A 42,014-nucleotide genomic window follows, 5' to 3' on the forward strand; every position below is an offset into this window, starting at 1 on the left:
ATTCTTCTAGGGGCTGGCGGTGAGCCTCCTCGTCGCAAGCTCCTGCGGGGTCTCACCTGTCCAGCTGAGCCCGCAGGAGTCTGCGCGCCTTCCACTACAATCAACAGAGCTTAAAAATCAACAATGGTCGTTAACACAGCATATATTAAAAAGGACATGCCTCCATCTGGCATGCCCGTAATCTTTCAATATTCTTTCATTGCCTAGGAAATATCGCTGATTGCCCCGGCAACATCATATAGTTCAAGATCTATATCCAACATCTCTCCAGCCGCTAGCTTTGCAAGCTGAGCACCTAAGTATGGTCCGACTGTCAATCCTGATGAACCAAGACCATTTGCCAAAAACAAATGATCATCATACCCTGGTATTGAGCCTATAATCGGCAGGAAATTAGGCGCTACAGGACGGAAGCCAACACGTGCTCCCATGAACGTTCCATCTTCCAGCCCAGGCGCGACTGCCAACGCTTTAGCAATAATTTCATTAAGCCCTCCTGCCGTTACCCGGCGGTCAAATCCCATATCATCTTCATGTGTAGCCCCGATTACTACCCTGCCTCCCTCAAACCCTAAGATGTACTGATTAATAGGAGGCATTACAACTGGCCACATACTTGTTTCTGTGTTTTCAAGCTGAAGATGGACAATTTGGGCCTTCTGAGGGGCAATCCGAAGAGTGACTCCGAGCGTTTTTAGAAGCTCAGGAGCCCATGCACCCGCCGTGATAATGACGCGGTCAGCCTCGTAGCGTTTATCACCCGCCAGCACTGCCTTTACTTGATTTTGATCATGTTCTAGCTTGGCATCCCCAATGAAAAAGCATGCGCCATGTTTTGTTGCTGCGTTGATTAGTGCCTGACGCAGTGCACGCCCATTAACGCGTGCCGCACCGCTGATATGGACAGACTTGTAATCACTAGATAACTTCGGAAACATTTCCATTGTTTCAAGCTGGGAGAGTTGACGAATCTCGCCAATTTCGGGGGCATCTTCTCTCCTTACTCTTGCTCTTTCTTCCATTTTATTAAGCTTTTCTGTATCTGTATGGAGACTGATTGCCCCTACCTTCTCATAACCAGTTTCTGTTTCCCCATCCTCCTCTAGCTGCTTTATGAGGGAGGCATAGTACTCTGCCCCGTTTTTAGCCAGTGAATACCAGGCTTTGTTCCTGCGCTGGCTAAGCCAGGGACATATAATTCCCGCCGCAGCATCTGTCGCCTGACCCGGCTCCTGGCGATCAATTACTGTTACACTGGCACCCGATTTCGCTAAATGGTATGCAGTGGATGCTCCTAAGATCCCAGCACCTATTATGACAAATCTCTTCATATAAACACCTTTTTCACTTATTTACTTGTGTCCATTCTACAGGAGTTATGGAGAAGACTTCAATGAAGGGTATTTGTTTCTCATCATTATTGTAATTTTTATCATAACCAGGTTTTAATCATTAAAAAAAATTCATACAATTAAACACTTGTCCAAAAGTAAAGGAAGCGATGAAATGCTTATGCAGAATAAAAAGCTCTATGATTTGGCCAATTTTCTATTTCTTTATTTAAATGTTTTTGTGGCATTTGGTGTAATCTATCTCTTTTTAGATATCTTTCAATTAGGTCCTTTACTCGACCCCTTCGCCTTGAAAGAACAGCCAAAACTTCTTGCAGAAAAATTAGGGAATGCCTTTCATTTAAGCGGAACAGCATTGTTTTTCGAAGACACAAGCAAGATCGTACCGCGCGGCTGGTCAAGGGCGGTCGCCAATATCGAACAGGCGGTTGGATTTTTACTGCCCGCCTTTATCATGATAAAGTTCAGTCCAGAAGAAAACGAATATCGTTCAAGGAATAAAACCTCACTGCGAAAGTTAATCTTCAAATCGTTTTTTGTTATTGTAGGAGCCCTTTTCGTATCGATAGCACTTGAATTTTTTCTTATTCCGAACCATATCATTGATGGCGGGATCGTTGGCGTATCCATCATTATGTCCTATTTGACAGGTTTGAAGCTGGAGTTCTATTTACTCCTCCTGAATCTTCCCTTTCTCTACCTGGGCTATAAAAAAATCGGGAAAAGATTCGTTGTGACCACCTTATTGGGAATTACTGTTTTATCACTTGGAACACTCGTCCTTTATAATGTTCCTGTTCCGACAGGAAATCCATATGTAGCTTCCTTATTTGGTGGAATCTGTTTAGGTATCGGTGTTGGAATCGTCATTCGATATGGAGGATCGCTCGACGGAACAGAAATTTTAGGCATATTGCTGAACCGCAGAACTTCTTTTTCTGTCGGCAAGGTCATTATGTTCATCAATATTTTCGTATTTTCGAGTGCCGGGTTTATATTCGGATGGGATAAAGCTTTGCTGTCATTAGCGGCTTATTACATCGCTTCTAATATGATTGATGTTACTTTAGAGGGATTTGGCTGAAGTTATAAACTTTCAGAAAAATTATGGTTAATTCATGATGAATAAGTTCTTGCTCTCCTCGAAAAAATATATAATGAACCCTTGTTTTTACACACCAAGTCAATCAGACATCAGGAAAGAGGAAAAATTTTTTTGAAATTCATCTTATTTTTAGCCGCCCTTGCCATTATTTTTTTGATGGCCTATTTAGCAAGCAATAATAAAAAAGATATCAAAATAAAACCAGTTATCATCATGCTTATTTTGCAGCTTGCCCTTGCCTTCCTGCTGCTTAACACAGAAGCAGGGCTTGTCGTCATCAGAGGAATCTCCAGTTTGTTCGACCGGCTTCTAGCGTATGCTGCGGATGGGATAAACTTCGTCTTTGGCGGGATTGCCAATGAAGGAGCCATGTCCTTTTTCTTAAACGTATTAATGCCAATCGTTTTTATTTCTGTATTAATTGGGATTGCCCAATACATCAAGGTCCTTCCAATCATTATCCGCTATCTTGGCCTCATCTTAAGCAAAGTAAATGGCCTTGGAAAATTAGAGTCTTATAACGCTGTGGCATCAGCAGTTTTCGGGCAGTCCGAGGTATTTATCTCGGTAAAGAAACAGCTTGAACATATACCTGAGCACCGCTTGTACACCTTGTGCACCTCTGCTATGTCGACAGTTTCGGCCTCGATTCTCGGAGCATACATGACAATGATTGACCCCAAATATGTAATCACTGCGCTTGTTTTGAATTTATTTGGGGGATTCATGATTGCGAATATCATCAATCCGTATGAAGTCTCGCCAGAAGAAGATATCATTGAAATTCAAGAAGAGAAACAAACCTTCTTTGAAATGATTGGAGAATATATTTTAGATGGTTTCAAAGTCGCCATTATCGTCGGCGCAATGTTAATCGGTTTTGTCGCTTTAATAAGCATGATTAACCATATCTTCGCTGCCATTTTCGGGATCAGCTTCCAGCTGGCTCTAGGATACGTATTTGCACCACTTGCTTTTATCGTTGGGGTGCCATCAGCAGAAATTGTCGATGCAGGAACCATCATGGCCACAAAATTATTATCAAATGAATTTGTCGCGATGATGGATTTAGCAAAAATCTCTGATTCATTAACAAGCAAAACCGTTGGGATCATTTCCGTCTTCCTCGTCTCCTTTGCAAACTTTTCTTCCATCGGTATCATTACTGGGGCAGTGAAAGGTCTGAACGAAAAGAAAGGCAATCAAGTCGCCAAGTTTGGTCTCAAATTGCTATATGGAGCCACCCTCGTAAGTTTACTGGCAGCAGCTGTAACGGGGGTAATGCTTTAATATAGACTCTTTTCGCCGGCATTGGACACAATTACTGCGAGAACAGCCATCCAATAAGTCCGATACCTCCATTACCGGGGGTATCTTTTTTGTATAAGAAGGAGCCGTATAGATAAAAATACATAAAAATACGCAGAACACTGAGGAGCTTATGATAACTGTTTCTCTATTTATATCGATGGCTTTGATTTTGATTATTTTTTTTGTACTAATAAGCAAAAAGAACAATCCATTAGTATTCATCTTTGTTTTAATGTGTATCGAATACCTCTTTACTAGTTTTATTTCAGTGATCGTAGATAATGAAAACCTTTGGAAAGTATCAAAGGAACCATGGCATTTCCTGATGTTTCGAATTTCCGAGGTAATAATAATCCCCATAATGCTTCTTTTATATCTAGAAATCGATAGAAGACTGTCAACTGCACCAAAAAGACTTTTATTAATATTTGCTGCTACCTTTATTATGGTTGGACTCGAGCACACTCTTCCTATCCTTGATATTATGAAATACGTGAATTGGAAGCTATGGGCTTCATTTTTAACCTGGTTTTTATTTTTAGCAATCACGAGCATGTTGGGAAGAATATTTAGCCGCATCTTACATAAAGAAGGGATTACACAATGAATTTTTTGCCATTACCCAGGGAATTCGACCAGAATGAATGGTATATTATCATTTCCGCTATTCTTTTAGTGCTCCTGCTGTACAAACTGCCTAAACGTTTTCCAGGTTCAGTCACTGTACTGCTTCTTTTATTCACTGTTTCAACAGCAAGAGTAACAGATCACCTGCTGGCAGGCCCTCATAAAGATTTCTACGACATAATGGATACGGGTAAATATGAGCTTTTTGATTTATTCTCTTATATCCCTTATGCACCTTTTGGCTATTTGTTTATCTATTTATATGACAAGTTTCAGCTAAAAGGGCTGCTTCTTGTTCTATATATCATTTTTTGTTCTATCGGAGGTGTCCTTTTTGAAAGGATGGTCTCTACCTCCTATATTGAATTTTTACAGTATAAGAATTGGAGCCCATACTATTCGCTTCCTGTGTATTTAATAGTCCAGCCTTTGACAATCTTGTTTTTCAAGCTGGTGAAATCAATTCATAGAAGATCGCTGCTCGCCTCGAGTTCGTCCCAGTAAAAAAGATGCCAAATGGCATCCATAAATTTTCATTTGATTTTAAGCTTTTTATGATAGGCGATTTCCTGCCCATCCACCGTAAAAATCCCATGGTTATTTGCATTAAGCGTTACTTTTATATGATATGTCCCCGGTTCAAGTTCACCTAAGTTATAGTAGTTTCCGTACAGCCTGTTTAATTTTTCCCCATTCACATACAAGTGTGCGTGCCCCTCGCTATAGTTGACTTCATTAAGACCAGCTTTTTCTGGAGTAAACGTAAAATTATCTGTCATGATATGAAGCAGCCAAGACCCTGAAGGATCTTTTTTTACAGATCCTTCAATTGAAGGAATTTCCTCGCCTGAAGGAATGGACACTTCTTTATGCCTGTGTGCCTCACCATGGTTCGAAGCCTGATAGTGCCCATTTTGATTATGGAAATATATCATGACTGACACAAATGAAAATATGACAATAAAACTAACCAATTTGTACATTGAATCCGTCTCCACCTTGCCTATTATTGGTCTATCGTGTGGCCAGATTGTTGTCCCTTTTTCCTGACTAGCTCCCCGATGATTACCAGCAATAAGCCAAGTGTAAGGAATGCAAGGTCATACATTAATGCATTAGGGTCCCCTGGCTTTACACGGTGGATTTTCAAAAGATGATGGTTCACTACACCTTCTACCAAGTTAAAAATACCAGCCCCTGTTAAAAAGCTGCCTACAAGTAGCCTTACCCCTCTAGTAATATCTGACGGTCTCCCGGCCAACCATAATAGAATTCCACCGATTACTAATGCAATCGTTACGCCAAAGTGGAATATTCCATCACTTACAATCTGTCCTGGACGATCTGTCTGCATGATCACACTATGCCATTGCAATAACTGGTGAAAGATGATGCCATCCATCGCTCCCATAAAACCTAAACCCAGGACGAAACTGCCTATGTGCAGGAAGTTTCTTTTCGTTTTCTGACTCACAGTAAATACCCCCCTGTATATTCAAAACTTTTGAATATTATTTCCAAATTTATCGAAAACTAAACTTTTAGGTACTGGAGGATTTGTTGTTCATTTCCCTTCTGAGGAAACATTTCCATGCGTTTTTAGATTCTCTTTTAGGTACCCTTACATGCTTTCTGCTATAATTTACATTATTGTTGTTTTTAGCTTTTCCATTTAAATAATCAAGGCTTTTGTCATCTGAGGAGGAGCCCGTTGCATTACAATGAATACCGTATAGGGATTAACTTGTCCAGTTTATGAGTTAATCGACGAAGGTGCCTATTTAGAGATAACAATACACACTCATCAACTTGGGGTAGAAAAGTGTTCCACAAACGCCTTGAAGCCCTTTTTCCATAGTCTTTTATAAACCAACTATATAGCTGAAAAACTGGAGTGAATCTGTTAATGAATACAAAAAAGGCTCTGCCTATTTTATTTTTAGTCATGTTCCTTGTAATGGTCGGATTTGGGATCATTATTCCGGTCATGCCTTTTTATGCGGAGGAAATTGGAGCTAGCCCCACTCAGCTGGGATTGTTGATGGCTGTCTATTCCTTGATGCAGCTTCTGTTTGCGCCAATGTGGGGACGCGTTTCTGACCGGATTGGCAGGAAGCCTGTCATCATGATTGGCATTATTGGACTGTCAATCTCCTTTTTCCTGATGGCCATTTCTTCAGAGCTATGGATGCTTTTTGCAGCGCGGATCATTGGCGGGCTATTGTCTTCTGCAAATATGCCGACTGTCATGGCCTATGTGGCTGACATCACCTCAGAGGAAGATCGCGGTAAAGGAATGGGAATCATTGGAGCTTCTGTAGGGCTTGGCTTTATATTCGGGCCTGCGATTGGCGGCATTTTCTCGCAATCCAGCCTGAACATGCCCTTCTATCTTGCAGGGGCTACCTCCCTGATCACATTCCTGCTCGTCACCTTCGTCCTGAAAGAATCACTTTCCGTTGAGGAGCGCAACAGCCAGTCAAAGGAAAGGACATCTTTATTGAAGGCCTTCAACGGCCCTGTTTCTGTTTTGTTCGTGCTGCAATTATTCGTATCGCTGAGCTTATCAGGACTTGAAGCAACATTCGCTTATTTCGCTGCTGAAAAAGCTGGGCTTGGCTCAGTGCAGCTAGGCTATATTTTCATGATCATGGGACTTGCAGGAGCCATTGTCCAAGGTGGTTTAGTAGGAAGGATGACAAAAAAGCTGGGAGAAGGTACGGTTATCCAGCTGGGAATCCTCATCTCAGCGGTAGGCTTTGCCTTAATCCTGCTGATTGAAGGGTTTGGAACTGCTGCTCTCTTCTTAACGATATTTGGCGTTGGCAACGGACTAATTCGCCCAAGCGTATCTTCTTTGCTGACAAAGAAATCTACCGCTGGGCACGGGAGCACAACTGGCCTTTTATCGTCCTTCGATTCACTTGGCAGGATCATTGGTCCGCCATTAGGCGGATGGCTGTTCTCGATCGCCATCGGCATGCCTTATATTTCAGGGATTATATTATCAGGTATCGCCTTGGTGCTTTACCAAATCTATCATTCGCGCATGAAAAACTCCCATTCATTGAACGTGTAAAATCAGAAAGGAGGGTGGCATCGATTGCCACCCTCCTTCTCTATAGCTCGACCTTTTTATTACCTCAATCAATGATTTTGCTCGCTAAAGGCAAGTGAATCTCAATCAAGGTGCCCTCATTTAGCGTGCTTTGATAAGAAATGCTCCCCTGGTGCTGTTTTATAATTTTGTGGCAAATCATCAGTCCCAGCCCGGTTCCCTTTTCCTTCAATGTGTAAAAAGGCTCACCTAAACGCGGCAGCAATTCTTCTGGGATTCCGCATCCTTGGTCTTTTACGGAAATAACACAGTTCTCATCCTTGCTTTTCTTCAGGCTTATTTCGATGTCTCCACCCTTTGGCATTGCCTCCATCGCATTTTTGAAAATGTTCAGGAACACCTGCTTGATTTGATTCTTCTCACAAATAATGACAAAGTCTGTGTCTTCGTACTTCTGGATGAATTGGATATCTTTCATATGTGCCTGTGGAGATAACAATTCAACCGTGTTTTCAATCACATCCCGCAAATTTGCCCTATTAAGCTGAATGGCCTGGGGTTTACCAAGTGTCAGCATTTCACTTGTAATCGTTTCGATCCGTTCCAGCTCGCTGAGAAGCAAGTCATTAAATTCAATTGAACTATTTTCTTTTTTATAAAGCTGGACAAACCCTTTAATCGTTGTAAGCGGATTGCGGATTTCATGGGCAACACCTGCTGCCAGCTCCCCGACAATCGACAGCTTCTCCGATTGCAAAAGAATCTCTTCCGCTTTTTTCCGTTCTGAAATATCCCTGCTGATCATGACAATGTGCTCGATCGCCCCTTCTTCTCCAATCACAGGCATACAGCGGGATTCAAAATCAATCCAATGGCCTTCATGGTGCAGAAATCGAAATTCGACAGATAGAGATTCATTATTTTCAAATATAGTTTCGATTGTTTTATCAAAAGGATGAACATCATCAGGATGAATCAACTTACAAAGCTCCCCGCTTTGAAGTTCAGAAACCTTGTACCCTAAAACGATTTCATGGGAGGGAGAAAAATAGCTTATTCCGTTTTCTTTATCCATCACCATGATAAGATCCGATGTATTTTCAGCGATAAGGCGGTATTTAGCCTCGCTTTCTTCAAGTGTTTTCTCCATATTCTTCTTTTCTGTAATGATTCTATATAAGTTTTCATATGACTCTATTAGCAAACCGCCAATCATCACTCCTAGCATAATAAACAGCAAGTACTGAAAGTGAAAGACGAGATTATCTCTAAATACGTTAAATAGCAATGGCACCGTCAAAACATAAATAACAATATAGGAGCCAGCCAGGATTCCAGTTCTTTTAGCTGGTTTAAGATGATAATATCGCTTATTTATGAGAGTGAAAAAAAACATGATGATCAGCCAGCCAACAATGGCAGGAAGCCAATTGTCGCTTGCCATTAATCTGCTGATTATCGTAAAACTACCCGTTATAAGTCCTGCTGAAGGTCCCAAATAAGCAAATACTAAAATAAGAATTGCATAGCGGATATCATACGAATAACCTTGTTCCTCGAAGGAAAGCCCAACGAGGATTGAGGAAACTATTCCCGCATATAACGCGGCCCAAAGACGAAGCTGCTTAAGCGGTTTATGGTTGATGAAAGAACGAATGATTAAGGGTGTGCTGACCATAAGCGAAAAAATGGAGAGATTTATAATATAGTCTAGTAAAATCAATTTACTCCCACCTGTATATATTCATTTTCGTAATATTCAAACCAATAATAAACCAGTCTTTCCATCTTTTCTATACATTTCTTTAAGAATTAAATTATAAAGTTTATAATATTTTAATTATTCAATATAATCATCTAACATTATTTCGAATTCCGTAGTATTATTAGGTTACAAAAGGAGGAGATTATATTGAATAAAACAGTTGAAAAACGTCTTGTCCGTTCAGAGGTACCCGTTGAGTCGATATGGAATCTTGATGATTTATTCGTCTCTGACAAGGCTTGGGAAGCCGCACTGGATGATATTCAAGCAGATATAACTAAATTTGCAGGATTTAAGGGCACTTTACATACAGGATCAAAGGCATTATTAGAATGCCTCATCGCCCAGGAAGAGCTTTCTATGAAGCTCACTAAAGCCCGTACATATGCCAGCTTGAAACAATCAGCAGACGGAACGGATCCTGTTAATCAGTCCAATTCAGCGAAGATTGCTGCTATTAGCACGAACGCAATGGCTTCCTTGTCATTTATTTCTTCTGAAATTCTTGCGTTTGAGGATGGCTCCATAGAAAAGTTCCTGCAAGAGGAGCCTGAACTTGAGCCATTCCGGAAAAATCTCTTAGAGCTTCTTGAAACAAAAAAACATAAGCTATCACCGGAAACCGAAGAGGTGCTCGCCGCACTAGGCGAAGTTCATGCTTCTCCATATAAAATCTATGAAATGGCTAAGCTGGCCGACATGGAGTTTGCCTCAATCGAGGATGAGGCAGGGAATGAATTGCCTAATTCGTTTGCGCTGTTCGAAAGCCGATATGAATTTTCCCCGGATACAGATGTCAGAAGAAAAGCATACGATTCCTTTGTTTCAACTCTCAAACAGTATAAAAATACGATTGCTGCAGCGTATTCTACTGAAGTAAAAAAGCAGGTTACTCTTGCCCGTCTTCGGAACTATGAATCCGTCACGCATATGCTGCTTGAGCCTCAGCAGGTAACTTTAGAAATGTACAATAACCAAATCGACATCATTTATAAAGAGCTGGCACCGCACATGCGCCGCTTTGCCCAGTTGAAGAAGAAGGTCTTGGGGCTGGACAAGATGATGTTCTGTGACTTAAAAGCTCCTTTTGATCCAGACTTTGACCCTGAAATCACCTTTGAAGAGGCTAGCAAGGTCATTACTGAATCTTTAAAGGTAATGGGAACAGACTATACGGATATGATTGAAAAAGGCTTTAAGGAAAGATGGGTCGATCTTGCTGATAACGTAGGGAAATCAACAGGTGCCTTCTGCTCAAGCCCATATGGTTCGCATCCATATATCCTGATTACCTGGGCGGACAATATGCGCGGCTGCTTTACATTGGCACATGAATTCGGCCATGCAGGACATTTTTATTTAGCAAACAAAAATCAGCGGATCATGAATGTTCGTCCATCCATGTACTTCATTGAGGCACCTTCCACAATGAACGAAATGCTGTTAGCACAGCACCTGCTTAAGGAAAATAAAGACGATCAGCAGATGCGCCGCTGGGTTGTCCTGCAGCTGCTCGGCACGTATTACCATAACTTTGTCACGCATTTACTTGAAGCTGAGTATCAGCGCAGGGTTTATGCTCATGCTGAAGCAGGCAAAGCTCTTACCGCAAAGACTTTGACTGAAATTAAAGCGGATGTCCTTACAGGCTTCTGGGGTGACACTGTTGAAATCGATGAAGGCGCGAGCCTGACCTGGATGCGCCAGCCTCACTACTATATGGGCTTGTATCCGTATACTTACTCTGCTGGTCTGACTGCATCTACTGCCGTCGCCCAATTGATTCAGGAAGAAGGCCAGCCTGCCGTTGACCGCTGGCTCGAGGTGCTCCGCGCAGGCGGCACCATGAAGCCTCTTGAGTTATTGAAGCACGCTGGTCTTGATATGTCGACGCCAGAACCAGTCCGCAAAGCGGTCGCTTATGTCGGTTCCCTGATTGACGAATTAGAACGCTCGTATGAGTAATAACGATAAGACCCCTGGGAATATTGATCCCAGGGGTCTTCTTTTGTCATTTTTACTTATTCATTTTAGCCAGAAAATCTCCAAGAAGATCATCTAATTCGTCTTCCTGTTCTTCCGGTTCTTCTTCCGAAACTTGGTCATCATTTTGTTTCATAGATTCCCAGTCAAAAGAATCTAAGTCATCATCAAATGAATCTGCTTCAGCAGCTGATGCCGCCTCTTCTGTTGCCAGTATACCGCTGTTGTCCTGTTCCGCCTCTGCACCCGCGTAAACAATCTCTTCCTGCAAATACAGCGCCTCGTCTATTTCAGTCGACTTGCTATTCAATGAAGCAAGCAGCGAGGTAGCGCGAACCGGATCGCTTAACAGGTGATAAACGATGTTACCAAGCAAGGCTTCAGAATGCTCATGCTTTACCCAATCCCGTTGTGATTTACTTAAATTACGAGGAAGAGGAATTGTTAGGGTTTCCCGTTCCTTGGAATGAGAGCTGCCAACCCCCTGCATCACAAATTCAGCAATTTTACTGGAGAAATTTCTTCTCTCTGTTTCTTTCAATTTTTGCATATGCCTTAAAATGTGGTCGGGAGTGTCAGAAGGAACACGAAATGATATTGCTTGTCCTCTCTTAATCTCGTTTGGGTTGGTTTTTTTCATAGGATCACCTTATTTTAGCTTTTTACAGGCTCAGTAGCAGGTTTACTCTTTTCTGTCTTTTTCACATAATCCATGATCAGCTTGTAATAGGCATTCGCCATCATCCAGATGCTTTCTTTTTCATCTTCAAAAAACTCAATGTTATAGCCATCAAGGTTATTGTTTAATGTTTTGATATATTCCTTCAAGACAGTTGCCCCGCCGCCAACGAAATAGCAAATTTCTGTTTGTGAGTTCTTTGCCCATACGTTGCGAAGCAGGCGATATTGCTTTTTCGCTAATTCAAGAAGGATGCGGTCAGTAATGTCATGTACACTTGTACGGCTTCCTTTGACCATGATATGGTTACGATCGTTTTTGCGAGTGATAATTTCAACAACATCTCTGCGGCTGTCTAATTCCACGCCATGTTTGCTGCGGATTTCCTCTCTGATTTGTTCTAACGCCTCAGATACACCCAAGTTGAAGCCCTGTGCTTTATCATCATCAACATTACGGTTTTTGATGACAGCGATATCTGTTGATAAGCCGCCAATATCCTGGATTAAAATTCTTCTATCAATTAAATCTTTGTTAATGATTTTGAGGCTATTATCCATTACTAGATTAATGTAAGCCGCAAAGCCTTCAGGATAAACCTTCACTTCATCAAATTTAATATTCACTTTAATGCCCTGGTACTTTGGAGTTACAAGGAATTCTACCTGATGGACAGACCCAACTAATTTAGAGCGGTATCCAGCATCTTTTCCTTCTTTTACTTCACGAAGCGGAAGACCAGTTCCAAGTGTATAGTTTGCATCGATCACATTCTTGGACCTTGGAAAAAGCTTTCCATTTTCTTCTTGAACGGCATCTAATGCCAGGGTAGCGAACAGCATCACCAATGTCTGATCTTCTTCTGACTTGCTGCTTCCTGGATCTAATTCAGTAGCGTTGTCGCTTTTTGTCGCTAAGCTGCCCACACGATAAATCGCATTATTTTCTTTCAGGGCAGGGGAGTGGACTCTAATATGAATTCCATCAATAGGATCTTTTGTATCTAACTCTTCAATACCGATGACAGGACGGTCCTCTGTATCCCTTGCTACAATATTAGGGATATTTAATTCATTATCAAATTCTCCGAAAATAGCTTTAATAGAATCATTACCTACATCAACAGCTGCAATTCTGGATTTTGTCATTCATATCATTCCTTTTCTGTTTTCTAAGTACTTATGTATATACTCTTACTATTTTAAAGGTAAAGCCAAATAATAGATACTGCAATAAAAACGGGCGAAAAGAAATATATTTGTAAACATGTAAACAAGTTGTAAACCTTTAAAGAGTTTTGTATACATAATTGTACACAATGATGACATTCACGTATACACGTTGATATACCCGAATGTACACGCATTTGTAAACATGTAAACCTTTTTGTATACACGATGTTTACAAAATGTATACAGGTAAACGAATTTGTAAACAAAACTTTTAAAGTGATTATTTTCCTCTATTTTCCATCTATTCGCCTCCCCTCCCCTGTCCGGAAGATGTGTTTATTTTTGAATTACCTATGGTTCTGTTTTTACATTTCGAAAAATAAAATAATCATAGTGGATAAGACATTGGGTTTAGGGGGGAAAAAACATGAAAATAATGCGATTGGGTCATGCGATGTACATATTAAAAAGCAAGGATGAGAAAAATTATTTAATTGATCCGTTCTTTGATATGAATCCAGGTTTTCCAAAACACTTAAATTCAGCTGATTTTTATAAGTCGATTGATTGTGTATTACTGACACACGGTCATTTTGACCATACGAGCGGACTGTCAAAATTAGTGGAACATAAACCAGAAATTTTGATTATTGCTCAATATGAACTGGCGATGATCCTTCTCCAGCAAGGCATCAAAAATGTCCTGCCAATCAATATTGGTGGTTCAGCTGCATTTGAGGACGTAAGGATTACAATGGTTCAGGCAAATCACACATCCTCCTATGGTGAGACGGAAGGAACCCCTGTCTATGCTGGGGAGGCGGCTGGTTATATATTTGAATTTAAAGATGATTACACGTTATACCATTCCGGAGATACCGGTTTAATGATGGATATGAAGTTGATCCAAGAGGTGTATGAACCTGAAATCGCGATACTTTCTTCTTCTGGACATTTTACAATGGGACCGAAGGAAGCTGCCTACGCTGTAAAAAAATTATTAAACGTTAAATATGTTATTCCTAGCCACTCCTTCCCTACTAAAGAAACTGCTGCCTCCCCAGAAACCTTAAATCAATTATTGCATGCCTTCCCGGTCGTAGAATTTATGATTGATAAAGACAAAGATTTAGCGGAAATGTTAAAGGATGATAAAAAGACAGAAGTCATTACTTTAGCATACGGAGAAGAAAAAGAATTCAACAGAAACTAATATATCGAGGTCCCAACTTGTTGGGGTCCTCTTTTATTTGAAAGCAGGAAATCTCTATTATTAATTGAATTTATTTATGTAAATACAATTTTCAAGGAGTCTCGCTTAATGACAATAAAATTGGAAAATCTCCATCAAATTATTGATGCTTCAATGAAAAGAAATAATATCCCAGGTGCTGCAGTAGCCGTCATAATGGACCATGAAATTATTTTATCCAAAGGATACGGAAGGACGACGGCTGAGGACTGGGGAGTACCAATTCGTCCAGACACTTTGTTTCGAATTGCATCTGTAAGTAAGCTTTTCACTGGTACCGTTATCATGATGCTTGTTGAAAAAGGTTTGATAGATTTGGATGAAACGGTACAGTATTATGTACCCTGGTTTACTGCTGCAGATCCTGAATTATCTAAGCTAATAACGATTCGGATGCTATTGTCTCACTCATCTGGCCTTCCTACCGGTGACGATACACGCTCTCAATATGATGAAGCGGGCTTGTTGCTTTACATGAAGGAAGTCGTACCAACGCTTCCAATCCTCTTTCACCCAGGCACAGCCTATTCATATGGAAACCATGCCTTGAATATCGCCGGATTTATTGCAGAACAGGTAACAGGCAAGTCCTTTGCAGCAATTATGCAGAAAATGCTATTTGCACCACTGGAAATGACTCAAACAACCTATGATCCGTTGAAGGCAATGACCTATCCTTTAGCGCTTCCTCATGAGAAGAATACCAATGAAAACCTGGCAATTTCTCATCAGTTTTACGATGCCGTGGCCAGCTATCCATCTTACTATGCATTCTCCTCAATTAATGAGCTAAGTAAATTCGCCATGATGCATCTTGAAAACGGAGTTTATAACAATAAACAGCTGCTTACTGCCGCTTCGGTAAAAGAAATGAGAACCGAGCAAAGCAAATGGTATAACTTAACCGATGGCGGTTGCGGCATCACTTTTTTCAAGGAAACAAAGGATGGCGTTGACCGGTACTGGCATTATGGGCAGTATAGCTACCAATACTCCAGCCAATTCATCCTTGTTCCTGACAAGGGGCTAGCCGTGATTGCTCTGGCAAATGGAGAGAATATTTTCCAGGCTGGATATGAAATTGTGGACGAGCTGCTGAAAGGGGCAGACAATGAAACAGTCGATACAATTGAAGAATTTCAGGGTGAAGAGCCAGATTGGGCTTACTTTGAAGATACCTATTTACACAGCTATTATGGTTTAATCGAGATCGGTTCTGATTCAGCAAAAAAATTCCTGGTCCATAACGACCAGAAATTTGAGTTGAAACAAGTAAACACTGATACTTTTATAGCAATAGATGATAAGAGAAAAACAGTATTTACAATAGGCTTTCCTGCCCCCACATCAGGTCAGACGATCAAATGCATTGTTGTAGACAGCAAGGCATGCCCGGAGTTTACACGAGTTTATACTCCAGATCCAAATGACTGGAATAACTGGGAAGGAATATACAGCAATGGTCAAGAGAGCTACGAGGTATCCATTCAAGAAGATTTCCTGATCATAAAAGACCTTCAAACAAACATGGATTTAATCGGGAGGGCTATTGATAAAAATCAATTTTTAACTAAGGAGTACGGCTTGGTAAGCTTTATAGACATTGATGGCAACATCAATTTAGAATTCGACTTTGCCTGGCGCTACCCACAGCAAAGCTCCCATGCACTATCTTTATAACCTCGGAAAATCAAGTTTGTCTACAGCTTTTTTTTTAGTTGATTTAAAGAACTAGTCTGTTGATTCCCGTTCCAGGCCGCTTCGCTTTCCGCGAGGCGTCAGGAGCCCGCAGGACACTGAATAGCTTTCTTGAATCTGCCCACGCACGATGGAANNCTTCGCGCCTTCCACTCCATCAACAGGGTTTCAATAATTGATCGGTAACCTGTATCCTTGTCGACAAACTGGAATGAGCCAGGTTACAAGCCTGGCTCATTTTTATATCTTTTTAACAAACTCAGATTTCAGCTTCATTGCACCAAAACCGTCAATTTTGCAGTCAATATCGTGGTCACCATCAACCAATCGGATACCCTTTACTTTAGTACCGATCTTAATGACAGATGAAGTTCCCTTCACTTTAAGATCCTTGATAACGCTCACTGTATCTCCGTCATTCAGGACATTTCCGTTGGAATCTTTCACAATCTTTTCGTCTGTGTTATTCCCTGTTTCTACTTCTAAAGACCATTCATAGGCGCATTCTGGACAAACTAAAAGGCTGCCGTCCTCATATGTAAATTCTGAATTGCATTTTGGGCAATTTGGCAAGTTTGACAAGTAATTTTCCTCCCTCATTTTGTAATCCTAATTATAACTTAATACAAATGCTTGCTGGATAAATAAAACGGAAAATCTCATGACAAAATCAAAAAACCCCGCAGGATGACTAGTCATCCTGCAGGGCAAAGGAATTAGTTTTCTTCAATTTCTCTACGGTTCTTTTTAAATACCTTCGATAGTACTTCATATACGATTGGTACGACAATCAATGTTAGTAATGTCGAACTTATCAATCCGCCGATTACGGTCATGCCAAGACCTTTCGAAATCAGGCCACCACCGCCTGAGCCAAATGCCAATGGCATCAGTGCACCTACTGTAGCGATGGCTGTCATCAGGATTGGCCGTAGACGGGTTGCGCCAGCCTCGAGGACTGCTTCACGTATTGTCATACCTTCACGCTCCATATGGATGATGCGATCCACAAGTACAATGGCATTCGTCACTACGATACCAATGAGCATCAATAGACCCATCATAACCGAAACAGAAATGGTTTCATCTGCGATCAGTAATCCGACGAATGAACCTATGACTGCGAATGGCAGCGAGAATAGGATTGCAAATGGTGCAACCCCTTCACGGAAGGTTACCACTAAGATGAAGTACACGATGGCGATCGCAGCAAGCATAGCTGCACCAAGCTGAGTGAACGTTTCCGTCATATCTGCCTGTACACCAGCAACGCCGACTTCAACACCTTTAGGTAAATCCAGCTTATCAATCGCTTTATCTACTTCAGATGTTGTTTTTGAGATATCATCATCGATGGCTGTTCCTGAAACCGATGCATAGTATTCGCCTTTGCTTCGAGCAAGGGTGTTCATTGTCGTACCTTTTTCGACTGTTACAAGCTCGGAAAGAGGCATAGTTTTACCAAGAGTTGTAGGTACTGGTGTTGCAAGGATATCATCGATTGATTCAGGTGCCTTAGTTTGTTCCTGCTGGACGATGACATCTAGGGTTTCGCCATCTTTTTCGACTGTCGTTAACACATCTTTTGCTTTAGCCGGGTTAAGCATCATGACGATTTGGCCTGCAGTTAAACCATATTGCAGAAGTTCATCCTGTTCGACTTTAAAGGTGTACTCAACATAGGCATCCTCTGCACTAGAGGATACGTCCTTTAAGCCGTCATTTTCTTTCATTTCTTCTTCTACCATTTTCACAGCTTTATTAAGTTTTGTTAAATCTTCACTGTAGAATGTGTAGCTGATTTCATTTTCAGGCATCGACATTCCGCCGAAATTCTGGCTCTTCCATTCACCGCTTTGTCCAAGGTTGAACACGTATTCTTCAATTTCATCACGGACTTCAGGGAAGTTTTCTATTTCTGGGTCAAAGATCAGGTACATTAACGCACCGCCTGAGCCTAGGCCCATCATTGCTGACATCTGGTCTGCCTCTTCCGTAACAGAAATTTGAACGATGTCTATATCATCTCGTTTAAGCATTTTTTCTTCCACTTTTTCTACATTCGCTAAGGTTTCATCCTTAAGCTCACCTGCTCCAGGCGTATACGTTAAATACATAACCTTATCTTCTTCACTGCCCATGAAACTGAAGCCGATGATTGGTGTCAGTGCAAGGCTGCCAGCGAGTAAAACGACAGCAATGAGTGAAGTACTGATTTTATGATTAAGCGATTTATTCAGTACGCTTTTATACCAGTTAGCTAATTTGCCAATTTCCTTATGGCTGCTTTCCGTCTTTTCACCATATAGCTTCTTCTTGAATAAGAAATGGGACAAAGCCGGCACAATCGTGATTGCGACGATCAGAGATGCACCAAGTGCAAAGGTCATCGTCAATGCGAATGGAGCAAATAGCTCACCAACCATTCCTCCAACAAAAATAAGCGGTGCGAATACAGCCACTGTTACTAATGTAGAAGATAGAATCGGCTTGAACATTTCAATTGTCGCTTCACGTACAAGGGCACGGCCTGTTAACTTCTCTTCTCTTAAGTGCAGGCGGCGATAAATATTTTCGACTACGACAATGGAGTCGTCAATGACGCGGCCAATCGCGACCGTAATCGCACCAAGCGTCATGATATTAAGCGTTATCTCCATCCAGTTCAATAGCAGCAAGGCCATGAAAATTGAAACTGGGATAGAAACGATAGAGATAATCGTAGATTTGAAATCTCTTAGGAATAGAAGAATAATCAAAACAGCGATCAATCCACCAAATACCGCTTTTTCAATCATCGTTGAAACGGATTCTTCAATTGGTTTCCCCTGGTCAAGAGACACATCGATGACCAGACCGTCAATCTTTGCTTTTTCTTCTTTTATCAAATCTTTCACTTCATCCACAACATCAACGGTATTGGCCTGCTGCTCTTTAACGATTTGAATTGCAATGGCATCGTCGCCGTTCGTCCGGGATACAGACTGAACCTTACCAACCAATTCAATCTCAGCAATATCGCTCAGCTTCACGAATGGTGAAGGATTACTTGCCGAAGGTGTAACCGGGATCAGCATGTTCTTCAGCTCATTTTCTGTCATGAACTTGCCGTCCACAGCAACAGCCTGCTCCCCTTCCTTAAACTCATAGAGTCCGAGGGAAACTGCTAGGTTGCTTGCCTGAATCATCTCTTTTACTTTATCCTCGGTCAGGCCGAATTCAGCCATTTTCGCTTCATTATACGTAAGGTCGACTTCTTCGATATGTTGTCCTGTAATTGTTGCAGATGCAACACCATCAATTTTTTCAATCTTTGGGAGGATGATATCCTCAACTGTTGACGTTAACTCAACAATATCCTCCTTGGTACTGCTGACACTAAGCGCTGCAACAGGCATCATATTCATGCTGATTGCTGTAATGGTTGGCTCCTGTGCGCCCTCTGGCAGCTCTACAGCATCTAAAGCTGATTGCAGGGCACGCTTTGCCTCATCCATATCAATGCCATATTCATATTCCACTTGAATGCTAGACATATTGGAATATGAATTGGAAAAAACGTATTTTACATCCTCAAGTCCTTCCACCGCTTTCTCGATTGGAATGGACACATCCTCCATTACTTTTTCAGGAGTCGCACCTGGATAGACATCCATTACCATTAAGTAAGGAATCGATATATTCGGGATTGTCTCCATGTTCATTCTTGTCCCTGAATAAATTCCAGATACAGTAATGATAATTGTAAGCAGCCAGACTGCAAGCTTATTTCCTAGAACAAAATTAACTAAACCTTTCACTTGTACACCTACCCCTGAATGACTTATTTAGCACATAATAATCTTAATGACTGACCGGTCAGATGTCAATAATTTCACAAAAGATTTACACATTATTTTAGATGCATACAAGCAAAAAAAATAAGCCAACGGCGCATGTCCGTGGACTTATTTTGAAGATTGAAGTGTCAGAATTTAAAATTTTGTGAGCTTTATCGTAAAAAGAATTAAACAACGCTACTCATCATCTACTTCGCCGTCACCAATTTCATCCTCTTCCTCTACATCTTCCACATCTTCTCCAACTTCAGGTTTTTCATCATTCCCACAGCCAGTGATGGAGAACATGGAGAAGGCTAGCAAAAACATTAATAAGAACTTTTTCAATTTGAAAACCTCCTTTTAATAAGTTTTTCAATCCTTCTTTTTTCTATGTACCGACTGGCGATAGAGCCCCCACATACTAAATCTTCCTTGCAGTAATAATTTCTTAATTAAAAGTAACAATAATAGGAAAGGAGTGTATGGAATGTCTGAGACAACAAACAAAACCCAGGTGGAGTTGACAGCGACCGAAGTATCCAACTTATGGGCAGGTTATATGAAAATCACTATGGAACTGCGGTTTTATGAATATTTCATAGCAACATCAAAAGATCCTGAAGTTAAAAATATAGTGGAAAAGCTATTGAATTTTGCCCAAAAAAACGTTCAGGATCTCAAGGCGATTTTTACAAAAGAGAAGCTTACGATCCCTTTAGGCTTTACTGCCGAGGACGTAAGGGCTGATGCTGGCAAAGTATTTTCCGATACGTTTATTTTATATATTTGCCATGATATAACGATGCTCTCCATGATTACATACCCGAGCGCATTTTCTGATTCTACCAGAAAGGATATCAGGTCTCTTTTTCAAGAGGCTATTGAGTCCGTCCTGCAAATTCAAAATGAGATGACAGAACTGATGCTGTCTAAAGGCGTTTACTTGAAGCCGCCTCAGGTTGCAATGGATCATTCAATTGATATGGTTGGTCATATGAACTATCTGAATGGACTATTTGGGGGGTCAAGGCCTGTTAATGCCGCCGAAATCGCCAATCTTACACGCATTATCCATAGAGCGCAATTTTCGAAAATGATCCTCGTAACCTTTGGAAAACTAGCTAAAACGAAGGATCTTAAACAACATTTTAGCAAAGGGAACCAGGCACTTGAAAAAGTAACAAGTACCCTTCAAGAAGTTTTTGATAAGGAAAATATTCCGATTTCAGCATCTGGGGATTTTAACATATACGATGTAAAGGATTCTCCATTCTCAGACAAGCTGATGATGTTCTTTGTGAATACATGCCTGGGAATGTTCTGCTTCATCATGATCAATCAGGCTCTGACTTCAAGCTTACGATCTGATATCGTCACGAAATTCACCAATATCTCAGATGAAATGAAGAAGTTTTACGGCAAAGGATTGATTTTGACGATCACAGAAAAATGGCTGGAACAGCCACCGCAGACGATTGATCGCAAAATATAAACGGAAGGAAAAAAAGATATAAATAGTTAATATGCAGGTGCATTTACCTGCATATTTTCATTACTTGCTAAATGGCAAAAGGCGATCAGTGATGTTATAGTAAAACTTCCTTTAATAAGAAAAATGAAATAGAATAGAGGATTAATATGAAAGCACTCGTTTTTGAACAATTTGGCGGCCCGGAAGTATTACTTTATAAAGAAATCAATGATCCTACTATCGGACCCGATGAGGTAATTGTGAGGACAAAAGCAATTGGATTAAATTTCGCGGATATTTACCGGAGAAGAGGAAACTATCACCTTGCTGGTCAGCCACCTTACATTTTAGGGTATGAAGGAGCGGGAATTGTTGAAGAGATTGGGAGCAATGTAACTGAAATAAAACAAGGTGACCGGATTGCGTTTGCCGATGTCCCTTATGCAAATGCAGAATTTGTTGCTGTTCCTTTTGAAAAAGCAATCCCACTTCCGGATACGATTTCCTTCGAGACGGCTGCCTCCATCCTGCTTCAGGGACTGACGGCACATTATCTCGTTTATGATAGTTATCAAATTAAAGCTGGAGATACTGCACTCGTCCACGCAGCTGCAGGCGGGGTTGGACAATTATTGATTCAAATGGTCGGGCTGCTCGGAGGCAAGGCGATTGGACTAACATCTTCTTCTTCGAAAGCAGATATAGCCCAAAAAGTCGGTGCTAAAAAGGTTTTTTTATACACTGAGAATTGGGTTGATAAAATAATGCAAGAAACAAATGGGACTGGCGCAGATGTAGTGTTTGACTCTGTCGGTTCCACCTTATCAGAAAGTTTTGCTGCAACCAGAGTTGGTGGCACTGTCGTATTTTATGGAATGGCAGGAGGCGATCCAAAGCCTGTAGACCCTCGGATGCTGATGGATACATCGAAAACGATTACTGGCGGGGATCTATGGAATGTCTTAACCTCAAGAGCAGAAAGGATTAATCGGTCAAACCAGCTATTTAACTGGATCGCAAATGGCGATTTAGCTGTGTCGAATCCGATGACATTTGCTCTAAGGGATGGCAAAGAAGCGCATAAGTTGCTAGAGAGCCGAAAGAGCACAGGTAAAATATTATTAATTCCTTGATCGGAGCATTCTTAAGCCATCCGTCTTGAATAAGTTTACCATCTCCAAGTAAAAGAGAATCTTCACTTCAACGGCCAAATCCTGCAGATTTGGCCTTTTTTCTGTTTAATTGTACAGAAACATAAAACTTAAGAAGGCGATGATCCAAATCATCGGAATCAAATTCATCATAATGGCAAGCCCTTTCTTCTTCACCCTGAAAATCCACGCCGTTATCGAACCAGTAACCACAGCAACAGGATATAAAGTGATGACCAGAACAAAAGATACATTATAGAAGTTGACACCACTGTCGAAGCTCATAAACGACAATCCCCAGATGACAAACCAGGGAACGAATGAAAATATATATAATACTTGGCTAACGATTAGATACGATTTCATAAAATCCTCCCCCATATTAGAGCGGAATTTAATGCTTTTATATATATATGCTTTTGATTTTATTAATGCGGCTATTTCAATAATTTGCAGACTCTTTCCCCAAAGGGTTCCCCCAATCAAAAATTCCGCGATTTTATTGATATTTATTTCCTTTTTGTCCAAGTTCTTTTATTCCCCTTTCATAAGCTATATACGGATAGCTGCTTTAATATGAAAGGAGAGGTTTTATTTGCAATCTGTTATTCATTTAAACTTAAGAGTCGATCCCACTCAATATATTCCCCAGATACGCGAAGTCCCTGGTTACGATTATATTCATTTGGTACGTCAGCCAAAGTACATGACTGACCTATCCCTGCTGAATGCAAAAGTTCATTATCTTAATGAAATATATTCCCCAAAGGACTTCGTTAAGAAAAATAAGGTATCTCTATTACATGCCCACCACGGCCAATTAGGCATACTGCTGCTCCCTTTTAAGGAAAAGACAAATCTTCCATTAGTAACAAGCATAAGAGGCAGAGATGCAACCTTAGCTGATCAGCCGGTAGGTTATTTAGAACATATGAAAATGCTATTTGAACAAGGAGATCAATTTTATCCTGTTTGTCATTATTTAGCTGAAAGACTTAAGGATTGGGGGTGCCCTGCCAAAAAAATCAAAGTGCTTTACGGAGGTGTTGATTTAAACAAATACCAGTACAGAGCTCCTGACTTACAAGGCACCGGGCAAAACATTCTATCCGTAGGCAGATTAGTAGAAAAAAAGGGACACCATGTTTTGATGCAAGCCTATAAAAAAATAAAAGATAAATTTCCCGATTCGTCTTTGACCATTATTGGAAAAGGAGAACTCCAAGAGGAACTTATATCTTTGGCCAATCAACTAAATTTAGGGGACTCTTTTCGGTTATTAAATCATCTTCCAAAAGAAATAGTCCAAGAACATATGAGAAATGCAGATCTATTCTGTGCTGCTAGTTTGGCAGCATCCAATGGAGACCTGGAAGGCATTCCAAATACACTAAAAGAAGCAATGGCGATAGGTGTACCGGTCGTCTCGACCTATCATGCAGGGATTCCCGAATTGATTACTCATGATCACGAAGGCATCTTGGTACAGGAAAACAATGTTGATGAACTAGCAGAGGCTCTTGAATTTATGCTAAACCACAGGAGTATTTGGGAATCCTATACAAAAGCCGCCCGCCGAAAAATTGAACGATGCTTTGATGCCGAGAAACAACTTCAATTACAGGCTAAATATTACAATGAATTGTTAGGAGGGAAAAGATAATGAAGGATTTTAAATCAATCAAAATAACTAAAGGCCTAAAAACTTTATTAATTGATAACCCTACTAACTATTCACTAATTGGTATGGGCTCTCAAAGTGCAGTATTTAAACTTTCTGAAAATAAATGTGTAAAAATCTATACAGACTTACTCCAAGCAAAGATGGAGGCAGAAGCCCTTAAAGCAGGACGACATTTAACCTTTTTTCCCAAACTATATGAAACAGGCTCAAACTTTGTTGTAATGGAGTACTTTAATGCACCAACATTGAAAGAATATCTTAGAAATTGCACATATATCCCTGAATCCATTACAAAAAAACTTCTTTCTATTTTCAAGGCAATGAAAGAAGCAGATTTCCCGATGATTGATGCATCACTTCGGCACATTTTTGTCCTAGAAAATGAAGAACTGAAAGTAGTTGATCACGTATACGCGTTTAAAGGGCAACATCCAGTCCCCATTAAATTATTAAGAGATTTAAACATTATTTTATTAAAAGACTCATTTTTGTCACGAGTAAAAAAAATGGAGCCCGATACCTATAGAATATGGGAAACGTATTTCAACGATAATAGTTTTAACTACAAGAATATTCCTGTCACCTCTGGCGGTTCTGGAAATGCTGTAAAAGTAGAAAGCTCTATAACTCAACCTCTCATTGGGAAAGGCCATCAAGGTGCTGTCTATCGAATAAGTGAAGACAAGTGTGTAAAAATTTATGGAAAACCGGAACATTGCAATAAGGAAAAAGAGGTTTTATTATCTACCCAACATTTATCCTTCATCCCAAAGGTATATGAAACAGGTTCAAATTATATTGTAATGGAGTATTTAATGGGACCTAACTTAAACCAGTATCTAAAAAAACAATCTAATCTCTCCGAGGATATAACCAGGCGCCTGTTAGACATTTTAACTACAATGAAAAAATCAGGATTTAAACAGATAGATGCCCCTTTAAGACATATTTTTGTAACCAATCAAGGTTTCAAATTAGTAGATCATGTCTACTCATATTCCCGTGCACAAGATAGGCCCCTAGAGTTATTCCAAAACCTTCACGAAAGAGGGTTCTTAGCCCCTTTCCTTGAACAGTTAATGGTAATAGATCCTAAAACTTATGTTAATTGGACAAGTAAACCCATTCCGCTTACAAAGGAAGATCCTGAAGAAATAACAGAAATTGCAGGAAATATAGAAAGAACAAAGAAAAAAGTAAAACCTATTAAACAAAAGAGCAAAGATGAATGGTTAAGAGAAAGAGTTGTTCAAAAGAAGAGCAAAAATGAATGGCTTAGAGAAAGAGATATTGAAAAGAGGAGCATAAATGAAGGGCTTAGAGAAAAAGATGTTCAAAAGAGGAGCAAAGATGGCTGGTCTAGAGAAAAGGATGTTGAGAAGCAGAGCAGAAGTGGATGGTTTAGAGATAATTATAGAAATAAGCCAAGGGATAGAAGAAAATGAGTATTGTCATAACAGGTGCCGCGGGATTTATTGGGTTTCATCTGTCTAAACGATTGCTATCTCAAAATTATGATGTTATAGGCATAGATAACCTTAATGAATATTATGATGTGCAGTTAAAGAAAGAAAGGTTACGGCTATTAGAAGAAAACGCCAATTTTAAATTTCTAAAAATAGATTTAGTTAACCAAGAAGAATTACATTCCGTTTTTAGAGACCACTCAATTGATATCGTAATCAACTTAGCTGCTCAAGCTGGAGTTCGTTTTAGCCTTAACAATCCACAATCATATGTTTATTCAAACCTGTTAGGATTTTTAAATATTTTAGAGGCGTGCAGACACTACCCAGTAGACCACCTAATTTATGCCTCATCAAGCTCCGTTTATGGTGCAAACTCAAAAATCCCCTTCTCAACCAAAGACTCTGCTGATCATCCTGTAAGTATTTATGCCTCTTCAAAAAAAGCTAACGAATTAATGGCGCATACCTATAGTCATTTATTTGGTATTCCAACAACAGGACTTCGTTTCTTTACCGTGTATGGACCTTTGGGAAGGCCAGATATGGCCTATTATTCATTCACTAAGGATATCTTTGAAGGCAACCCAATCAAAGTTTTTAATAACGGAGACATGAGCAGAGACTTTACTTATATTGATGATATTGTTGAAGGAATCGACAGGCTGCTCCATCGTCCGCCAAAACCTAAGAATGAATGGAATCGTGAAGATCCAGATCCTGGTTCTAGTTACGCTCCCTTTAAAATCTATAATATCGGCAACAATAACCCAGTGAAGCTGCTGGATTTTATTCGCATCCTGGAAGAAAAAATCGGTAAAAAGGCAAATATGGTGTATTTACCGATGCAGCCAGGCGACGTGAAGAAGACCTATGCAGATATTACAGATTTGCAGAAGGATGCAGGCTTCTCTCCTTCCACACCATTGGAAACTGGTTTAGAGTTTTTTGTAGAGTGGTACAAAAAATATCATTTAAACCAATAGATTGCATGTAAAAAAAGAGGCTGTCTCAATAGGTCGTTTATACGATCTTCTTTGAGAAGCCTTTTTTTGTGTATATTTATTTATTATCAATAAACTTCAGCTAAGGTGCGTTTAAGAAATTCCCTGGTACGATCTTGCTTTGGATTATTGAATATTTGCTCAGGGCTTCCTTCCTCTGCAATAACTCCCTTGTCCATAAACACTACACGGTCAGATACTTCCTTTGCGAATTCCATCTCATGAGTTACGATCAGCATCGTAAGACCAGATTCAGCAAGTTCCTTCATTACCTTTAGAACTTCTCCTACCATTTCTGGATCAAGAGCAGAAGTTGGTTCGTCAAACAACATGACATCTGGCTCCATCGAAAGTGCTCTGGCAATCGCCACACGTTGCTTTTGTCCTCCGGATAGCTGCTTTGGTTTTGCGTTAATATACCGATCCATCCCAACGACCTTAAGGTATTTCATTGCTACCTTTTCAGCTTCATCCTTTGAACGTTTTAATACTTTCATTTGTCCAACGATGCAATTATTCAGGACATTATGGTTATTAAATAAGTTAAACTGCTGGAATACCATTCCTAAATGTCTGCGGTAGGTTGGGATATCATGCTTATCATCGAGGATATTCTCTCCGTTATAAATAATCTGGCCGCCGCTTGGTTTTTCCAAAAGGTTGATGCAGCGAAGAAGAGTTGATTTTCCTGATCCTGAAGAGCCAATTATACTTACGACTTCCCCTTTATTGACCGAAAAGTTGATGTCTTTTAACACTTCATGTGTTCCAAAGGATTTGTTTAGATGCTGAATATCGATGACTTTTTCCATGCTCTCTCCTCCTTCTCCTATAACTTATTTGCCGTCGGTGATTCTTCACCGAGCATCATCGTGTAATTATCCGGCCCTTCCAATTTACGTTCTAAATAAAGCAGGATTCTTGTGACGATAAATGTCATGACAAAATAAAGTACACATGCTACAAAAAATGACTCAAAGTATCTAAAGTTATTACCGGCAACTGATTTTGTTAAGAAATACAATTCTGATACGGATATAACGTTAAGGACGGATGTATCTTTGATATTAATGACAAACTGGTTGCCTGTCGCAGGCAAAATATTACGTACAACCTGTGGCAGTACGACGTTCATCATTGTTTGAAAATGATTCATGCCAATCGCCTGTGCCGCTTCGAATTGGCCTTTATCAACAGAAACAATTCCGCCACGAACGATTTCTGCCATGTATGCTCCAGTATTGATCGATACGACAATGAGTGCTGCTGCCATTACGTCTATATCCACTCCAAAGGCTAAGGCCGAACCATAATAAATGACCATAGCTTGAACAATCATCGGAGTGCCGCGGAAGAACTCGATATAAACCGATAAAATGAAATTAATGACTTTTAGTGCAATTTTTTTGATTCCCCGTTCTGGTACAGGAATGGTGCGAACCACTCCTGCTATAAGACCAATGACTGCACCCAAGATGGTTCCAATCAGAGAAATATATAGTGTGACACCTGCTCCACGAAGGAACATGGGCCAGTTTTCCGAAATGATCTTAACGATCCACTCTAAGCTCATTTTTCTCCCCCTTTATATCATCATAAAACCGACTGTATACGTATACAGCCGGTTTTACGTCATCCTTATTCTGCTGCAGGCTGGTTCTTAATCGCTTCATCCATGATTTTCGTTTGTTCTTCCTCAGAGATGCCTTTTAAGATTTCATTGATTTTTCCTGTTAACTTGCTGCCTTTTTCAAGACCAACAGCAATGGCAGTATCGTCCTCTGATGTTTTGAATCCATCCTTGAATTCAACCATTGCTAAGTTTTCGTTTGCACCAGAAGCACTTACCGCTTCAGGACGCTCTGAAACGTATCCATCAATGATTCCAGATTCAAGCGCAACCCTCATAGCCGGGAAGTTATCCATTGCCGTTGCTTTGGATACTCCTTCAATTTGATCGATTACTGAATAGTGGAATGTATTTAATTGAGCAGTAATTTTTGCTCCTTTAAAATCCTGGATTGAAGTAGCTCCTTCGTACTTTCCACCCTTTTTAACTACCATTACTAGATTTGATTTATAATAGTTATCCGAAAAATCGATAGTCTCTTTTCGTTCTGCAGTTGGTGACATACCGGCGATGATCGCATCAATTTTGCCTGAAGTTAAAGCTGGAACAAGTCCATCCCATTCCGTTTTCACAATCACTAATTCTTTGCCTAAACCATCTGCAATCTTTTTAGCGATTTCTACGTCATAACCACCAGCATATTCTGAAGTTCCAGCAATTTTGACACCACCATTTGAATCATCCTTCTGAGTCCAGTTAAATGGTGCATAGCCAGCTTCAAGACCTACTTTGAATGTATTGTCATCAGATGATCCAGACCCAGCTTCATCCTTGCTTCCACACCCTGCTAATAGAACCATTGCTGAAAGCAGCAATACTAGAAATAATGATACTTGTCTTCTCATGTCCGTTTCTCCTCCTTGTTGTTATTAGAGCTTTTTTTACAAACAAAAAGCGACCTGAGATAAACTCAGGTCGCACTATTTATAGATGCCCTAAATTCCTCTCTTTTCTCTAAATGAGATAGCACAACTCAATAAACTGGGTGTTTATTGAGACAGTCCTGCAGCTCTTAACTACAGACCCAGCAAGTAATACTGAGAATATTACTAACTTCGGCGACATTTCCTTCTCCCTAGCATCATAGCTTCTCAAGCTCCACTAAGGACTGTTAAATATCGCGCCTCTACCTCACTAGTAAAAGTGAGGTGTAAATATTAAATTATATTAACTAGGCTACAATAAGCTATTAATTCTGTCAATCTAGTTCTTTTTGAAATTGTCAGATGGGTACGAGTATATCACATTGTTTACTCTTGTTTAAACTACTGGAATCAAGCTGTTGAGTTATAAATTGACCTCTATAACGCAGGATGTTTTTCCCACTATTTTCTAAGATATAAATCCCGGCTCTTGTAACCTGCTCCAAGAATCATTTTCATTTCCTCACGGCGTTTCGCTTTTGTCGCTTCTTGTTTTGCGCTATATACAAAACGAGCCCAATCCTTACGATATCCTGGTGTGAGTGATTGGTAGAAATCAAGTAAGGTTGGAGTATCCTGCAAATCTTTTTCTATTTCTGGAATCAGCTCAATGTAATCATCAACACACTGACTTGCTTTACTAGAAGGCTGATTTTTTCGTGCTTCCTCTTTTAGACCAACAACCGTAAAAGTATCATCTAATCCAATCATACGGGAGAATTTGATATTACTTGTCCCAACATAACCATTCTCATCCACGCCTATGCCAGGAAAAATCTCATCACGATGAATAAAGGTTGGGTATACTTTATTCCCCTTTTTGGGATAGGCAAAATAAATATATCCTTCTTTATTTAAATAATGATTCTCGATAACAGTACTTACGATCCTTTTAAAAGCTTCCAGATCCAACACAAAAGTAAAAATTAGATCATACGATTGATCCTTATTTAACTCTGTATCATAACCTTCAAGTTCCGCTAAATAGTCTGAACCCTCTGGGACATTCAAGACTGCCGCTTTTTTATATTTTTGCAAGTTAAGTTTTTCTACAATTGTTTTAGCCATATTTTCCACCTTCTACTATAATCCTGTAATACAGTAATTCCAGAATGTTAATCTATCCGTTACAAATCCAGCACCAACCTGCCATTCCCGCGCGATATACAACTAAGCATGGACTGTTTTGAATATTTCTGATCTTCCGTTAAAAATGAATCGAAGTGAACAATCTGTCCTTCGACCACCTTGATTTCACAAGTCCCGCATCCACCTGCACGGCAGGAGTATGGAACCTTGATCCCATTTTGAAGGAGCACTTCCAATAGTGAAGCATTTTCAGGAACCTCAAGCTGTTTTTCACTTCTTTTAAGTATTGCCTGGAAAGCATTCTGTTCCTTCTTTGCCGGCGGAGTAAATCGTTCGACATGAATGTTGAACGACGGATAGCCATATGATTTTGCTGCGTTTGTGAAATCTTGAATCATGTTCTCGGGACCACAAAAATACACATGCGTCCCTATCCGATGATTCAAAAGTTGTGTTGGCAATAAACGTTTATTGCCCTCGCCATTTGAAAAATAAAAGCGGCAATGATTTGGATAGGTCTTGCTTAAGAATTCATAAAAAGCACACTGATCCTTTGACTTCGCAGCATAATGCAGTTCAAAAGAAGAATTCTTTTCAGCCAGCTCTGCCATCATCGATATAAAGGGAGTGATCCCAATCCCCGCTGCATAGAACACATGATGTTTTGCTTGAAAACTTAAAGGAAAGTAATTCTTTGGGTAGCTTACGGGCAATACATCACCTATTTTAACATTTTGATGCCAGTAACGAGAGCCGCCAGTTGAGTCTTCAGCCAAGCGGACCGCAATTTCAAACAGACCCGCCTCTGCATTTAGATTAAAAATAGAATAATGCCTTTCCAATGTACCTAAAGAATGTGGTAAAAAGGTTGTTATATGCGAACCACCGCTGAAGGCAGGAAGCTGAGAGTAATCAAATGCTTGTAAGGTGAACCTTTTAATCGCGGCAGTCTCTTCTACAATATTTCTTACACGTACTTCTAATATTGAATTTCGACGCAAAACCATGCTCCTCCAGTATGACCAAATGATTATTTTATAGAAGTGTAGCCATGATACGCCTCAAGACGGCGGGAATAATGGCTGGAAACCTCCAACTCGACTCCGCAATGCGCACAGGTGATATTCTGATCATTTCCAACCCTATTCACACCGTGACATTTACAACAAATTACCCGCTTACTTACAGGTCCCTGTACGTTCAATTGCATTTCATGATCAGAAAATCCTGCTTCCAAGGCTAGATTTTTCAACCGGTTTACAAATTCCCAAACACCAGATAAATACAAGTACGTTCCCATTTTTTGCTGACTGAGCCAAAGAATGAGGAAGGCATCCAATTCATGCTCGATAACAAGGAAATCAAAAGGGACTTTTTCCTCTATTGCTTGATTAACGAGAATATATAGAGGCTCAGCACCTTTTGCATTGGCACAAAATAAATATTTCCTTTTCCCCTTAGTAAATAATAATTCCTTTTGCACTAGATTCATCTCTTTTGCATTTCCTCTTCCAAATAGTCAAGTACCTGTTTCCTATACAATGAAATTCCTTTATAGTCAGCAATAAAGTCTGGGAGTTCGTGGAGAATCGAATAAAATTGTTCTAGCCACGGAGTATGACGAATGAACCTTTCTAAAGGCAGCATGTGTGAATGGATGGTAAATAAAATACCGTTACTTTTTGGCAGACGAAAAAGCTTTTGAACCTCTACCCTTAAATGAACGAGTTCTCCGGCATTTTCCTTTGTCACCTGCTTCCTGGCCTGACCCCATTCTGAAAATGTTTCAAGTGAAGTATCCAATCGATTACCTGCCATGAGTGACCAGTTTTTCCTCCCCCAGGGAGTACCTGCCTCTATTCGCATTAAAAATTGCAGAATTCGATCATCTAGGAAATCAGTCCGAAAGCCGGGAATCGGTGAATGTATTTCTTTAAATGACATACCAAGGTCAAAATACAAGGACCAATTTGCCGGAAAGCAAAGCTGCCCAGCGTCTAAGAATAGGTTGCCATCCCGCTCGATCATCAATATCAAATCCTCTTGAACATGTCGGCCAATAAAATCTAAAGGCTCCATTTCAAGAGTTGAATTGTCACCAAATGTAAAGGCGGTTTTTTCTTTTGTCTGGACGTTGGAAAATACCCACTTATTATCTCTTTTTTGTAATGTAAATTTATCAGGATAATAAGTCACTAGATGATCCATAATTAAATCAACCACTTCCCACTGTGCATCCAACGTATGCGGTAACGAATGGTAGCATCGTCCAGGATGGTGGGAAAGCAGCTCTCTTTTTAGATTTATTTCCTTCAAATACTGGTCCGTAAGCTCTATTGAACTCGGTGGACTCAAGGGAGTGGCATTATTCGAGTATCGGTAGACATTACCATCCCCAAAGGGGTAAGGAAAAGAAAGTACATCACCATTTGTGATCATAAGTTCACCTGTTTTCAGAATTTTTCATCTACTTATACTATACAAAAAATTAGCGATGATATCACTGAAAAATCCAATACTCTTCTGAAACTGTTTTGTGTATGCAAACTCCTTAGCATCCTGACATTTAGCTGCCTATCAAGTATTGGTTGAATTTTAGCTATTCTATTGGCAGTAGAATAGCTAAAATTTCAAAACTCATATTTTTCTTGATGCATTATCCAATTTTGCCTCTTTATTTCAATATCATATATCATGTCAAACAAAAACGGACCAGCCTTCATGGCTGGTCCGTTTCTCTTGGCTATTTATCTTTCTTGGCGACTATTTCCGTGATGTAATTCGTTACGGCCTTTATTTCTTCTTCGGATAAAATGTCTCCGAATGCTGGCATGACAGTTCCGCCGTTTTTCACACGTTCCATGACTTTATCCGGGTCATGGGCTACCTTGCTAATCTGTAAATCAGGGCCATTATGGCCGCCTGTTCCGCCCTCTCCATGACAGGCTAGACAGTTTCCTTTATAAACTTCTTTACCCTGGACGGCGGTTCCTTCAGTACCGTCTCCAGCACTATCTTTATCTTTTTTATCTTCTTCTTTATCAGGTTTTTCCGGTTTTGTTCCTGATTCAATTTTTCCATCGAGGGAGAAGGTCCAAAGCGAATCTCCATGCTTCGACCCTGCTAAAGAATTTCCGGCAGCAAGAACCGTTATATACTCCTTCCCATCCACTTCATACGCCACTGGTGCCGCATTGACTCCGGCATCTGTCTTGAACTCCCAAACCTGTTCACCAGATTTTGCATCATAAGCGATCAGCCTTCCGTCATTATGCCCTACGAAGACGAGACCTCCTTTTGTTGTAAGAACTCCGCTGTAGGCTGTTGCATCCCATTTCTTCTGCCATGCGATTTTATTTGTTTTAACATCAATCGCCGTCACAGTTCCTCTTAAAGGTGCGTCCTGGATCGGCTGAATGATGCTGCCTAAATAGATGCTGCCTTCTTCAAATTCCTCTTCACTTCTTGTAAAAGTGGAGTACTGGTCCGTACCCAATACGTAAAAGTACTCTGTTTCAGGATTATAGGCAGATGGCGGCCAGTTAGCTCCTCCAAAGGTTGATGGTTTCACTAGAATTGGTTCTTCCCAGTAAGGAGTGAAAATCTTGCCAAATAGCTCACCTTTATATCCTTTTATGTCCTTTTTCACATCATTTTCAGTTACTTCCTGTGGCACGAATGCATCACCCTTAGGAATTGGCTGAGTTGGCGATGTTTTTTGACGTTCATCCTGCGGTACTGGTTTTTCATCAATTCCTACCAAAGGTTTTCCGTTTGTGCGATCGAGAATATAAATCCAACCTGTTTTACCTGCTTGGGCAAGTGCTTTTTCCTTCTTTCCATCCTTTTCTACATCAAATAAAACGACAGGGTTCGGTGAGTCTAAATCCCAAATATCATGATGGACCTCTTGGAAATGCCATTTGTATTTTCCGGTTTCCGCATCAATTGCCACAATAGAAGATGAGAAAAGATTGTCTCCCTCTCTCTTGCTTCCATCCAAATCGGGAGCGGCATTTCCCGTTGAAAAGTATAGAAGTCCTAATTCAGGATCTACTGCTGGAGTTTGCCAAACTGGCGCTCCTCCATGTTTCCACGATTCATTGTCGCTTGGCCATGTTTCGTGGCCGGTTTCTCCTGGACCCGGAATCGTGTAGAATCGCCATAGTTCCTTTCCATTTTTAGCATCAAAGGCTGTGACTCTGCCTCTTATTCCGTATTCACCGCCAGCCAGCCCAGTGTATACTTTTCCATTATAGTAAAGGGGTGCACTTGTAATGGTATAGCCCTTTTTCCAATCCTCTACCTTTGTTGTCCAAACCTCTTTGCCTGTTTTTTGGTCCAAAGCCACAAGCCTTGCGTCTAACAGACCCACATATACCAATCCATCGCCGATTGCCACACCCCTGCTTGTCCAACCACAGCAAACAGTGTCCAGATCTTCAATCTCCGGCTTATAGGTCCATAACTTCTCTCCATTCTTTACGTCAATGGCTGAAACTTCATCTGCGCCCGTGATGATATACATGATACCGTTGTAAACGACGGGAGAGGCTTCTCCTGAATACTTAAACTCAAAACCTGATCCTAGTGAAGTGACCCATTCTCCCTTTAAATCTCTAACATTTTTAGAGTTGATCTCATCCAGAGTGGAATACCGCTGATTATAGGTATTTCCGCCATTTGTAACCCAATTATCCTTTGGTGCAGCTGTCAATTCCTTTGCTTCAAACTCCGGGATTGATTGATCCTTTTCAGCCACCTCAGATGTTTGTGGAGTTTCATTCTTCTCCATCTTTTTATCCGTTTTTTCTTTGTCATCCAATGTGGTGAAAAATATAAAAAATAGAATGACGACGATAAAGAGCCCAGTTAACCATATAACAATAAATTTATTGCTTTGCTGCTCGTTCAACTCTACCCCTTCTTTCATTTTTTAAAATTTCCTAGGAAATCCTTACCTAATGATAAATACCTATTAAGTCCCATACCCTTTGTAAATTCATATAAACAGTCATTTAGGTGCTTGATACAAAAAAACAGCCATGTTCATTACGGCTGTTCTGTTCATTATTTTGTGTATTATTGCTTTAAATATTTATAACGATGTAGTCATTTGTAAAAGTAAAATTTCATATCTATTAATCTTGTAATGACTGATCGGAATAAAACTTTTTTACCTTTAACTAAGCTTAATTTTCAACATAGAAATCTATTTCTCTATTGTTTGTTCCCTTCAACAAGTGTAGTTTATAAATAGGTCCATTTTCACTTGGGCTATATTGTAATCCTAAAAAATTTTTAGCAAAGAGGCGGGAAATGAAGTGAACATATGGAATAAATATAAGAACTCTTCGTTCATTTTAAAAATGACGGCTGGTTTCGTCCTTGGTATCTTGGTCGGTGTGATCTTTGGTCCAGAGGCAGCACTATTAAAACCTCTTGGTACATTATTAATAAAATTGCTGAATCTAATTGCTACTCCGGTTGTCTTTTTAACTGTCGTACTTGCGGTGAATCAAATGAATCCAGCACAGTTGGGCAGAACGGGCGGGAAATTGATTCTTTATTATGGAATAACCACAGCTGCTGCTGTTTTAATCGGCCTGGGCCTCTCCCTATTGATTAACCCAGGAAATTCACTATCTTTGCCTAATGCAGAAGTGAATAAACCTGAAACTCCAATTGTTTCAGATGTGATTTTAAGCATTGTTCCTGACAATTTCCTTACTGCTTTCACTACAGGTAATCTTATAGCAATAATGTTTCTAGCCATCATCATCGGTTTTACTATTTCTGGAATGCGCTTTTCAACTGATGAAAAAATCCAGAAATACGGAAGTCAATTACAGTCAATATTTGATGCGGCAAATGTCCTTTTCTTCAGAATTCTTCAAGGAATTATGCTTTACGCACCAATTGGTATTTTTGCTATTGGTGCAACAGCTTTTGGTACTCAAGGCTGGGATACATTTACCTCATTATTGAAGTTTACTGGGGTATTCTATATTGGGATTATCATCCTTTGGGTATTTGTTTATAGCGGTTTTCTTAAAATGTTTAAAATACCTGTCAGAAAGTTTTTCATCAACACAAAAGACGCATACACAACAGCGTTTTTTACTTCAAGCAGTATTGCAACGCTCCCTGTTGCCATTGAAAGTGCTAAAAAAGCGGGCATTTCCGAGAAGATGGTCAATTTCAGCTTACCATTAGGAGCCGTATTTAATTCAGATGGCGGCGCGTTACGAATGGGAGCATCGATTGTATTTGCCGCCAATGTTTCAGGAGCACAATTTTCTCCAATAGATTTCCTAACAATTATTCTAGTAGGCACACTGCTTTCTATTGGTACAGCTGGTATTCCGGCTGCAGGACTTGTAACTCTCTCAGCTGTCCTAACCATGTTCGATCTTCCACTTGAAATTGTTGCCCTAATTGCAGGTGTCGATGCGATTATAGGCATGGCAGGGACGGCTTCAAACGTAATTGGAGATGTGGTTGGAGCTGCAGTTGTCGATCAGTCAGAGAAGAAGTATCAAAGCGAAGCAAAAGTGATAAGTTGAACGAAAATGTTCTTTAACCAGTCTATAATTATGGTAATATAAAAAAAAAGAAAGAGGTTTGCATATGAATCAAACACTCACCAAGACACAAACGACTAAAACAAAAACATTAGTCATCAATGCACTTTTCATCGCATTGACTCTTGCTGCCACAATGTTCATTAACTTGAGACTCCCATTAATGGGTAACGGTGGCCTGATCCATTTGGGTAACGTTCCTCTTTTTATCGCAGCGCTGGTATATGGCAGGAAAACAGGAGCCATTGCAGGCGCCTTTGGAATGGGCTTGTTCGATATCCTATCAGGTTGGGCACTGTGGGCGCCATTTACTTTCGTCATCGTAGGTGCAATGGGCTTTACAGCCGGCCTTATATCGGAGAAAGTACCCGGCAATAGAGTGGTTGTAAATACACTGGCAGTTGCCGTTGCACTTCTTATTAAAATCGTCGGCTACTATTTTACTGAAGTGATCCTATACGGTAACTGGATCCAGCCATTCGGATCCATCCCTGGCAACGTTATGCAGGTCGTAATCGCCGGTATAATTGTAATACCACTTGTAGGACGCTTTAAAAGAATAGCGGGACAGTTTGATAAAAGACACCCTCTTAATTAAACAGGGATATTGTACCTTATAGGGTAGACACTTTGAAAAAAGGTCTATTTTATAAGGTACTTTTTTGTATAAGGAGTTAAAAATCCCAGCCACTCTAACTGGTGTAATTAAAAAAGAACCTTTAATCCAAAGATGGATCAAAGGTTCTAATAAATTAACTAAACGCCATTTCTTTTCCGTTAAGTCCAAGCGTCTCCGCCGTTGAAGCATGGATTTCTTGGAAAAGCTTTGGATTGTCCACAAGTGACACGCCATAAGAAGGAATCATTTCTTGAATTTTTGACTTCCACTCAAACATTTGTTCAGGGAAGCATTTTTCTAATACCTCCAGCATAACGTGAACCGCAGTAGATGCACCTGGAGAAGCGCCGAGCAATGCAGCTACCGAGCCATCAGCGGCACTCACAACTTCCGTACCAAATTGAAGTGTTCCTTTACCAGCTTCAGTGTCTTTGATAACTTGTACTCGCTGACCGGCTACTACAATTTCCCAATCCTCGTTTTTGGCATTAGGAATAAACTCGCGTAATTCTTCCATTCGCTTTTCATGCGATAACATAACTTGTTCGATCAGGTATTTTGTCAACGCCATCTCTTTGACGCCAGCCGCCAGCATAGTGATAACATTATTCGGTTTTACAGACCCTATCAAATCCAAATTGGAACCTGTTTTTAAGAACTTTGGAGTGAAGCCTGCAAACGGTCCAAACAGCAATGCTTTTTTGTTGTCGATAAATCTTGTATCAAGATGCGGTACCGACATCGGAGGAGCTCCGACCTTCGCTTTACCATATACTTTTGCATGATGCTGCGCTACGACCTCCGGATTCTTACATACCATAAATAGACCGCTGACTGGGAATCCACCAATATGTTTAGACTCAGGAATACCGGTCTTTTGCAGTAAAGGCAGACTTCCGCCCCCACCGCCGATAAAGACGAATTTTGCTGTATGATGTTCGGTTATACCGCTTTCTAGATTTTGCACTTTCAGTTCCCATGAGCCGTCGCTCGTACGTTTAATATCCTTAACACTATGCTTATAGTTTATCTCTACATTTTTACTCTTTAAATGGTCAAACAACATGCGTGATAAAGCGCCGAAGTTAACATCCGTTCCAGAGTCGATTTTCGTTGCCGCGATCGGTTCATTCGATGTACGGCCTTCCATGATAAGCGGAATCCATTCCTTCAGTTTTTCAGGATCCTCGGAATATTCCATCCCTTGAAACAGGGGAATATTTGAAAGCGCTTTAAAACGATTTTTCAAAAACGTTACATTTTTTTCCCCTTCAACTAAACTCATATGGGGTATTGGCATGATAAAGTCCTGCGGATTCCGAATCAGATTACTCTTTACTAGATAAGACCAAAACTGTCTTGAAAGCTGGAACTGTTCATTAACATTTATTGCTTTGCTAATATCAATGGATCCGTCTGGTTTTTCGTTTGTGTAGTTAAGCTCGCACAGTGCAGCATGCCCCGTACCCGCATTGTTCCATTCATTAGAGCTTTCTTCTCCTGCGATTGCGAGCTTCTCAAACACTTTGATTTCCCATTCCGGTGCTAACTCTTTCAGTAATGATCCCAAAGTCGCGCTCATGACTCCGGCACCAATTAAGATAACGTCTGTTTTATTCTGTATGCTGCTCATGATATCCTTCCTTATCCCCTATATTTGCAAAAAGGAGTAGGCACTCCTGCTTAGGTGTCATATAAAGCAAGGGGCACCACCCAGGAACACGCCTTTTCTGTCTCACTTATAAACATACCATAGTCTATTATAATTATTTATAGATTAAAATATCTACCATTATTCTGATAATTATAAACTATTTAATGTTATTTAAAAAGTCAAAAGTACTTCCAGAAGCAAAGGGACGTACTCTTTGCTCTTTAGTTTCCATTAAAATGAACGGAAGCATAAGGTACGTCCCCATGCTTCTTCTAATGCTTATTCTGCATATATAATACCAGTTCAGTGCGGTTGTTGAGCTCGAGTTTATCAAGAATTCTGGATGTATAGTTTTTAACAGTCCCTTCCGTTAAAAACAATTCATTGCCGATTTGTTTATTGCTTTTTCCTTGCATAATCAGTTCCACGACTTCGATTTCCCTTGGTGTCAACACATCATCCAATTGTTCTTTCACCTTATTTTCTTTAACAGAAGTATGTTCCATGGAATGCAGGACTTTAGAGATTCTGGAGCTCACTTGCGAATGAAGCAGCATTTGGCCTTCACACGCTGCCTTGATCGCTTTGATAATTTCCTTGGAATTGGAATCTTTAAGAATATAGCCGTCGGCACCAAATTTAAGTCCCTTAAATATATACTCATCTTCATTAAAGGTAGTAAGAATGATCACTTTCACACCTGGATAGGTTTCCTTCACGATTTTTAACGTTTCCAAGCCGTCCATTACCGGCATGCGAATATCCATGAGAATCACATCTGGATGGATGCTCCTCAGTAACGCGAGCAGTTCTTCCCCGTTTGCGGCCTCCCCAATAATTTCAATTTCCTCATGCAGGCTCAAAATCATTCTAAACCCTTCTCTTACCATCGCCTGGTCATCAACAATGATAATTTTTGTCATTTAAATCACCTCCAACTTTGCAGCATTTGTTTTATATCTAACAGGTATTTCGGCAAAAACCTTAAATCCCCGCCCTTTTTCTGAAAAGAAACTCACTTTCCCGTTCAAGAGGCCAATGCGCTCTTCAATCCCTTTAAGACCATGAGATTTCTTAATTTGACTGCAGCCTGTACCGTCGTCTTCCACAAAGACTTGTATCTGATCACCGTTTTGGGTGATGTCAATCAGGAACTGCTGGGCTTTGCCGTGCTTTAAGCCATTGGTCACCGCTTCACGTACTGAATTATAGATACAATTTTTCAAATCTTGATCGCCGGACTCTACCTCTCTATCAAAATTCAAAATGAACTTTAATGTTCCTGAGGTTTGTAAGCTTTCGATCATGTCATTCAATAATTCCTTCAGCTCAATTTGGCTGTTTACCGATTGGTCCTTCAACACCGCTACGGCTCTGCGAAGCTCTTTAATCGAGTTTTGAGAAAAATGATGTGCTTTCGCTAGGACTTCCCGCACTTGCTTGGGATTGGTATCAATCATATTTTCAGCAAACTCCAAATGCATGCGTAGTGCAATCAGGGAATGCCCAAGAGAATCATGCATTTCCTGTGCGATTCTCGTTCTCTCCTTCACGATGGTAACTTCTCTCAGTTTAGCATGTGCTTCTGCCAATTCTGCATGTAACAGCTGGCTTTTCCCTCTCTCCAAACTGATGCCCCGAAATAAATAAATCAATAATAATGTAGCAAAGTAGGATAGCAAGGAATTCTGAACATCTGCTTTCGCTACATACATCGCAGCCAAATATACAATTCCGTGCAAGAGCATAATTCCTTTATCAATCGACCTGCCGGACAAAAACATTTCTACGATTGGAAAAATATAATACAGGCCAGTCGCGGCACTGTCTAACAGCACCATACAGACAGCGATCGCCGAAATATTCACAACCATCGAGACCGTGTAAAGAGCCCGATGACGTTCTGATAATCGGAAGTGAATTCTCAAAAAATCATTCGCTTGCAACATAACAATGCCAGCGATAAAAATAGCTCTCATTGCGACAGAGAGGCTGCTATTGGTCAAGATTTCATACAAAATCAAACTGACAACCAACATTTTAAAAGCTATTCTAATGGACTTGCTGTTAAGCATCGGCATCACCTCCAAAAGCGATATAATCATAAACATTATGCTACATAAATTATGGAAAATAACAGTAACCAATGTCAATCAAAAATAATGACTAAAGTCACATTCAAATCATTGACGTTGGTTACTACATCCGAATGATTAAGCGACTTATAATCAAGATGTTAAATCAAAAAACAAAAATATTATTAAAAAAAACTCACGGAAAAAGGAGAATGAAAAATGAACGTATTACCAATATATGGGGTCATTATTTTAGTTTTAGGCTTGGTCATTTGGAGACGTACGAAGGAGATGGTTCATCCGATTCAAGGTTCGGGAGTGAAAATATTGCTTCCAGTGCTTTATTTATCTCCAGTGATTTCTGTATTTTCACATCTTCAATGGAATTTGGAACTATGGGAAATGGGCGTTGCGGCTTTGATCGGGGTATTGTTTGCAGTTCCTCTTATGTTGACCACCAACTATGAAATTCGCCAGGACGGACAGATTTATGCGCAAAAAAACAAACTCTTTTTTATCGCATTGCTTGCAGTATTGGTGATCCGAATTGTATTAAGACAGTTTTTTTCTGGCATGGATCCATCGAGCTTAGCTTTGCTTTTCTATACAGTTGCTTTGGGCTATGTTATCCCTTGGAGAATAGCTTCCTTTGTTAAATTTAGAAAGGTAAAAGAGCTGCAGACCCTTATTAAATTAACCTCACCAATTAAAGCATAGATTACACATCTATGTCAGGCTGTAGACAAACTCAGAAAATCAAGTTTGTCTACAGCTTTTTTTATTTAGTTAATCTATAAAACAAGTCTGTTGATTTCCGTTCCAGGCGCTTCGCTTTCCGCGG

36 protein-coding genes and 1 riboswitch are annotated in these 42,014 nt (G+C 40.2%); of the genes, 15 read left to right on the forward strand and 21 right to left on the reverse strand.

From position 1 onward, the window contains the following. Positions 1-203: 203 nt before the first annotated feature. Positions 204-1,331, reverse strand: a complete 1,128-nt coding sequence (locus tag V7654_RS03460; RefSeq protein ID WP_335428481.1) for an NAD(P)/FAD-dependent oxidoreductase — start codon at positions 1,329-1,331, stop codon at positions 204-206. 175 nt (positions 1,332-1,506) lie between these two features. Here V7654_RS03460 and V7654_RS03465 point away from each other — a divergent pair, with 175 nt between their 5' ends. The 3 genes from V7654_RS03465 to V7654_RS03475 all read left to right on the forward strand — a co-directional run bounded on the left by V7654_RS03465 (position 1,507) and on the right by V7654_RS03475 (position 4,899). Then, positions 1,507-2,436, forward strand: a complete 930-nt coding sequence (locus V7654_RS03465) for a YitT family protein (RefSeq protein ID WP_335428483.1) — start codon at positions 1,507-1,509, stop codon at positions 2,434-2,436. Positions 2,437-2,568: 132 nt separating this feature from the next. Further along, positions 2,569-3,747, forward strand: a complete 1,179-nt coding sequence (locus V7654_RS03470; protein ID WP_335428485.1) for a NupC/NupG family nucleoside CNT transporter — start codon at positions 2,569-2,571, stop codon at positions 3,745-3,747. Between the two features lie 624 nt (positions 3,748-4,371). Then, on the forward strand, positions 4,372-4,899 hold the full coding sequence (locus V7654_RS03475) for a hypothetical protein (RefSeq protein ID WP_335428487.1): 528 nt from the start codon (positions 4,372-4,374) through the stop codon (positions 4,897-4,899). Between the two features lie 29 nt (positions 4,900-4,928). On the opposite strand, the gene V7654_RS03480 is transcribed toward V7654_RS03475, so the two are convergent. Together V7654_RS03480 and V7654_RS03485 are read right to left on the reverse strand one after the other, a co-directional pair. Further along, the gene (locus tag V7654_RS03480) at positions 4,929-5,378 is read right to left on the reverse strand and encodes a hypothetical protein (protein ID WP_335428489.1); all 450 of its coding nucleotides are present in this window, start codon (positions 5,376-5,378) and stop codon (positions 4,929-4,931) included. Positions 5,379-5,401: 23 nt separating this feature from the next. Next, the gene (locus V7654_RS03485; RefSeq protein WP_335428491.1) at positions 5,402-5,869 is read right to left on the reverse strand and encodes a DUF2243 domain-containing protein; all 468 of its coding nucleotides are present in this window, start codon (positions 5,867-5,869) and stop codon (positions 5,402-5,404) included. 432 nt (positions 5,870-6,301) lie between these two features. Between V7654_RS03485 and V7654_RS03490 the strand changes: the two genes are divergently transcribed. Then, positions 6,302-7,474 (forward strand): MFS transporter, encoded by a 1,173-nt coding sequence (locus V7654_RS03490; RefSeq protein WP_335428492.1) that lies wholly within the window; start codon positions 6,302-6,304, stop codon positions 7,472-7,474. 64 nt (positions 7,475-7,538) lie between these two features. Here V7654_RS03490 and V7654_RS03495 read toward each other — a convergent pair whose 3' ends face one another. Beyond that, on the reverse strand, positions 7,539-9,176 hold the full coding sequence (locus tag V7654_RS03495; protein ID WP_335428493.1) for an ATP-binding protein: 1,638 nt from the start codon (positions 9,174-9,176) through the stop codon (positions 7,539-7,541). A gap of 189 nt (positions 9,177-9,365) precedes the next feature. Between V7654_RS03495 and pepF the strand changes: the two genes are divergently transcribed. Next, complete coding sequence (gene pepF / locus V7654_RS03500; protein WP_335428494.1) at positions 9,366-11,183, forward strand: oligoendopeptidase F; 1,818 nt, start codon at positions 9,366-9,368, stop codon at positions 11,181-11,183. 52 nt (positions 11,184-11,235) lie between these two features. Here the strand turns inward: pepF and V7654_RS03505 are convergent, their stop codons facing one another. After that, positions 11,236-11,841, reverse strand: a complete 606-nt coding sequence (locus V7654_RS03505; RefSeq protein ID WP_335428495.1) for a hypothetical protein — start codon at positions 11,839-11,841, stop codon at positions 11,236-11,238. 14 nt (positions 11,842-11,855) lie between these two features. After that, positions 11,856-13,028 carry a ParM/StbA family protein gene (locus V7654_RS03510; protein WP_335428496.1) on the reverse strand — a complete coding sequence of 391 codons (1,173 nt, stop codon included), beginning with the start codon at positions 13,026-13,028 and terminating at the stop codon, positions 11,856-11,858. A gap of 451 nt (positions 13,029-13,479) precedes the next feature. Between V7654_RS03510 and V7654_RS03515 the strand changes: the two genes are divergently transcribed. Beyond that, positions 13,480-14,265 (forward strand): metal-dependent hydrolase, encoded by a 786-nt coding sequence (locus V7654_RS03515; protein WP_335428498.1) that lies wholly within the window; start codon positions 13,480-13,482, stop codon positions 14,263-14,265. A gap of 108 nt (positions 14,266-14,373) precedes the next feature. Continuing rightward, entirely contained in the window at positions 14,374-15,984 is a 1,611-nt protein-coding gene (locus V7654_RS03520) for a serine hydrolase domain-containing protein (protein WP_335428499.1), read from the forward strand. Between the two features lie 258 nt (positions 15,985-16,242). Here V7654_RS03520 and V7654_RS03525 read toward each other — a convergent pair whose 3' ends face one another. The 3 genes from V7654_RS03525 to V7654_RS03535 all read right to left on the reverse strand — a co-directional run bounded on the left by V7654_RS03525 (position 16,243) and on the right by V7654_RS03535 (position 20,168). Continuing rightward, complete coding sequence (locus tag V7654_RS03525) at positions 16,243-16,584, reverse strand: zinc ribbon domain-containing protein YjdM (protein ID WP_335428500.1); 342 nt, start codon at positions 16,582-16,584, stop codon at positions 16,243-16,245. Positions 16,585-16,718: 134 nt separating this feature from the next. Next, complete coding sequence (locus V7654_RS03530; protein ID WP_335428502.1) at positions 16,719-19,802, reverse strand: efflux RND transporter permease subunit; 3,084 nt, start codon at positions 19,800-19,802, stop codon at positions 16,719-16,721. Positions 19,803-20,018: 216 nt separating this feature from the next. After that, entirely contained in the window at positions 20,019-20,168 is a 150-nt protein-coding gene (locus V7654_RS03535; RefSeq protein WP_335428503.1) for a hypothetical protein, read from the reverse strand. 142 nt (positions 20,169-20,310) lie between these two features. Between V7654_RS03535 and V7654_RS03540 the strand changes: the two genes are divergently transcribed. Together V7654_RS03540 and V7654_RS03545 are read left to right on the forward strand one after the other, a co-directional pair. Continuing rightward, positions 20,311-21,315, forward strand: coding sequence for a DUF3231 family protein (locus V7654_RS03540; protein ID WP_335428506.1), 1,005 nt, complete (start codon positions 20,311-20,313; stop codon positions 21,313-21,315). A gap of 146 nt (positions 21,316-21,461) precedes the next feature. Next, positions 21,462-22,427 carry a quinone oxidoreductase family protein gene (locus V7654_RS03545; RefSeq protein ID WP_335428508.1) on the forward strand — a complete coding sequence of 322 codons (966 nt, stop codon included), beginning with the start codon at positions 21,462-21,464 and terminating at the stop codon, positions 22,425-22,427. A gap of 105 nt (positions 22,428-22,532) precedes the next feature. Here the strand turns inward: V7654_RS03545 and V7654_RS03550 are convergent, their stop codons facing one another. Beyond that, on the reverse strand, positions 22,533-22,811 hold the full coding sequence (locus tag V7654_RS03550) for a hypothetical protein (RefSeq protein WP_335428510.1): 279 nt from the start codon (positions 22,809-22,811) through the stop codon (positions 22,533-22,535). A gap of 229 nt (positions 22,812-23,040) precedes the next feature. On the opposite strand from V7654_RS03550, the gene V7654_RS03555 reads away from it, so the two are divergent. From V7654_RS03555 to V7654_RS03565, 3 genes are read left to right on the forward strand one after another with little or no spacing between them, the layout of a single operon-like run. Beyond that, positions 23,041-24,108 carry a glycosyltransferase gene (locus V7654_RS03555; RefSeq protein ID WP_335428511.1) on the forward strand — a complete coding sequence of 356 codons (1,068 nt, stop codon included), beginning with the start codon at positions 23,041-23,043 and terminating at the stop codon, positions 24,106-24,108. Beyond that, a complete protein-coding gene (locus V7654_RS03560) occupies positions 24,108-25,574 on the forward strand; it encodes a hypothetical protein (RefSeq protein WP_335428513.1) in 1,467 nt (488 codons plus the stop codon). The genes V7654_RS03555 and V7654_RS03560 overlap by 1 nt, the downstream gene beginning before the upstream one ends. Further along, the gene (locus V7654_RS03565; protein ID WP_335428515.1) at positions 25,571-26,581 is read left to right on the forward strand and encodes an NAD-dependent epimerase; all 1,011 of its coding nucleotides are present in this window, start codon (positions 25,571-25,573) and stop codon (positions 26,579-26,581) included. Before V7654_RS03560 ends, V7654_RS03565 begins: the two co-directional genes overlap by 4 nt. Before the next feature lie 86 nt (positions 26,582-26,667). On the opposite strand, the gene V7654_RS03570 is transcribed toward V7654_RS03565, so the two are convergent. The 8 genes from V7654_RS03570 to V7654_RS03605 form a co-directional block, all read right to left on the reverse strand. After that, a complete protein-coding gene (locus V7654_RS03570; RefSeq protein WP_335428517.1) occupies positions 26,668-27,411 on the reverse strand; it encodes an amino acid ABC transporter ATP-binding protein in 744 nt (247 codons plus the stop codon). 17 nt (positions 27,412-27,428) lie between these two features. After that, positions 27,429-28,172 (reverse strand): amino acid ABC transporter permease, encoded by a 744-nt coding sequence (locus V7654_RS03575; RefSeq protein WP_335428519.1) that lies wholly within the window; start codon positions 28,170-28,172, stop codon positions 27,429-27,431. 65 nt (positions 28,173-28,237) lie between these two features. Continuing rightward, positions 28,238-29,074 (reverse strand): transporter substrate-binding domain-containing protein, encoded by an 837-nt coding sequence (locus V7654_RS03580; protein WP_335428521.1) that lies wholly within the window; start codon positions 29,072-29,074, stop codon positions 28,238-28,240. 111 nt (positions 29,075-29,185) lie between these two features. Continuing rightward, positions 29,186-29,366, reverse strand: a riboswitch (Lysine riboswitch). Positions 29,367-29,554: 188 nt separating this feature from the next. Then, a complete protein-coding gene (locus tag V7654_RS03585; RefSeq protein WP_335428523.1) occupies positions 29,555-30,220 on the reverse strand; it encodes a YdeI/OmpD-associated family protein in 666 nt (221 codons plus the stop codon). Positions 30,221-30,279: 59 nt separating this feature from the next. Further along, positions 30,280-31,248: a PDR/VanB family oxidoreductase gene (locus tag V7654_RS03590; RefSeq protein ID WP_335428526.1), complete on the reverse strand. Its 969-nt coding sequence runs from the start codon at positions 31,246-31,248 to the stop codon at positions 30,280-30,282. Positions 31,249-31,271: 23 nt separating this feature from the next. Then, positions 31,272-31,733, reverse strand: coding sequence for a dimethylamine monooxygenase subunit DmmA family protein (locus V7654_RS03595; RefSeq protein WP_335428528.1), 462 nt, complete (start codon positions 31,731-31,733; stop codon positions 31,272-31,274). Beyond that, positions 31,730-32,596 carry a heme-dependent oxidative N-demethylase family protein gene (locus tag V7654_RS03600; RefSeq protein WP_335428531.1) on the reverse strand — a complete coding sequence of 289 codons (867 nt, stop codon included), beginning with the start codon at positions 32,594-32,596 and terminating at the stop codon, positions 31,730-31,732. Before V7654_RS03600 ends, V7654_RS03595 begins: the two co-directional genes overlap by 4 nt. A gap of 388 nt (positions 32,597-32,984) precedes the next feature. Further along, positions 32,985-35,174 carry a PQQ-dependent dehydrogenase, methanol/ethanol family gene (locus tag V7654_RS03605; protein ID WP_335428533.1) on the reverse strand — a complete coding sequence of 730 codons (2,190 nt, stop codon included), beginning with the start codon at positions 35,172-35,174 and terminating at the stop codon, positions 32,985-32,987. Positions 35,175-35,565: 391 nt separating this feature from the next. On the opposite strand from V7654_RS03605, the gene V7654_RS03610 reads away from it, so the two are divergent. Together V7654_RS03610 and V7654_RS03615 are read left to right on the forward strand one after the other, a co-directional pair. Next, entirely contained in the window at positions 35,566-36,807 is a 1,242-nt protein-coding gene (locus tag V7654_RS03610; RefSeq protein ID WP_335428535.1) for a dicarboxylate/amino acid:cation symporter, read from the forward strand. A 64-nt stretch (positions 36,808-36,871) separates the two neighbouring features. Continuing rightward, positions 36,872-37,423 (forward strand): ECF transporter S component, encoded by a 552-nt coding sequence (locus tag V7654_RS03615; RefSeq protein ID WP_335428536.1) that lies wholly within the window; start codon positions 36,872-36,874, stop codon positions 37,421-37,423. Positions 37,424-37,577: 154 nt separating this feature from the next. Here the strand turns inward: V7654_RS03615 and V7654_RS03620 are convergent, their stop codons facing one another. The 3 genes from V7654_RS03620 to V7654_RS03630 form a co-directional block, all read right to left on the reverse strand. After that, a complete protein-coding gene (locus V7654_RS03620) occupies positions 37,578-39,077 on the reverse strand; it encodes a malate:quinone oxidoreductase (protein WP_335428538.1) in 1,500 nt (499 codons plus the stop codon). A 293-nt stretch (positions 39,078-39,370) separates the two neighbouring features. Continuing rightward, positions 39,371-40,021, reverse strand: a complete 651-nt coding sequence (locus tag V7654_RS03625; protein WP_335428540.1) for a response regulator transcription factor — start codon at positions 40,019-40,021, stop codon at positions 39,371-39,373. Continuing rightward, positions 40,022-41,173: a sensor histidine kinase gene (locus tag V7654_RS03630; RefSeq protein WP_335428541.1), complete on the reverse strand. Its 1,152-nt coding sequence runs from the start codon at positions 41,171-41,173 to the stop codon at positions 40,022-40,024. 219 nt (positions 41,174-41,392) lie between these two features. Here V7654_RS03630 and V7654_RS03635 point away from each other — a divergent pair, with 219 nt between their 5' ends. Next, on the forward strand, positions 41,393-41,890 hold the full coding sequence (locus V7654_RS03635) for a CcdC family protein (RefSeq protein ID WP_335428542.1): 498 nt from the start codon (positions 41,393-41,395) through the stop codon (positions 41,888-41,890). The last annotated feature ends 124 nt before the right edge of the window (positions 41,891-42,014 follow it).

The sequence above is a fragment of the Bacillus sp. JJ1609 genome, assembly GCF_036967045.1.
GTDB lineage: Bacteria > Bacillota > Bacilli > Bacillales > Cytobacillaceae > Mesobacillus.

What these genes read in the sequence shown, in the direction of transcription:
- V7654_RS03635 (WP_335428542.1), top strand. Translation starts at nt 41,393, where the DNA reads ATGAACGTATTACCAATATATGGGGTCATTATTTTAGTTTTAGGCTTG.
- V7654_RS03505 (WP_335428495.1), bottom strand. Translation starts at nt 11,841, where the DNA reads ATGAAAAAAACCAACCCAAACGAGATTAAGAGAGGACAAGCAATATCA.
- V7654_RS03480 (WP_335428489.1), bottom strand. Translation starts at nt 5,378, where the DNA reads ATGTACAAATTGGTTAGTTTTATTGTCATATTTTCATTTGTGTCAGTC.
- V7654_RS03580 (WP_335428521.1), bottom strand. Translation starts at nt 29,074, where the DNA reads ATGAGAAGACAAGTATCATTATTTCTAGTATTGCTGCTTTCAGCAATG.
- V7654_RS03620 (WP_335428538.1), bottom strand. Translation starts at nt 39,077, where the DNA reads ATGAGCAGCATACAGAATAAAACAGACGTTATCTTAATTGGTGCCGGA.
- V7654_RS03560 (WP_335428513.1), top strand. Translation starts at nt 24,108, where the DNA reads ATGAAGGATTTTAAATCAATCAAAATAACTAAAGGCCTAAAAACTTTA.
- V7654_RS03520 (WP_335428499.1), top strand. Translation starts at nt 14,374, where the DNA reads ATGACAATAAAATTGGAAAATCTCCATCAAATTATTGATGCTTCAATG.
- V7654_RS03565 (WP_335428515.1), top strand. Translation starts at nt 25,571, where the DNA reads ATGAGTATTGTCATAACAGGTGCCGCGGGATTTATTGGGTTTCATCTG.
- V7654_RS03490 (WP_335428492.1), top strand. Translation starts at nt 6,302, where the DNA reads ATGAATACAAAAAAGGCTCTGCCTATTTTATTTTTAGTCATGTTCCTT.
- V7654_RS03515 (WP_335428498.1), top strand. Translation starts at nt 13,480, where the DNA reads ATGAAAATAATGCGATTGGGTCATGCGATGTACATATTAAAAAGCAAG.
- V7654_RS03475 (WP_335428487.1), top strand. Translation starts at nt 4,372, where the DNA reads ATGAATTTTTTGCCATTACCCAGGGAATTCGACCAGAATGAATGGTAT.
- V7654_RS03460 (WP_335428481.1), bottom strand. Translation starts at nt 1,331, where the DNA reads ATGAAGAGATTTGTCATAATAGGTGCTGGGATCTTAGGAGCATCCACT.
- V7654_RS03575 (WP_335428519.1), bottom strand. Translation starts at nt 28,172, where the DNA reads ATGAGCTTAGAGTGGATCGTTAAGATCATTTCGGAAAACTGGCCCATG.
- V7654_RS03545 (WP_335428508.1), top strand. Translation starts at nt 21,462, where the DNA reads ATGAAAGCACTCGTTTTTGAACAATTTGGCGGCCCGGAAGTATTACTT.
- V7654_RS03465 (WP_335428483.1), top strand. Translation starts at nt 1,507, where the DNA reads ATGCTTATGCAGAATAAAAAGCTCTATGATTTGGCCAATTTTCTATTT.
- V7654_RS03605 (WP_335428533.1), bottom strand. Translation starts at nt 35,174, where the DNA reads ATGAAAGAAGGGGTAGAGTTGAACGAGCAGCAAAGCAATAAATTTATT.
- V7654_RS03550 (WP_335428510.1), bottom strand. Translation starts at nt 22,811, where the DNA reads ATGAAATCGTATCTAATCGTTAGCCAAGTATTATATATATTTTCATTC.
- V7654_RS03630 (WP_335428541.1), bottom strand. Translation starts at nt 41,173, where the DNA reads ATGCTTAACAGCAAGTCCATTAGAATAGCTTTTAAAATGTTGGTTGTC.
- V7654_RS03585 (WP_335428523.1), bottom strand. Translation starts at nt 30,220, where the DNA reads ATGGCTAAAACAATTGTAGAAAAACTTAACTTGCAAAAATATAAAAAA.
- V7654_RS03510 (WP_335428496.1), bottom strand. Translation starts at nt 13,028, where the DNA reads ATGACAAAATCCAGAATTGCAGCTGTTGATGTAGGTAATGATTCTATT.
- V7654_RS03625 (WP_335428540.1), bottom strand. Translation starts at nt 40,021, where the DNA reads ATGACAAAAATTATCATTGTTGATGACCAGGCGATGGTAAGAGAAGGG.
- V7654_RS03540 (WP_335428506.1), top strand. Translation starts at nt 20,311, where the DNA reads ATGTCTGAGACAACAAACAAAACCCAGGTGGAGTTGACAGCGACCGAA.
- V7654_RS03590 (WP_335428526.1), bottom strand. Translation starts at nt 31,248, where the DNA reads ATGGTTTTGCGTCGAAATTCAATATTAGAAGTACGTGTAAGAAATATT.
- V7654_RS03570 (WP_335428517.1), bottom strand. Translation starts at nt 27,411, where the DNA reads ATGGAAAAAGTCATCGATATTCAGCATCTAAACAAATCCTTTGGAACA.
- V7654_RS03615 (WP_335428536.1), top strand. Translation starts at nt 36,872, where the DNA reads ATGAATCAAACACTCACCAAGACACAAACGACTAAAACAAAAACATTA.
- V7654_RS03595 (WP_335428528.1), bottom strand. Translation starts at nt 31,733, where the DNA reads ATGAATCTAGTGCAAAAGGAATTATTATTTACTAAGGGGAAAAGGAAA.